Annotated in this window: 71 protein-coding genes, 7 tRNA genes and 2 other annotated features (1 of these 80 running past the window's edge); all 78 genes read right to left on the bottom strand. The window is 45.8% G+C overall.

Annotation, left to right across the window (positions count from 1 at the left end):
- Positions 1–462 carry the 5' portion of an N-acetylmuramoyl-L-alanine amidase CwlD gene (gene cwlD / locus H532_RS0117030; protein WP_027726466.1) on the bottom strand. 252 nt of this gene lie to the left of the window's left edge, so the window shows 462 of its 714 coding nt (coding positions 1–462); it begins with the start codon at positions 460–462; its stop codon lies beyond the left edge, outside the window.
- 101 nt (positions 463–563) lie between these two features.
- Positions 564–1,001 carry a DUF2521 family protein gene (locus tag H532_RS0117025; RefSeq protein ID WP_027726465.1) on the bottom strand — a complete coding sequence of 146 codons (438 nt, stop codon included), beginning with the start codon at positions 999–1,001 and terminating at the stop codon, positions 564–566.
- A gap of 214 nt (positions 1,002–1,215) precedes the next feature.
- Positions 1,216–1,932 carry a YebC/PmpR family DNA-binding transcriptional regulator gene (locus tag H532_RS0117020; protein WP_027726464.1) on the bottom strand — a complete coding sequence of 239 codons (717 nt, stop codon included), beginning with the start codon at positions 1,930–1,932 and terminating at the stop codon, positions 1,216–1,218.
- A 287-nt stretch (positions 1,933–2,219) separates the two neighbouring features.
- Positions 2,220–2,612 (bottom strand): 30S ribosomal protein S9, encoded by a 393-nt coding sequence (rpsI, locus tag H532_RS0117015; RefSeq protein WP_027726463.1) that lies wholly within the window; start codon positions 2,610–2,612, stop codon positions 2,220–2,222.
- An 11-nt stretch (positions 2,613–2,623) separates the two neighbouring features.
- The gene (rplM, locus tag H532_RS0117010; RefSeq protein WP_027726462.1) at positions 2,624–3,061 is read right to left on the bottom strand and encodes a 50S ribosomal protein L13; all 438 of its coding nucleotides are present in this window, start codon (positions 3,059–3,061) and stop codon (positions 2,624–2,626) included.
- A gap of 185 nt (positions 3,062–3,246) precedes the next feature.
- Entirely contained in the window at positions 3,247–4,014 is a 768-nt protein-coding gene (truA, locus tag H532_RS0117005; RefSeq protein ID WP_027726461.1) for a tRNA pseudouridine(38-40) synthase TruA, read from the bottom strand.
- 4 nt (positions 4,015–4,018) lie between these two features.
- Complete coding sequence (locus tag H532_RS0117000) at positions 4,019–4,810, bottom strand: energy-coupling factor transporter transmembrane component T family protein (protein WP_027726460.1); 792 nt, start codon at positions 4,808–4,810, stop codon at positions 4,019–4,021.
- Positions 4,807–5,685 (bottom strand): energy-coupling factor ABC transporter ATP-binding protein, encoded by an 879-nt coding sequence (locus H532_RS0116995; protein WP_027726472.1) that lies wholly within the window; start codon positions 5,683–5,685, stop codon positions 4,807–4,809. Before H532_RS0116995 ends, H532_RS0117000 begins: the two co-directional genes overlap by 4 nt.
- Positions 5,661–6,512 (bottom strand): energy-coupling factor ABC transporter ATP-binding protein, encoded by an 852-nt coding sequence (locus H532_RS0116990; RefSeq protein WP_038112845.1) that lies wholly within the window; start codon positions 6,510–6,512, stop codon positions 5,661–5,663. The genes H532_RS0116995 and H532_RS0116990 overlap by 25 nt, the downstream gene beginning before the upstream one ends.
- Positions 6,513–6,736: 224 nt before the next feature.
- The gene (gene rplQ / locus H532_RS0116985; protein WP_027726458.1) at positions 6,737–7,099 is read right to left on the bottom strand and encodes a 50S ribosomal protein L17; all 363 of its coding nucleotides are present in this window, start codon (positions 7,097–7,099) and stop codon (positions 6,737–6,739) included.
- A 60-nt stretch (positions 7,100–7,159) separates the two neighbouring features.
- A complete protein-coding gene (locus tag H532_RS0116980; protein WP_027726457.1) occupies positions 7,160–8,104 on the bottom strand; it encodes a DNA-directed RNA polymerase subunit alpha in 945 nt (314 codons plus the stop codon).
- A gap of 146 nt (positions 8,105–8,250) precedes the next feature.
- Positions 8,251–8,649: a 30S ribosomal protein S11 gene (gene rpsK / locus H532_RS0116975; protein WP_027726456.1), complete on the bottom strand. Its 399-nt coding sequence runs from the start codon at positions 8,647–8,649 to the stop codon at positions 8,251–8,253.
- 13 nt (positions 8,650–8,662) lie between these two features.
- Positions 8,663–9,028, bottom strand: a complete 366-nt coding sequence (gene rpsM, locus H532_RS0116970; protein WP_027726455.1) for a 30S ribosomal protein S13 — start codon at positions 9,026–9,028, stop codon at positions 8,663–8,665.
- A 22-nt stretch (positions 9,029–9,050) separates the two neighbouring features.
- The gene (rpmJ, locus tag H532_RS0116965) at positions 9,051–9,164 is read right to left on the bottom strand and encodes a 50S ribosomal protein L36 (RefSeq protein WP_003322638.1); all 114 of its coding nucleotides are present in this window, start codon (positions 9,162–9,164) and stop codon (positions 9,051–9,053) included.
- An 82-nt stretch (positions 9,165–9,246) separates the two neighbouring features.
- The gene (infA, locus tag H532_RS0116960; RefSeq protein ID WP_027726454.1) at positions 9,247–9,462 is read right to left on the bottom strand and encodes a translation initiation factor IF-1; all 216 of its coding nucleotides are present in this window, start codon (positions 9,460–9,462) and stop codon (positions 9,247–9,249) included.
- Positions 9,440–9,778, bottom strand: coding sequence for a KOW domain-containing RNA-binding protein (locus tag H532_RS0116955; protein WP_027726453.1), 339 nt, complete (start codon positions 9,776–9,778; stop codon positions 9,440–9,442). The genes infA and H532_RS0116955 overlap by 23 nt, the downstream gene beginning before the upstream one ends.
- Before the next feature lie 17 nt (positions 9,779–9,795).
- Positions 9,796–10,542: a type I methionyl aminopeptidase gene (gene map, locus H532_RS0116950; RefSeq protein ID WP_027726452.1), complete on the bottom strand. Its 747-nt coding sequence runs from the start codon at positions 10,540–10,542 to the stop codon at positions 9,796–9,798.
- Positions 10,539–11,192 carry an adenylate kinase gene (locus H532_RS0116945; RefSeq protein WP_027726451.1) on the bottom strand — a complete coding sequence of 218 codons (654 nt, stop codon included), beginning with the start codon at positions 11,190–11,192 and terminating at the stop codon, positions 10,539–10,541. Before H532_RS0116945 ends, map begins: the two co-directional genes overlap by 4 nt.
- A gap of 100 nt (positions 11,193–11,292) precedes the next feature.
- On the bottom strand, positions 11,293–12,582 hold the full coding sequence (gene secY, locus H532_RS0116940; protein ID WP_027726450.1) for a preprotein translocase subunit SecY: 1,290 nt from the start codon (positions 12,580–12,582) through the stop codon (positions 11,293–11,295).
- Complete coding sequence (gene rplO / locus H532_RS0116935) at positions 12,582–13,022, bottom strand: 50S ribosomal protein L15 (protein WP_027726449.1); 441 nt, start codon at positions 13,020–13,022, stop codon at positions 12,582–12,584. The genes secY and rplO overlap by 1 nt, the downstream gene beginning before the upstream one ends.
- Before the next feature lie 261 nt (positions 13,023–13,283).
- A complete protein-coding gene (gene rpmD / locus H532_RS0116930) occupies positions 13,284–13,472 on the bottom strand; it encodes a 50S ribosomal protein L30 (RefSeq protein WP_027726448.1) in 189 nt (62 codons plus the stop codon).
- A 13-nt stretch (positions 13,473–13,485) separates the two neighbouring features.
- A complete protein-coding gene (gene rpsE / locus H532_RS0116925) occupies positions 13,486–13,986 on the bottom strand; it encodes a 30S ribosomal protein S5 (protein ID WP_027726447.1) in 501 nt (166 codons plus the stop codon).
- A gap of 19 nt (positions 13,987–14,005) precedes the next feature.
- Positions 14,006–14,368 carry a 50S ribosomal protein L18 gene (rplR, locus tag H532_RS0116920; RefSeq protein ID WP_027726446.1) on the bottom strand — a complete coding sequence of 121 codons (363 nt, stop codon included), beginning with the start codon at positions 14,366–14,368 and terminating at the stop codon, positions 14,006–14,008.
- A gap of 23 nt (positions 14,369–14,391) precedes the next feature.
- Positions 14,392–14,931, bottom strand: a complete 540-nt coding sequence (gene rplF / locus H532_RS0116915; RefSeq protein ID WP_027726445.1) for a 50S ribosomal protein L6 — start codon at positions 14,929–14,931, stop codon at positions 14,392–14,394.
- 29 nt (positions 14,932–14,960) lie between these two features.
- Positions 14,961–15,359 carry a 30S ribosomal protein S8 gene (rpsH, locus tag H532_RS0116910; RefSeq protein ID WP_027726444.1) on the bottom strand — a complete coding sequence of 133 codons (399 nt, stop codon included), beginning with the start codon at positions 15,357–15,359 and terminating at the stop codon, positions 14,961–14,963.
- 30 nt (positions 15,360–15,389) lie between these two features.
- Positions 15,390–15,575: a type Z 30S ribosomal protein S14 gene (locus H532_RS0116905; RefSeq protein WP_027726443.1), complete on the bottom strand. Its 186-nt coding sequence runs from the start codon at positions 15,573–15,575 to the stop codon at positions 15,390–15,392.
- Positions 15,576–15,595: 20 nt separating this feature from the next.
- On the bottom strand, positions 15,596–16,135 hold the full coding sequence (rplE, locus tag H532_RS0116900; protein ID WP_027726442.1) for a 50S ribosomal protein L5: 540 nt from the start codon (positions 16,133–16,135) through the stop codon (positions 15,596–15,598).
- A 30-nt stretch (positions 16,136–16,165) separates the two neighbouring features.
- Positions 16,166–16,477 carry a 50S ribosomal protein L24 gene (gene rplX / locus H532_RS0116895; RefSeq protein WP_027726441.1) on the bottom strand — a complete coding sequence of 104 codons (312 nt, stop codon included), beginning with the start codon at positions 16,475–16,477 and terminating at the stop codon, positions 16,166–16,168.
- Between the two features lie 45 nt (positions 16,478–16,522).
- Positions 16,523–16,891, bottom strand: coding sequence for a 50S ribosomal protein L14 (rplN, locus tag H532_RS0116890; protein ID WP_027726440.1), 369 nt, complete (start codon positions 16,889–16,891; stop codon positions 16,523–16,525).
- A 38-nt stretch (positions 16,892–16,929) separates the two neighbouring features.
- On the bottom strand, positions 16,930–17,196 hold the full coding sequence (rpsQ, locus tag H532_RS0116885; protein ID WP_027726439.1) for a 30S ribosomal protein S17: 267 nt from the start codon (positions 17,194–17,196) through the stop codon (positions 16,930–16,932).
- Between the two features lie 19 nt (positions 17,197–17,215).
- Complete coding sequence (rpmC, locus tag H532_RS0116880) at positions 17,216–17,419, bottom strand: 50S ribosomal protein L29 (RefSeq protein WP_027726438.1); 204 nt, start codon at positions 17,417–17,419, stop codon at positions 17,216–17,218.
- Positions 17,406–17,843 carry a 50S ribosomal protein L16 gene (gene rplP, locus H532_RS0116875; RefSeq protein WP_027726437.1) on the bottom strand — a complete coding sequence of 146 codons (438 nt, stop codon included), beginning with the start codon at positions 17,841–17,843 and terminating at the stop codon, positions 17,406–17,408. Before rplP ends, rpmC begins: the two co-directional genes overlap by 14 nt.
- Before the next feature lie 2 nt (positions 17,844–17,845).
- Positions 17,846–18,508, bottom strand: coding sequence for a 30S ribosomal protein S3 (rpsC, locus tag H532_RS0116870; RefSeq protein ID WP_027726436.1), 663 nt, complete (start codon positions 18,506–18,508; stop codon positions 17,846–17,848).
- A gap of 3 nt (positions 18,509–18,511) precedes the next feature.
- Entirely contained in the window at positions 18,512–18,853 is a 342-nt protein-coding gene (gene rplV / locus H532_RS0116865; protein ID WP_027726435.1) for a 50S ribosomal protein L22, read from the bottom strand.
- Positions 18,854–18,880: 27 nt separating this feature from the next.
- The gene (rpsS, locus tag H532_RS0116860) at positions 18,881–19,153 is read right to left on the bottom strand and encodes a 30S ribosomal protein S19 (protein ID WP_027726434.1); all 273 of its coding nucleotides are present in this window, start codon (positions 19,151–19,153) and stop codon (positions 18,881–18,883) included.
- A gap of 42 nt (positions 19,154–19,195) precedes the next feature.
- Positions 19,196–20,026 carry a 50S ribosomal protein L2 gene (rplB, locus tag H532_RS0116855; protein ID WP_027726433.1) on the bottom strand — a complete coding sequence of 277 codons (831 nt, stop codon included), beginning with the start codon at positions 20,024–20,026 and terminating at the stop codon, positions 19,196–19,198.
- 26 nt (positions 20,027–20,052) lie between these two features.
- Positions 20,053–20,340, bottom strand: a complete 288-nt coding sequence (rplW, locus tag H532_RS0116850; RefSeq protein ID WP_038112839.1) for a 50S ribosomal protein L23 — start codon at positions 20,338–20,340, stop codon at positions 20,053–20,055.
- A complete protein-coding gene (gene rplD, locus H532_RS0116845; protein ID WP_027726431.1) occupies positions 20,340–20,963 on the bottom strand; it encodes a 50S ribosomal protein L4 in 624 nt (207 codons plus the stop codon). Before rplD ends, rplW begins: the two co-directional genes overlap by 1 nt.
- Positions 20,964–20,981: 18 nt before the next feature.
- Entirely contained in the window at positions 20,982–21,620 is a 639-nt protein-coding gene (gene rplC / locus H532_RS0116840; RefSeq protein WP_027726430.1) for a 50S ribosomal protein L3, read from the bottom strand.
- A 36-nt stretch (positions 21,621–21,656) separates the two neighbouring features.
- Positions 21,657–21,965: a 30S ribosomal protein S10 gene (gene rpsJ / locus H532_RS0116835; RefSeq protein ID WP_027726429.1), complete on the bottom strand. Its 309-nt coding sequence runs from the start codon at positions 21,963–21,965 to the stop codon at positions 21,657–21,659.
- 409 nt (positions 21,966–22,374) lie between these two features.
- Positions 22,375–23,562: an elongation factor Tu gene (gene tuf, locus H532_RS0116830; protein WP_027726428.1), complete on the bottom strand. Its 1,188-nt coding sequence runs from the start codon at positions 23,560–23,562 to the stop codon at positions 22,375–22,377.
- Positions 23,563–23,691: 129 nt separating this feature from the next.
- Entirely contained in the window at positions 23,692–25,773 is a 2,082-nt protein-coding gene (fusA, locus tag H532_RS0116825; RefSeq protein ID WP_027726427.1) for an elongation factor G, read from the bottom strand.
- A 26-nt stretch (positions 25,774–25,799) separates the two neighbouring features.
- Positions 25,800–26,270: a 30S ribosomal protein S7 gene (gene rpsG, locus H532_RS0116820; RefSeq protein WP_027726426.1), complete on the bottom strand. Its 471-nt coding sequence runs from the start codon at positions 26,268–26,270 to the stop codon at positions 25,800–25,802.
- 42 nt (positions 26,271–26,312) lie between these two features.
- Positions 26,313–26,729, bottom strand: coding sequence for a 30S ribosomal protein S12 (rpsL, locus tag H532_RS0116815; protein WP_027726425.1), 417 nt, complete (start codon positions 26,727–26,729; stop codon positions 26,313–26,315).
- A 92-nt stretch (positions 26,730–26,821) separates the two neighbouring features.
- A complete protein-coding gene (locus H532_RS0116810) occupies positions 26,822–27,073 on the bottom strand; it encodes a 50S ribosomal protein L7ae-like protein (RefSeq protein ID WP_027726424.1) in 252 nt (83 codons plus the stop codon).
- Positions 27,074–27,198: 125 nt separating this feature from the next.
- Positions 27,199–30,813, bottom strand: a complete 3,615-nt coding sequence (gene rpoC, locus H532_RS0116805; protein ID WP_027726423.1) for a DNA-directed RNA polymerase subunit beta' — start codon at positions 30,811–30,813, stop codon at positions 27,199–27,201.
- Positions 30,814–30,856: 43 nt separating this feature from the next.
- Positions 30,857–34,378 (bottom strand): DNA-directed RNA polymerase subunit beta, encoded by a 3,522-nt coding sequence (rpoB, locus tag H532_RS0116800; protein WP_027726422.1) that lies wholly within the window; start codon positions 34,376–34,378, stop codon positions 30,857–30,859.
- Positions 34,379–34,585: 207 nt separating this feature from the next.
- Positions 34,586–35,185, bottom strand: coding sequence for a class I SAM-dependent methyltransferase (locus H532_RS0116795; protein ID WP_027726421.1), 600 nt, complete (start codon positions 35,183–35,185; stop codon positions 34,586–34,588).
- A gap of 153 nt (positions 35,186–35,338) precedes the next feature.
- Positions 35,339–35,704 carry a 50S ribosomal protein L7/L12 gene (gene rplL / locus H532_RS0116790; protein ID WP_027726420.1) on the bottom strand — a complete coding sequence of 122 codons (366 nt, stop codon included), beginning with the start codon at positions 35,702–35,704 and terminating at the stop codon, positions 35,339–35,341.
- A 56-nt stretch (positions 35,705–35,760) separates the two neighbouring features.
- The gene (gene rplJ, locus H532_RS0116785) at positions 35,761–36,264 is read right to left on the bottom strand and encodes a 50S ribosomal protein L10 (RefSeq protein WP_027726419.1); all 504 of its coding nucleotides are present in this window, start codon (positions 36,262–36,264) and stop codon (positions 35,761–35,763) included.
- Positions 36,265–36,299: 35 nt separating this feature from the next.
- Positions 36,300–36,455: a sequence feature (ribosomal protein L10 leader region), on the bottom strand.
- 52 nt (positions 36,456–36,507) lie between these two features.
- Entirely contained in the window at positions 36,508–37,194 is a 687-nt protein-coding gene (gene rplA, locus H532_RS0116780) for a 50S ribosomal protein L1 (RefSeq protein WP_027726418.1), read from the bottom strand.
- Between the two features lie 261 nt (positions 37,195–37,455).
- The gene (gene rplK / locus H532_RS0116775) at positions 37,456–37,881 is read right to left on the bottom strand and encodes a 50S ribosomal protein L11 (protein ID WP_027726417.1); all 426 of its coding nucleotides are present in this window, start codon (positions 37,879–37,881) and stop codon (positions 37,456–37,458) included.
- A gap of 284 nt (positions 37,882–38,165) precedes the next feature.
- Positions 38,166–38,699 (bottom strand): transcription termination/antitermination protein NusG, encoded by a 534-nt coding sequence (gene nusG / locus H532_RS0116770; protein WP_027726416.1) that lies wholly within the window; start codon positions 38,697–38,699, stop codon positions 38,166–38,168.
- Between the two features lie 46 nt (positions 38,700–38,745).
- Positions 38,746–38,940: a preprotein translocase subunit SecE gene (secE, locus tag H532_RS0116765; protein WP_038112835.1), complete on the bottom strand. Its 195-nt coding sequence runs from the start codon at positions 38,938–38,940 to the stop codon at positions 38,746–38,748.
- A 27-nt stretch (positions 38,941–38,967) separates the two neighbouring features.
- Positions 38,968–39,117 (bottom strand): 50S ribosomal protein L33, encoded by a 150-nt coding sequence (rpmG, locus tag H532_RS0116760; RefSeq protein ID WP_027726414.1) that lies wholly within the window; start codon positions 39,115–39,117, stop codon positions 38,968–38,970.
- A gap of 123 nt (positions 39,118–39,240) precedes the next feature.
- The gene (sigH, locus tag H532_RS0116755; protein WP_027726413.1) at positions 39,241–39,888 is read right to left on the bottom strand and encodes an RNA polymerase sporulation sigma factor SigH; all 648 of its coding nucleotides are present in this window, start codon (positions 39,886–39,888) and stop codon (positions 39,241–39,243) included.
- A gap of 73 nt (positions 39,889–39,961) precedes the next feature.
- Entirely contained in the window at positions 39,962–40,468 is a 507-nt protein-coding gene (locus H532_RS0116750; protein ID WP_027726412.1) for an NYN domain-containing protein, read from the bottom strand.
- Between the two features lie 2 nt (positions 40,469–40,470).
- Complete coding sequence (rlmB, locus tag H532_RS0116745) at positions 40,471–41,214, bottom strand: 23S rRNA (guanosine(2251)-2'-O)-methyltransferase RlmB (protein WP_027726411.1); 744 nt, start codon at positions 41,212–41,214, stop codon at positions 40,471–40,473.
- Positions 41,207–41,674 (bottom strand): Mini-ribonuclease 3, encoded by a 468-nt coding sequence (locus tag H532_RS19270; protein WP_051263398.1) that lies wholly within the window; start codon positions 41,672–41,674, stop codon positions 41,207–41,209. The genes rlmB and H532_RS19270 overlap by 8 nt, the downstream gene beginning before the upstream one ends.
- 2 nt (positions 41,675–41,676) lie before the next feature.
- Positions 41,677–43,080 carry a cysteine--tRNA ligase gene (gene cysS, locus H532_RS0116735; RefSeq protein ID WP_027726410.1) on the bottom strand — a complete coding sequence of 468 codons (1,404 nt, stop codon included), beginning with the start codon at positions 43,078–43,080 and terminating at the stop codon, positions 41,677–41,679.
- Positions 43,061–43,744, bottom strand: a complete 684-nt coding sequence (gene cysE, locus H532_RS19265) for a serine O-acetyltransferase (RefSeq protein WP_038112834.1) — start codon at positions 43,742–43,744, stop codon at positions 43,061–43,063. The genes cysS and cysE overlap by 20 nt, the downstream gene beginning before the upstream one ends.
- A gap of 52 nt (positions 43,745–43,796) precedes the next feature.
- Positions 43,797–44,014 (bottom strand) — a binding site (T-box leader).
- Positions 44,015–44,063: 49 nt separating this feature from the next.
- Positions 44,064–45,530: a glutamate--tRNA ligase gene (gltX, locus tag H532_RS0116720; protein ID WP_027726409.1), complete on the bottom strand. Its 1,467-nt coding sequence runs from the start codon at positions 45,528–45,530 to the stop codon at positions 44,064–44,066.
- A 182-nt stretch (positions 45,531–45,712) separates the two neighbouring features.
- Complete coding sequence (gene ispF, locus H532_RS0116715) at positions 45,713–46,189, bottom strand: 2-C-methyl-D-erythritol 2,4-cyclodiphosphate synthase (protein ID WP_027726408.1); 477 nt, start codon at positions 46,187–46,189, stop codon at positions 45,713–45,715.
- The gene (gene ispD / locus H532_RS0116710; protein WP_027726407.1) at positions 46,167–46,877 is read right to left on the bottom strand and encodes a 2-C-methyl-D-erythritol 4-phosphate cytidylyltransferase; all 711 of its coding nucleotides are present in this window, start codon (positions 46,875–46,877) and stop codon (positions 46,167–46,169) included. The genes ispF and ispD overlap by 23 nt, the downstream gene beginning before the upstream one ends.
- A 15-nt stretch (positions 46,878–46,892) precedes the next feature.
- The gene (locus H532_RS0116705) at positions 46,893–47,996 is read right to left on the bottom strand and encodes a PIN/TRAM domain-containing protein (protein WP_027726406.1); all 1,104 of its coding nucleotides are present in this window, start codon (positions 47,994–47,996) and stop codon (positions 46,893–46,895) included.
- A gap of 288 nt (positions 47,997–48,284) precedes the next feature.
- A complete protein-coding gene (gene radA / locus H532_RS0116700) occupies positions 48,285–49,685 on the bottom strand; it encodes a DNA repair protein RadA (protein ID WP_027726405.1) in 1,401 nt (466 codons plus the stop codon).
- 124 nt (positions 49,686–49,809) lie between these two features.
- On the bottom strand, positions 49,810–52,254 hold the full coding sequence (gene clpC / locus H532_RS0116695) for an ATP-dependent protease ATP-binding subunit ClpC (RefSeq protein WP_027726404.1): 2,445 nt from the start codon (positions 52,252–52,254) through the stop codon (positions 49,810–49,812).
- Positions 52,255–52,269: 15 nt separating this feature from the next.
- Complete coding sequence (gene mcsB / locus H532_RS0116690) at positions 52,270–53,340, bottom strand: protein-arginine kinase McsB (protein WP_027726403.1); 1,071 nt, start codon at positions 53,338–53,340, stop codon at positions 52,270–52,272.
- Positions 53,337–53,858 carry a protein-arginine kinase activator protein McsA gene (gene mcsA / locus H532_RS0116685; protein ID WP_027726402.1) on the bottom strand — a complete coding sequence of 174 codons (522 nt, stop codon included), beginning with the start codon at positions 53,856–53,858 and terminating at the stop codon, positions 53,337–53,339. The genes mcsB and mcsA overlap by 4 nt, the downstream gene beginning before the upstream one ends.
- 36 nt (positions 53,859–53,894) lie before the next feature.
- Positions 53,895–54,353: a CtsR family transcriptional regulator gene (locus H532_RS0116680; RefSeq protein ID WP_027726401.1), complete on the bottom strand. Its 459-nt coding sequence runs from the start codon at positions 54,351–54,353 to the stop codon at positions 53,895–53,897.
- Between the two features lie 87 nt (positions 54,354–54,440).
- Positions 54,441–55,142, bottom strand: a complete 702-nt coding sequence (locus tag H532_RS0116675) for an MgtC/SapB family protein (RefSeq protein ID WP_027726400.1) — start codon at positions 55,140–55,142, stop codon at positions 54,441–54,443.
- A gap of 176 nt (positions 55,143–55,318) precedes the next feature.
- Positions 55,319–55,393, bottom strand: a tRNA-Gly gene (locus tag H532_RS0116670).
- A 39-nt stretch (positions 55,394–55,432) separates the two neighbouring features.
- A tRNA-Ala gene (locus H532_RS0116665) sits at positions 55,433–55,508 on the bottom strand.
- A gap of 4 nt (positions 55,509–55,512) precedes the next feature.
- Positions 55,513–55,589, bottom strand: a tRNA-Pro gene (locus H532_RS0116660).
- Between the two features lie 55 nt (positions 55,590–55,644).
- Positions 55,645–55,721 (bottom strand) — tRNA-Arg (locus H532_RS0116650).
- 12 nt (positions 55,722–55,733) lie between these two features.
- Positions 55,734–55,808, bottom strand: a tRNA-Gly gene (locus tag H532_RS0116645).
- A gap of 8 nt (positions 55,809–55,816) precedes the next feature.
- Positions 55,817–55,897: transfer RNA gene (locus tag H532_RS0116640), tRNA-Leu, on the bottom strand.
- 22 nt (positions 55,898–55,919) lie between these two features.
- Positions 55,920–55,995 (bottom strand) — tRNA-Lys (locus H532_RS0116635).
- Positions 55,996–56,064 lie beyond the last annotated feature (69 nt).

Genomic DNA, 56,064 nt, shown 5'->3' with positions numbered 1-56,064 from the left:
TTTGTTCTTTTCCGATTTTGGATAATAAAAGGTTTGTGCCCCCCTCCATCGTGCCGAGGGAATCGCATTGAGATGAATGCTGATAAAAAGATCGGCTTCGGATGTCTCCACCAACTTGGCTCTTCGTTTTAAATCTTGCGTTTTTCTCCGGCTTAATCCTTTCGTGTCTTCATCGGCGAGGTCTTTGTCTTCATCTCGCGTCATCACAACTAAGGCGCCGGCCTCCTGTAGGTAATCTCGCAGCATTTGTGTGATCTTCAAACTGACTTCTTTTTCCGTAAGCTCGCCGCCCTCGGCCCCGCCATCTGGACCGCCATGGCCGGCGTCCAACACGATAATTTTACCTGCAAGGGGTAAATGCCAATTGGACCAAGAATTTCTCGTGATGATTTCATAATTCAAAATAATAATGAGAAGTAATACACCGATGATAATGATGATTTTCTTATAGTTGTTCCGCACGTTTTTCTCCTCCGCCCTTTATTTCTCTATAAAAATGTATATGGGACAAGGGCTTTGGTTATGTGAACAAGCGGTAAACTTTTTAACGAGGTTGGATGAGTCTATTGCAGGCGTAACCGATACCGGCGAACGGCCTTTTCAAAGCCTTCTTTCCACCAGTAATACATAAACCCTTCACATGCCTTATAGAGTGATTCAAACCGCAAATCTTGGGCTTCATACCAAAACAGCCAAAAATCAAATAAGTCCGTTATGAGTTCTTTCACCCGCGATTCGCTTCGCAAAAACGCACTTTCAGCTGATTCGCCGTAATACCCAAACCGTCCGTAAGATGCCCCGAGCAAACAAGCCTCGATCGCATAATCCATGCACATATCGGAAATCGTTCTTTTATAAGGATCCATCGCCTGAAAAAAAGGCGCAAAATATTCATCAATCGTTTTTTCGATTTGCGGAATCGACAGTTCACGCAACGTCTTTCGTTCAAAGTCAAGCTGTTTATCGCGTTGCTTTTCGAGGAAACTCATGACAATGCCCAATTTAAATGGCCTCCTTTCCTTATTAGATTTTGCATTCAGAAGGAGACCATGCTAACAGCTTTTGCCATAGGTGGGACAAGGGTTCAACAAAAGTGCTTGCCATCGGAAGAAGTTCGATATGAACGAATCATGGAAGTGTGGCAGAAGATCAGGCGTAATACGTTAGACGTCTTTTTATAAAAAGACATAAAAAAAGAAGCGGTTTTCCGCCTCTTTAGGATAAATCAACATTATGGTAAACTTGTTGGACGTCTTCCAAGTCCTCCAATGTGTCAATTAATTTTTCAAATTTCGCTTTGGCATCTTCCGGGAGCGTGACTTCCGTTTGTGGCAGCATGGTGATCTCAGCAACCGTAAACTCATCAATCCCCGCCTTTTTAAAAGCTTCTTTGACAGCATGAAAAGCACTCGGTTCTGCATAGACGATCACTGCATCGTCTTCTTCCAAAATATCGCGAGCGTCGACATCGGCTTCCATCAAGATTTCCAATACTTCATCGGCTGTTTTGCCTTCAACCCCAATGACAGCCGTTTCATCAAACATATACGAAACCGACCCATTCACACCCATGTTACCGCCATTTTTATTAAAAGCCGCGCGAACATCAGCGGCGGTACGGTTCACGTTATTCGTCAGAGCATCGACAATGATGGCGGAACCGCTTGGCCCAAAACCTTCGTAACGGAGTTCGTCGTAATGCTCATCGGTATTGCCTTTTGCTTTATCAAGGGCCCGGTCAATGATCGCTTTAGGAACACTATAGGTTTTCGCGCGCTCAAGGACGCTTTTTAAATAAGGGTTGGCCTCAGGATCTGGCTCACCTTTTTTCGCTGCCACATAAATTAAACGGCCGAATTTTGCATAGATGCGGCTTGTATTGGCATCTTTGGCCGCCTTTTTTTCCTTAATGTTATTCCATTTCCGTCCCACTGTATAAACACTCACTTTCCGTCATAGATCAGAAATATCACTCATCCGCCTTCATTATACCTTATTGTATGGTTTCCGGCATCTTTATCAATTGAACACTCAAAAGAGAGTAGCATACTGTGACATCAATGTATCTCAGCTTATCTCATTTTCTCTCATCAATCACTGACACATTCGTAAGTGTAGGAGGCTTAAGAAAGCGGATGACGTGCCCTAGCCTTCATATTTTTTTACGTATAAAAAGACCCCCAACCAATTGGTTGAGAGCCCTTTGTAAAAACCGCCAATTACCGTTTCGAGAATTGAGGTGCGCGACGAGCCGCTTTAAGACCGTATTTCTTACGTTCTTTCATACGCGGATCGCGTGTTAAGTAGCCGGCGCGTTTTAATGTTGCCCGATATTCAGGATCGGCTTGCAATAACGCGCGGGCAATGCCGTGGCGGATGGCTCCTGCTTGACCGGTGAAGCCGCCACCTTCGACATTAACGAGCACATCGTATTTACCTTCCGTATCTGTTGCGACGAGAGGTTGTTTAATGATTTTCTTGAGTGTTTCAAAATTCATGTATTCATCAATGTCGCGTTTATTAATCACGATTTTGCCATCGCCAGGGACGAGGCGTACGCGTGCGACAGAGCTTTTACGTCGGCCGGTTCCGTAATATTGCACTTGTGCCAATGGTTTCCCTCCTAACCTCTGAGTTCGTACACTTCAGGTTTTTGCGCTTGATGCGGATGTGTGCTTTCCGAATAAACGTGAAGTTTTTTCGCCATTTTACGTCCGAGACTATTATGCGGAAGCATCCCTTTAATCGTGCGTTCCAACAGTTCCCGCGGATATTTCGCAACCATTTCTTCTGCGGTCCGAACTCTTAATCCGCCCGGGTGACCGCTGTGGTTGTAATATTTTTTGTTTTTTAATTTTTTGCCTGTAAAACGAACTTTGTCTGCATTGATGATGATGACGTGATCACCTGTATCAACATGCGGTGTATAGATGGGTTTATGTTTACCGCGTAAAATCGATGCCACTTCGCTTGCAAGACGACCGATAGTTTGGCCTGTCGCATCAATGACATACCACTTGCGGTCGACTTCTTCAGCCTTGGCCATGTACGTAGTACGCACCATGGTTCCCTCCTTAAACACAATTTCGAATCGTTCATCGCCAATGATTATTGGCGCCATGTTCATTTTGAAAGTGAAAACAACATATGCAATTTCCAGTGAAACCAACTATAGTTTACGGGGCTATAAGTGGTCGTTTGTTTTAGAAATGCCAAATCATAATATATAATATAGGACACCGAATGTCAAGGTTTTATACTAATTTCGTGCGCCTCTTCGTAATCGACGCGCCATAAATATAAACCTTGCGGCGGAGCGGTTTCCGGCACCTTTGTGCGGTCTTTCGCTTCCAAAAGGTCGATGACATCACTCGGCTTTCGCTTTCCTTTACCGACTTCAATTAAAGTCCCCGTTATAATTCGCACCATCTGGTATAAAAAGCCATTGCCAATCACGCGTATAACGAGTTCATCGGCTTCAGGTTCCACATCCAACTGATAGATCGTCCTCACTTTATCCAAAACCGATGTCCCTGAAGCACAAAAGGATGTAAAATCATGTTTTCCAATTAAATGTTTGGCTGCCTCACGCATCGCCTCAACATTTAATGGAACGGGTACGTGATAAGCATAATGCCGGCGGAAGAGGTCGCGCTCTGGGGTTTGCAAAATCCGGTAGCGATACTCTTTTCGTTTGCTGTTAAAACAGGCATGGAAGTCTTTCGCTACGGGTTCTGCATGAAGGACATGGATATCATCCGGTAAAAGGGCATTTAACGCTTTCACCCAATTTTCTCCGGGGATTTGAAGGGGTGAATCAAAATGGATGACCTGTCCTTTCGCGTGAACCCCGGCATCCGTTCGCCCCGATGCCGCAACACGAATGGCCTCGCCTTTATGAATCCGCTGCAAAACGCGTTCAAGCTCACCTTGAACCGTGCGAGCGTTCGGTTGCACTTGATAGCCGGAAAAATCGGTTCCGTCGTAGGCGATGATGCATTTCATTCGTTGCATACGATCATCCCCTCATGAGGATTAGAGCAGCGGTTAAAACCGCTAAGACACTCAATAAACCCGTATCACGCCCATGCCATTTTAACAACCTAAACTTGGTCCGGCCAACATCGCCGCGGTACCCCCGCGCCTCCATGGCCATGGCAAGGTCTTCTGCTCTTTTGAAAGCTCCCACAAATAGCGGCACGAGTAACGGGATAATGGCCTTTCCCCTTTTGACGAGAGAACCGGAAGAAAAGTCTACGCCTCTTGCCATTTGCGCCTTCATGATCTTTTCCGTTTCCTCCATCAATGTCGGAATAAAGCGGAGGGCGATGGACATCATAAGAGCAAATTCATGGACCGGGAAGCGCCATTTTTTCAGTGGTTTTAAAAGCGTCTCCAAGCCATCGGTAATGGCAATGGGGGAAGTCGTGAGCGTCAAAAGCGTCGTCACAACAATAATGGCTAATAAGCGAATGGAAATAAAGATCGCTTGCTTCAGCCCCGCGGTTGTCAGTTGAAACCACCCTGCAGAAATCAAAACATCCCCTTGTCGGGTAAACAGGGCATTAAGAATAAAGGTGAAGATAATAATGAACAGAACCGGTTTTAACCCCCTGTAAATAAAACTGAAAGGGACTTTTGACACCAAAATGCCGAGGACCGTAAACGCTAAGAGAAAGCCATATGTCCATGGATTATTGGCCAAAAAAACAATAAAAACAAAAATAAAGACCGTGATAAGTTTCGCTCTGGGGTCCATGCGGTGAATGATGGAGTCCCCCGGCACAAATTGCCCAATAATAAGTTTCATGAACGGTCACCGCCCTTTTTCCTTACAAAACTGCGAGCGATCGTTTCGGCAGCCTTTTCTGTTGAGAATACGGGTTCCTCCCATTGTTGCCCAAGCTTCTGACCTGCCTTTCGCAAAAAGCGCATAGCTCGAGGGAGATCAAGCCCTAAAGAGGTTAATGTCTTCTCTTCAGAAAAAACGATTTCCGGGCGATCCTGCATGAGGCATCGTCCATGATCCATGACAATCACTTGGTCCGATAAAAGCGCGGCATCGTCCATGTTATGTGTGACCATGATGGTCGTCATCCCTTTTTCCTTATGGAGCCGGGTAAATAAGTCTAAAATATCCCGCCTGCCTTTCGGATCGAGGCCTGCTGTCGGTTCATCTAGAATAATGGCTTCCGGCTCCAGTGCGAGGACACCGGCAATCGCCACGCGCCGCATTTGTCCGCCGCTTAACTCAAATGGCGAGCGATCAAGGATGGATTCCGGCAAATGAACCAATTCCAGAGCTTCTCGGGCGCGGCGTTTCGCTTCCTCAAGCGGAACATCAAAGTTTAACGGCCCAAAACAAATATCTTTTTCAACGGTTTCCTCGAACAGTTGGTGTTCAGGGTATTGAAAGACCATTCCGATTTTCTTTCGTAATGCTTTTAAATCTTTATTCTTAGTACTGCTTGAGATGATCATATCCCCGACATGGATTTCGCCTTCGGTCGGCTTCAGCAAGCCGTTAAAATGTTGGACCAAGGTGGATTTTCCTGACCCCGTATGACCGATGATTGAAACAAAAGCCCCAGAAGGAATCACGGCATTGACGTCTGAAAGCGCCAGACTTTCAAATGGGGTATTCGGTTGGTATATATGGGTTAGATGGTTGATTTTAATTTCCACAGTTCTTCCACCAACTCTTCTTCGCTAAAGGCGTCAGGGCTAACCGCAATCCCTTGCTCCGATAAGGCTTGCCGCATTTTGATGGCAAAAGGCAAATCGAGACCCAATTCGAGTAACCGTTCGGGGTGTTGGAAAACTTCTCGCGGTGTACCGGAAAGTACGATCCGCCCTTTCTCCATCGCGATAATCCGATCACTTCCGGCCGCCTCATCCAAATCATGGGTAATCGAAATCACGGTAATGCCTTTCGTTTTATTTAACTCGTGCATGACGCTAAGGACATCTTCCCGACCTTTTGGATCGAGCATCGATGTCGCTTCATCTAGAATGATGATGGACGGCTGCAAGGCGATAATGCCAGCAATCGCCACCCGTTGTTTTTGACCGCCGGACAAACGGTGAGGTTCCCGATTTTCAGTGCCTTCCATATTGACAAGTTTTAATGCGGAAGCCATCCGCTTCACCATTTCATCACGGTCAATGCCATGGTTTTCCATGCCGAAAGCCACATCATCTTGTACCGTTGTGCCAACAAATTGGTTATCGGGATTTTGAAAAACCATGCCGACGCGGCGGCGGATCTCCCATATAGCGTCCTCATCGCGTGTATTCAAGCCATCCACCAGAACAGTACCGGTTTCAGGAAGTATAAGCCCATTAAGGCATTTCGCTAGCGTTGATTTTCCCGATCCGTTATGACCGATAATCGCGAGCCACTCACCGGCATAGACTTCGAGAGATACCCGATCAAGCGAAAGCGGGGCATCCGCTTTGTATCGAAAGGATAAATCCTTCACTTCAATCAATCGTTCTCGACTCAAACTCATCTCTCCTTATGCGGAGATTCTTTGCATTACTATTACATAAAAGAAGAAAGCCCGCAGTCAGGCTCCCTTATTTAGGCAAACAAACATTCAGAGACGTAAACCCCATCTCACCCTTACCTTGTAACCTCATCTATGTGTAAACGCGAAAATCCAATCTTATAAAAAAAAGGGCATAAGGAGATAAAGGTCGAAAAAACACCTATCCACTTTGCCCTTTTTCGCGTTTATACAAATTCGATGATAGCTTGTTCTGCATTGTCCCCGCGGCGCGGTCCAACTTTTAAGATCCGGGTATAGCCGCCTTGACGGTCTGCGTAACGGGTCGCAATGTCATCAAATAATTTTTGAATGGCGTCTTTACCGGTTTCTTGATCCGCTACTTCTTTGCGAACGAAAGCCGCTGCTTGACGGCGAGCATGTAAATCACCGCGCTTGCCAAGCGTCACGAGTTTCTCAACGATAGGACGAAGTTCTCTCGCTTTAGCTTGTGTGGTGATGATTCTTTCGTTGATGATCAGGTCAGTTGCTAAATCGCGGAATAATGCTTTACGGGCGGAGGAATCACGCCCTAACTTCGCGTATGCCATACCGAGTTCCCTCCTTCATGAAGTAGTTTTCTCTTTTGCGCAAAAAAGAAAGGCAAACCGTTATTCTTCTTTTCTCAGGCTAAGACCTAATTCCGCTAATTTTTCCTGTACTTCTTCGAGCGATTTACGGCCGAGATTCCGAACCTTCATCATATCCTCTTCGGTTTTTTGCGTCAGTTCTTGAACCGTGTTAATTCCCGCCCTCTTCAAGCAGTTATAGGAGCGGACGGAAAGATCCAGTTCTTCGATTGTCATTTCGAGGACTTTCTCTTTTTGGTCTTCTTCTTTTTCAACCATAATTTCTGCATGTTGTGCTTGATCGGTTAACCCGACAAATATGTTAAGATGCTCGGTTAAAATTTTCGCACCTAAGGAAACAGCTTCTTCAGGTCTAATGCTACCGTCAGTCCAAACATCGAGGGTTAATTTATCATAGTTGGTGACTTGACCGACACGTGTATTTTCAACTTGGTAGTTGACCCGTGAGACCGGTGTATAAATCGAATCAATCGGAATGACACCGATCGGTAAATCGTCGCTTTTATTTCCTTCTGCCGGGACATAGCCGCGTCCTTTTTTCGCTCTCATTTTGACATGGAAGCGTGCATCCCCTGAAAGGGTGGCAATCACAAGGTCGGGGTTAAGAATTTCAACATCACTATCGTGGATGATATCCGCGGCAGTGACGACCCCTTCCCTTTGTACGTCAATTTCCAACGTTTTTTCTTCATCGGAATAAATTTTCATGGCAAGGTTTTTAATGTTAAGGATGATCATAGCGACATCCTCAACAACCCCTTCCAATGTCATAAATTCGTGAAGCACGTTGTCAAACTGAACAGAAGTGACCGCAGCCCCCGGAAGGGATGACAGCAGAATGCGACGAAGTGAATTACCTAAGGTCGTACCATATCCACGTTCGAGTGGTTCAACAACAAATTTGCCGTACGTTGCATCATCGCTGATTTCAACCGTTTCAATCTTCGGCTTTTCGATTTCTATCATTCAACGAAACCCTCCTTCTAACGTCGAAACCTGGGTAGCCATGGGCGACCGAGATTTCCCCTTAAACACCGGGCGAACCGGAAAACGCATGGATCGTTCAATATCGCATAAATCCTATTATTGACAAGCCATACGGGTTTTTATACTTATACGCGGCGACGTTTCGGTGGGCGGCAACCGTTATGCGGTACAGGGGTCACGTCGCGGATCGCGGTGACTTCCAAACCTACCGCTTGGAGGGCACGAATAGCGGCTTCACGGCCAGCACCGGGTCCTTTGACAGAGACTTCGATGGTTTTCATACCATGTTCCATCGCTGCTTTACCAGCCGCTTCAGCAGCTGTTTGCGCTGCGTAAGGCGTGGATTTCCGGGAACCTTTAAAGCCTAAGCCACCGGAGCTTGCCCAAGCAATAGCGTTACCATGAGGGTCCGTTATCGTGACAATCGTGTTGTTGAATGTAGAACGGATATGTGCGATGCCGCTTTCTATATTCTTTTTGACACGGCGTTTCCGGCCGCCGCGTGCATCTTTACGTTTAACCATTTAGCTACCTCCTTTATTTTTTCTTGTTGGCGATGGTACGACGTGGACCTTTTCTCGTCCGTGAGTTGTTTTTCGTATTTTGACCGCGAACGGGCAAACCACGACGGTGACGAAGACCACGGTAGGAACCAATTTCGATCAAACGTTTGATATTAAGGGATACTTCACGGCGAAGGTCCCCTTCGACTTTCAGTTTGTCAACTTGTTCACGGATGCGAGTGAGCTCTTCTTCAGTCAGGTCGCGAACGCGCGTATCCTCAGAGACACCGGCTTCTTTTAAGATCTTTTGAGCTGTCGATTTACCAATCCCGTAAATGTAAGTTAACGAAATGACGACGCGTTTATCACGCGGTATATCAACACCTGCAATACGTGCCAAGAGCGTGACACCTCCTCAAAAATTATCCTTGTTTTTGCTTATGCTTAGGGTTTTCGCAAATGACCATGACAGTGCCTTTTCGGCGTATAACTTTGCATTTTTCACAAATGGGTTTCACCGATGGTCTGACCTTCATGTGTAAAACCTCCTACTTTCGTCGTCAGTATCCTGACGCCTAATGGACTCTCAGACAATTGGCTAAGAGTCATAATCAAACGCTAATGCCGATACGTAATTCGTCCGCGCGTCAAGTCGTATGGAGATAATTCTACCGTCACTTTATCACCGGGTAAAATTCGGATATAGTGCATCCGCAACTTGCCGGAAATGTGCGCTAAAATTTTATGACCATTGTCTAATTCTACACGAAACATCGCATTTGGCAATGGTTCTATCACGGTGCCTTTAACTTCAATGACGTCCTCTTTCGCCATCGATCGACTCACCCTTCCTTTGATCACTTGATTCCTCATCCAAAAACTTTGCGATGGCAAACCTCAGCTTGCCGTTTGTGACTTTTCCGGTCTCGTCAATGCTGTTTTTGACCTCTTCGGAAACAAAGGATTGAAGCTCCAGATGATGAATGTTTTTTCTTTTGGCGCGATCGAACTTCCTCTTGTCACCATCCGCCACTTCAACAAAACGGTCGTCAACAACTCGCACAATGACACAGTATTTACCAGCGTCCCTACCCTTTAAAATCCGTGCAATCTGTCCGGGTATGGGCGTTTGGTCCGACCCGCTTGTCAATCAATCATCACCTACGCTTAAGGTCTTGTCAGAATCTCATAACCATTATCAGTCACCAGAACGGTATGTTCAAAATGAGCCGATGGTTTTCCGTCAGCCGTCACGACGGTCCATTCATCATCAAGAACGCGAATTTGCCGGCGTCCCATATTCACCATAGGTTCTATGGCTAGGACCATCCCTGGTTTTAAGCGGGGGCCAACGTTCCTAGGCCCATAATTTGGGATATCAGGAGGCTCATGGAGGTCTTTACCCACACCATGACCGACAAACTCCCTAATGACGGAAAATCCCGCGCTTTCGACATGCTTTTGAATAGCATGCGACACGTTGGATAATCTCGCATCGGGCTTAATCTCTTCAATCCCTAAATACAATGCGTCCTTGGTGACTTGGATCAGCCTTTTTGCCTCATCGGTTACTTGACCTACCGGGAAAGTCCACGCTGAATCGCTATGATAGCCTTGATAACAGGCACCGATATCAATGCTGATGAGGTCGCCGTTTTTTAATTTGCGCGGCCCCGGAATACCATGCACGATTTCTTCAGAAACAGATGTGCAAATGCTGGCGGGGAACCCTTCATAACCTTTAAATGAGGGGATGGCTCCCATGCCGCGAATCAAACGGTCAGCCATGTGATCAAGTTCCAACGTCGTGATACCGGGTTCAATCATTTTCTCGATCTCACGGAGAGTTCGTGCGACGATGCGACCTGCTTCACGTATCGCCTCGACTTCGCGTTCGGTTTTCCTGATAATCAAGCAGGAAGGCCTCCCAAAACGCGCTCGATGGAAGCGAAAACGTCATCGATGTCTTGATTGCCGTCGATTTCTTGAAGACAATTTTTCTTGTTATAGAAATCCAACAGCGGTTTCTGTTGCTTCTCGTTAACTTCCAATCGGGTCTTTACCGTTTCGATCTTGTCGTCATCTCTTTGGAATAATTCTCCGCCACACTTATCACATACGCCTTCTTCTTTTGGAGGATTGAGCGTGATGTGGTAGGTTGCTCCGCATTGACTGCATATGCGGCGACCGGTCAAGCGTTCTAATAGGCTGTCCCGATCGACATCTATATAAAGGACCGCATCGATTTGCCGGCCCATATCAGCCAATAGGTTATCGAGCGCTTCAGCTTGGGCTGTCGTACGTGGAAAGCCATCAAGTAAAAAGCCTTTTTGACAATCAGCTTTACCCAAACGTTCACGAACAATACCAATGGTGACATCATCCGGAACAAGTTCACCGGCATCCATATAGGATTTGGCTTTCTTGCCTAGTTCCGTTTCTTCTTTAATGGCTGCTCGGAACATATCTCCCGTGGAGATATGAGGCAAACCATATTTCTCCACAATACGTTCAGCCTGTGTGCCTTTTCCGGCACCCGGAAGTCCCATTAAAATGAGGTTCATAGCCAGCCTCCATGTTTTTGCGAATTAAGCCAATCAATGGTCCCGAAAAGCACCATCAAAAAATGGACGACCTTTCCGTTTTCGTTACGACGCCCTGCGATTACCGTCGGATAAAACCACGGTAATGGCGTTTTACCAATTGGCTTTCAATCCGTTTCATGACATCTAAGGCGACACCGGTTACGATCAGTAAGCTCGTACCGCCGATGCGAATATTCGCCGGCAAGTTGGCGACATCGGTGAAAATCATCGGCAATACTGCAACAACCGCAAGGAAAATGGAGCCTACGAAGGTTAACCGATACAAAATACGGGTAATATATTTTTCCGTGTTTTTGCCCGGACGAATACCGGGAATATAACCGCCTTGTTTCTTCAAGTTATCAGCCATTTTCTCCGGATTGACCTGGACAAAGGTGTAAAAATACGTAAACGCAATGATCAAGAGCCCGTAAATGATCATACCGGACACCGTTGTATAGTTAAAGGTGTTTATGATCCAGCGCGTCACCGCATTTTCTTTAAAAAACCCGGCGATGGTCGGCGGTGTGATGATCAGGGAGATCGCAAAGATAATCGGAATGACCCCTGCTGCATTGACCTTAATTGGCAAGTGGGTCGCTTCTCCCCCGATGACATTCCTTCCGATCGTTGTGCGTTGGGCATATTGAATCGGAATTTTACGGACTGCTTGTTGTATAAAGATGGTGCCAATCACCACAAGAATAACAACTAAAGCAATCACTAAAAGATAAACAATTTGTAAAAAGAGATTATCAGTATTTTTGAATTGCGTGGTATAAATCTCATCTATAGCACTCGGGATCCTTGCGACAATGCCGGCAAAGATCAATACTGAAATCCCATTGCCTACGCCGTATGCGGTGATTTGTTCACCGAGCCACATTAAGAAAGCTGTGCCCGCTGTTAACACGAGCGCAATGAGCAAGTACGTCCAAATGCTAGGGTTGATCACAAGCCCAGGGAATTTTGCGTTAAATCCGTAGGCAAGGCCGATCGCCTGAATAAATCCTAAAATAACCGTGCCATATCGGGTTACTTGGGCGAGTTTCCGGCGCCCCATCTCCCCTTGCTTAGACCATTCCGTAAACTTAGGAATGACGTCCATTTGCAACAATTGGACGATAATCGATGCCGTGATGTATGGCATAATGCCCATTGATAAAATGGAAAAGTTCTGCAATGCGCCACCGCCAAACATATTTAAAAACCCAAATACCTGATTTCCTTCTAAGGTAATAACGGAACTATTCACAGACGGAACCGGTATAAAGGTTCCGATTCGATAGACGATGAGCATAAGCAGAGTAAAAAGTACCTTGCGGCGAATATCTGCGACGCGAAATATATTGGAGATAGTCTGAAACATTAAATCACCTCGGCAGTTCCGCCGGCCGATTCAATGGCTTGTTTTGCCGAATCGGAAAACTTATGCGCTTTAACGGTCAATTTACGTTCTAATTTACCGTTGCCAAGGATCTTGACCCCGTCATTGAGTTTTCGAATAACCCGTTCAGCCAGAAGCAGCTCAGGTGTTACCTCTGTCCCCTCAGCAAAGCGATTCAACGTTTCTACATTGACGATTGCATACTCTTTGCGAGTCGGGTTTTTAAAGCCACGTTTAGGTAAACGTTGAATCAATGGCATTTGACCGCCTTCAAATCCCGGGCGTACGCCACCACCGGAACGCGCTTTTTGACCTTTTTGACCGCGCCCTGAAGTTTTTCCTAAACCTGAACCGTAACCGCGACCCACACGTTTGCGAGCGTGACGGGAACCTTCCGCGGGTTTCAATTCATGCAGTTTCATGTCGGCACCTCCCAATTAGACAATTTTACACCGTGACTTTAACGTTGGTTTCGATTCCGCTGATTTCAGTTCATAAGCATTTTGCCGATTGACCTTTAGCCATCGAACCATTTCCTGCGTTGTCCGTCTCGGATGTTGGAATCCTGTGACCTTTGATCCACAATAGCTCCTCTGGACGCCTTATCTTTAAATAATTCTACTCGTCCGAGGCAAATCCTTGTTATTTTTCATTTTTTACGGGACTTTCCACCCGTCCCCGAATTATTCGTCGATTTCGTTCACTTTTACAAGGTGGGCAACCTTGTTGATCATGCCGCGGATAGCGGGGTTATCATTATGAACGACCGTTTGATTGGTCTTTTTTAATCCTAATGTCCTAACAGTAACACGTTGATCTTTAGGACGACCAATCACACTGCGGGTGAGGGTAATTTCAAGTTTTTTAGCCATGATTATCCCTCCCTTATCCTAACAACTCTTCAACAGTTTTGCCGCGAAGCCTTGCTACATCTTCTGCGCGCTTCAGCTTTTGCAAGCCATCAATTGTCGCGCGCACCATATTGATCGGATTGTTTGACCCCAGTGATTTCGATAGAATGTCACCAATACCGGCCAATTCCAATACAGCCCGGACCGGTCCGCCAGCGATAATTCCGGTACCTTCTGAAGCTGGTTTTAATAAGACGCTACCAGCGCCAAATTTACCGATGACATCGTGCGGAATCGTTGTTTTAACGATTGGAACATTGATCATGTTTTTCTTAGCAGCTTCAACAGCCTTACGGATGGCTTCCGGTACTTCTTGGGCTTTACCTGTACCGAAACCAACGTTCCCTTTTTTGTCACCGACAACGACGAGCGCCGCAAATCGGAAACGGCGGCCGCCTTTAACAACTTTAGCGACACGGTTTACAGCAACTAGGCGTTCTTCGAGTTCAGATTTATTGCGATCACGGTTTTGCATGAGTTCCCCTCCTTCTGAATTAGAATTCCAATCCTTTTTCACGGGCAGCATCCGCTAACGCTTTTACACGTCCGTGATAGAGATATCCGCCACGGTCAAATACGACTTTTTTAATACCTTTTTCCAAAGCGCGTTCGGCAACGAGCGCACCGACTTTTTTGGCGGCCTCAATGTTACCGCCATATTCTATACCAGCAGCTTTATCAAGCGTTGAAGCCGATACGAGCGTTTTACCTTGTTCATCGTCAATGATTTGCGCATAAATGTGTTTGGCTGAACGGAAAACATTCAAGCGCGGACGTTCGGCAGTACCTGCCACGCGACGACGGACATGTTGATGACGCTTTTTGCGGACGACATTTTTGTCCAACTTGGTGATCATTGACCAGTCACTCCTTTCCGCGATTACTTCCCGGTCTTACCTTCCTTGCGGCGTACATTTTCGCCTTCATAACGAATCCCTTTGCCTTTATAGGGTTCCGGCGGGCGGACAGCGCGGATGTTAGCTGCAACAGCTCCGACGCGTTCCTTGCTAATGCCTTTAACCACAACTTTGTTATTGCCGTTCACTTCGATTTCGATGCCTTCTTCGGGCACAATTTCGACTGGATGGGAATAACCGACATTAAGGATTAGATTTTTACCTTGTTTGGATGCACGATAACCGACACCAACGAGTTCAAGGTTTTTTTCGTAACCTTTCGTTACCCCTTCAACCATGTTGCTGATGAGGCTTGCCGTCGTGCCATGTAATGAGCGATGTTCTTTGGAATCGCTCGGGCGTTCTACTCGGACGACATTGTCTTCTAAAATGATCTTCATATCTGGATGAAAGGTGCGGACCAACTCGCCTTTCGGACCTTTGACCGCAACCACATTATTGTCATTGATTGTAACCGTTACACCGTTTGGAACCTCAATAGGTTTTAAACCAACGCGAGACATCGTTACACCTCCATTCTCTGTGGGTGGTTTTACCAAACGTAAGCAAGCACTTCGCCGCCGACGTTTTGTTGTCTAGCTTCTTTATCCGTAATAATGCCTTTGGATGTTGATACAATCGCAATGCCGAGTCCTCCAAGCACTTTAGGCACTTCGTTTGCTTTTGCATACACCCGCAAGCCAGGTTTGCTGATCCGTTTCAAACCTGTAATGACGCGTTCGTTATTCGGTCCGTACTTTAGGAAAATGCGCAGAATTCCTTGTTTATTGTCCTCAATATATTCCACGTCTTTGATGAACCCTTCGCGCTTTAAAATTTCAGCGATTTCTCTTTTCACTTTTGAACCCGGAAGTTCCAGCGATTCGTGACGCACGTTGTTAGCGTTTCTGATACGCGTCAGCATATCCGCAATTGGGTCTGTCATGACCATTCTAAATGACCTCCTTCCCTAACTAAGGGTTTACCAACTGGCTTTTTTAACGCCCGGAATTTGACCTTTATAAGCCAATTCGCGGAAACAAATACGGCAAAGTTTAAATTTGCGATAGACGGAATGCGGCCGTCCGCAGCGTTGGCAACGGGTATATTCTTGCACTTTAAATTTTTTCGGCCGATTCGCCTTTGCAATCATCGACTTTTTAGCCATGCTTTCCCTCCTTGCTTTCCTTATTTTCTAAACGGCATTCCCAGCAAGGTCAGCAATTCGCGGCCCTCTTCATCCGTTTTTGCCGTTGTCACAATGACAATGTCCATACCACGAACTTTGTTGACTTTATCATAGTCAACTTCCGGGAAGATGAGTTGTTCACGTACACCCAATGTGTAGTTCCCGCGTCCGTCAAATGATTTTGGCGAAACACCGCGGAAGTCACGCACGCGCGGTAAAGAAACCGAGATCAGTTTATCTAAAAACTCATACATTCTTTCTTTACGCAAAGTGACTTTCGTGCCAATCGGCATACCTTCGCGGAGTTTAAAACCGGCAATGGACTTTTTAGCTCGGGTAATCACCGGCTTCTGACCGGAAATCGCCGTCAATTCTTCCACCGCACTATCAAGAAGTTTGGAGTTTTGCACCGCATCACCAACGCCCATGTTGATGACGATTTTTTCAATCGCGGGTACTTCCATGATGTTTTTGTAATTAAATTTTTCCATTAAGGCCGGTACGACTTCTTTGAGATATTTTTCTTTTAAACGATTCAAGGCTCATGACCTCCTTTCGATCGATTCCCTTTATTTGTCTAAAGGTTCACCGGATTTTTTGGCAATACGAACCTTTTTACCATCGATAAATTTATAGCCGACCCGAGTCGGTTCATTTGTTTTGGGATCAAGCGGCATCACGTTTGAAACGTGAATTGGCGCTTCCATTTCCAAAATTCCGCCTTGCGGGTTCGCTTGTGTTGGTTTGGAATGTTTCTTTATGATATTGACGCCTTCGACTAGGACGCGTTCCTTTTTCGGGTAAGCTTCCAAGATGACGCCTTGTTTGCCTTTGTCTTTACCGGAGATGACTTGAACTTTATCTCCTTTTTTCACGTGCATGTTGGCCATGGCGTTTCACGCACCTCCTTTTGTTTAACAATCTGATTATAAAACTTCCGGAGCGAGCGAGACGATTTTCGTGAACTGCTTATCGCGAAGTTCACGGGCGACCGGTCCGAAAATCCGCGTGCCACGAGGGCTTTTATCATCTCTGATAATAACCGCCGCATTTTCATCAAAACGGATGTATGAACCATCCGGACGACGGACGCCTCTGCGTGTGCGAACGACAACGGCTTTCACCACGTCACCTTTCTTAACAACGCCACCGGGTGTTGCGTTTTTGACACTCGCGACAATGATATCGCCGATGTTCGCTGTTTTCCTTCCGGATCCACCGAGAACTTTAATCGTTAAAATTTCACGGGCGCCGGAGTTGTCGGCAACTTTTAAACGTGTTTCTTGTTGGATCATTTATTGGCCCTCCCTTCGGGTTTACAGTCCGATCTAACTTAGATAATAACCGCTTCTTCCACGATTTCTACCAAACGGAAGCGTTTATCTTTTGATAACGGGCGTGTTTCCATGATACGAACAACATCGCCAACTTTGGCTTTGTTTTCTTCATCATGGGCTTTGTACTTTTTGGAGTACTTCACGCGTTTGCCATACAACGGATCTTTTTTATACGTTTCGACGAGCACCGTAATGGTCTTATCCATTTTGTCGGAAATGACTTTACCGACAAGGGTTTTGCGTCTGTTGCGATCTTCAGCCACTCAGGAGCCCTCCTTTCGGTTAACCGTTTTGGATTTTCAATTCCCGTTCGCGCAAAATCGTTTTGGCACGTGCAATATCCTTACGTACCTCACGAAGGCGAGCCGGATTTTCTAATTGTCCGGTCGCTAATTGAAAACGCAGGTTAAAAAGCTCTTCTTTCAAAGCTTTGATTTTTTGTTCAACTTCGGCAGTCGTCATGTTGCGGATGTCAGTTGCTTTCATTGACGTCACCACCCACTTCTTCGCGTTTTACGAACTTCGTCTTTACAGGCAGCTTGTGAGAAGCTAGACGAAGCGCTTCGCGTGCGACCTCTTCGGAGACGCCGCCAACCTCAAACATCACTTTGCCTGGTTTGACGACAGCGACCCAACCTTCAGGGGCACCTTTACCGGAACCCATCCGAACTTCAAGAGGCTTTTTGGTATAAGGTTTTTGCGGGAAAATTTTAATCCAAACTTTACCGCCACGTTTCATATAACGAGTCATGGCAATACGAGCCGCTTCGATTTGTCGGCTGGTAATCCATGCCGCTGTTGTTGCTTGTAAGCCAAATTCGCCAAATGCTACTTCAGTGCCGCCTTTGGCACGCCCACGCATTTTTCCGCGATGGTGTCTGCGATATTTCACGCGTTTTGGCATCAACATGATTATTGGCCTCCTTCCTTATTGTTCGCACCTTTGGTCGGAAGGACTTCCCCACGATAAATCCACACTTTAACTCCTAATTTGCCATAGGTTGTATCAGCTTCGGCTGTACCGTAATCGATATCGGCACGGAGCGTGTGTAGTGGTACTGTACCTTCGCTGTAGTCTTCAGAACGGGCGATATCTGCACCACCCAAACGTCCGGATACTTGTGTTTTGATCCCTTTGGCTCCTGCTCTCATTGCTCGAGAGATCGATTGTTTTTGAGCACGACGCCAGGAAACACGATTTTCCAATTGACGGGCAATATTTTCAGCCACTAATTTGGCATCCAAGTCCGCTTGTTTAATTTCAAAAATATTCACATGAACTTTTTTTCCGGTTAATGCGTTTAAGGATTTACGAAGGGCTTCTACTTCAGAACCGCCTTTACCAATAACCATACCCGGTTTCGCCGTTTTGATGGTTACATTGATGCGGTTAGCGGCCCGTTCGAGTTCGATGCTGGATACGGCTGCATCTTTCAGTCGTTTTTCGATATATTCGCGGATCTTGAGGTCTTCGTGAAGATATTCCGCATAATGTTTTTTGTCAGCATACCATTTCGATTCCCAATCGCGAATAAAACCGATCCGCATGCCTATCGGGTTAACTTTTTGTCCCACGCATTATCCCTCCTTTTTATCCGATACAATGATGGTGATGTGGCTCGTGCGTTTATTGATCCGTCCAGCACTGCCTCGTGCACGTGGGCGGAAGCGTTTCAGCGTCGGCCCTTCATCCACAAAAATGCTTTCTACAACTAAAGATTCCGGATCCATTTCATAATTGTGTTCTGCGTTAGCAACTGCGGATTTCAACACTTTTTCAACAATCGGTGAAGCCGCTTTGTTCGTGTTCCGCAGAATGGCGAACGCCTCTCCAACCGCTTTACCGCGAATAAGGTCTACGACCAGGCGGGCTTTGCGAGGAGCGACGCGCACAGTTCTTGCGACAGCTTTAGCTTGCATGTGTTATGCCTCCTCTCGGATTCGGACTTAACGACCTGTTTTTTTGTCGTCTTTAGAATGCCCGCGGTAAGTGCGCGTTGGCGCAAACTCGCCGAGCTTGTGACCGACCATATCTTCCGTAATATAGACAGGCACGTGTTTGCGGCCATCGTAAACCGCAATGGTATGCCCTACGAATTCAGGAAAAATAGTTGAGCGTCTCGACCATGTTTTGATGACTTTTCTTTCGTTACCTAATGCAAGAACCTTTTTCATCAGGTGATCATCTACAAATGGTCCTTTTTTTAGGCTGCGACCCATTGGTCAACCTCCTTTTTCGGTTTTTCACACTTTAAAAACCTATTATTTTTTCCTTCTGCGTACAATAAATTTATCAGAAGCTTTATTGCGCTTACGGGTTTTATAACCAAGCGTTGGTTTACCCCAAGGTGTCATTGGTGATTTGCGACCGATTGGCGCACGACCTTCACCACCACCATGCGGGTGATCATTCGGGTTCATAACGGAACCGCGAACGGTCGGGCGAATGCCTTTCCAACGAGAACGGCCAGCTTTACCAATTTTAACAAGTTCATGTTCGAGATTGCCCACTTGGCCAACGGTAGCACGGCATGTTTCAAGAATCATGCGGACTTCGCCAGAGCTCAAGCGAACGAGCACGTATTTTCCTTCTTTACCGAGGATTTGTGCTTCAGCACCGGCACTACGAACGAGTTGACCCCCATGGCCAGGTTTTAATTCAATGTTATGAACAACGGTACCTACAGGGATATTTTTAAGCGGTAAAGCATTCCCTACTTTGATATCGGCATCTGGACCGGAGACAATTTCCATGCCTACTTCCAGACCTTTTGGCGCTAAAATATAGCGTTTTTCACCGTCTTTGTAGTGAATCAATGCAATGTTTGCCGTACGGTTTGGATCGTATTCGATCGTAGCAACGCGGCCTGGTACGCCATCTTTGTTGCGTTTAAAATCAATGATTCTATATTTGCGCTTATGTCCGCCGCCATGGTGACGAACCGTCAACTTCCCTTGGTTATTGCGTCCAGCTTTTTTGGGCAGCGGAACCAAGAGCGATTTTTCCGGAGTATCTGTGGTAATTTCGCTGAAATCCAGAGATGTCATGTTGCGACGGCCATTGCTGGTCGGTTTGTACTTTTTAATCGCCATGTTGTTTCCCTCCTTCTGCTGTTTTATTAAACGCCTTCGTAGAATTCGAGATCTTTGCTGTCTGGCGTTAAGGTGACAATCGCTTTTTTCCGTTTGGGCGTATAGCCGGTATAACGGCCAAAGCGTCTGAATTTGCCATCATAGTTCATGGTGTTGACTTTTGCCACTTTTACGCCAAAAATCTCCTCAACGGCGCGTTTGATTTGAGATTTATTCGCACGACGATCAACGATAAACGTATATTTCTTATCGACCATCAATTCAGTCGAACGTTCAGTGATTACGGGGCGCTTGATTACATCACGTGCATCCATTATGCCAGCACCTCCCCTAATTTTTCGGCGGCATCCTTCGTCATGATCAATTTGCCGGCGTTAACAACGTCGTAGACATTGACTTGATCCGCTGTGACGAGTTTTACCGTCGGGATGTTTCGAGCTGAAAGCGCAGTCGGCTCATGCTCATTATTGATAACAACAAGGGCTTTTTCGTTAACGGAAAGATTCTTTAAGACTTCAACGAAAGCCTTCGTTTTCGGAGCTTCCATCGCGAGTTGATCGACAACGATCGTTTCATTGTCGCGCACTTTAGCGGAAAGCGCCGATTTAATGGCTAAACGACGAACTTTTTTCGGCAGCTTGTAGCTGTAGCTTCTCGGCGTCGGACCAAAAACAGTACCGCCGCCAACCCATTGCGGAGCGCGGATGGATCCTTGACGGGCACGGCCTGTACCTTTTTGCCGCCACGGTTTTCTTCCGCCGCCGCGAACAGCCGAGCGATTTTTGGTGGCGTGTGTGCCTTGACGCAACGAAGCTTGTTGCATCACAACCGCTTCATAAACAACGTGTTCATTCGGCTCAATACCGAACACAGCATCATTTAATTCGATTTCTCCAACTTGTTTTCCGGTTATATCTAATACCGCTAGTTTTGGCATGAAAACATCCCCCTTTCCTTATTTATTTTCCGTCGCTTTAACTGCGGATTTAATGGTGAGGTAGCTCTTTTTCGCACCCGGAACATTGCCTTTAATCAGAAGCAAATTGCGTTCCGGATCGACTTTTACAATTTCAAGGTTTTGGATGGTGACTTTGTCTCCACCCATGCGTCCCGGGAGTTTTTTACCTTTAAATACCCGGTTGGCTGTGATTGAGCCCATAGAACCAGAGACGCGATGATAGTGTGAACCGTGACTCATCGGTCCGCGGTGTTGATTGTGACGTTTAATGGAACCTTGGAATCCTTTACCTTTGGAGATCCCAGTAACATCAACAATGTCGCCTTCTTTGAATATATCAACTTTAACTTCTTGACCAACTTCATAGTCGGCAAGATTTACATCACGGATTTCCTTCACGAAGCGCTTAGGTGCAGTGCCTGCTTTTTCGGCATGTCCTTTCGCTGGTTTATTAGCGCGAGCTTCGTGCTCGTCGTCAAAACCAAGCTGAATGGCTTCATAACCGTCGTTTTCAATGGTTTTCTTTTGCAATACAACGTTTGGGCCTGCTTGCACGACGGTAACTGCCAACAAATCACCGTTTTCGGTAAAGATTTGCGTCATGCCGATTTTTTTACCCAAGATACCTTTGGTCATCCGTAACACCTCCTAAAAGTCATTTTCTTGTTTGAATTAGAGTTTAATTTCGATGTCGACACCAGATGGTAAATCCAGACGCATCAACGAGTCTACGGTTGCCGGCGTCGGATTGACGATGTCGATCAAACGCTTATGAGTGCGCATTTCAAATTGTTCACGCGAATCTTTGTACTTATGAACCGCCCGCAAAATCGTATAAACGGATTTCTCGGTAGGAAGCGGAATTGGACCCGATACCTTCGCGCCGGAACGCTTCGCCGTTTCTACAATTTTCTCAGCCGATTGATCCAAAATACGATGATCATAAGCTTTTAAACGAATGCGAATTTTTTGCTTTGCCATTATTTTCCCTCCTTTGTCGTCCATTTTAAAACAGACTACTCCACGAAAATTTCCGAATCACCCCGCCATGGCAAAGGGGCCGGGTGTATCCGCAACCTTCCGCTTCATCGCTAAAACCAACATTTCTTATTATATAAAAAACAGCCACCTAGTGCAAGTTTTCTTTGAAAAAATTCCTTGCAAACGTGGCAAGCACTCGCCTTTCTATTGTATCGGGGCATATACTGGAATTCAAGTCGAAAGGCGTTACAGTAAACATTACCAAATATACCTTACAATGAATCTTTACTTGAACGACCCCCGCTTAATTTTCTAACGAAAATTTACTCTTATGCTGGCCTGAAAAGGATAGACATTCTTATCATATTAAAAAGCACTCCCCTATGGGAGTGCTTTATTTTAGGAGTAATTATTCGATAATGCTGGCAACGGATCCGGCACCAACGGTACGGCCACCTTCACGAATAGAGAATTTCGTGCCTTCTTCGATGGCGATTGGTGCAATCAATTCAACCGTCATTTCGACGTTATCGCCAGGCATAACCATTTCGGTTCCTTCCGGAAGTTGGATTGTGCCGGTAACGTCTGTTGTACGGAAGTAGAATTGCGGACGGTAACCACTGAAGAATGGTTTATGACGGCCGCCTTCTTCTTTGGTCAAGACGTAAACTTGTGCGGTGAATTTGGTGTGTGCTTTAACCGTGCCCGGCTTGATCAGCACTTGGCCGCGTTCAACTTCGTTACGGTCGATACCACGGAGCAATGCACCGATGTTATCACCGGCTTCAGCATAGTCGAGAATTTTACGGAACATTTCAACACCGGTAACGGTTGTTTTCTTCGGTTCTTCGGTTAAACCGAGGATTTCAACTTCGTCTCCAACTTTAACTTGACCGCGTTCAACACGACCCGTAGCAACAGTACCACGACCGGTAATCGAGAATACGTCTTCGACAGGCATCATGAAAGGCTTGTCAACTTCACGTTCAGGTGTCGGGATGTATTCGTCGACAGCATCCATCAATTCAAGGATTTTAGCTTCATAATCAGCGTCGCCTTCAAGAGCTTTCAGAGCGGAACCTCTGATAACCGGAACGTCGTCGCCTGGGAAGTCGTATTCAGAAAGAAGGTCACGAACTTCCATTTCAACGAGTTCGAGCAGTTCTTCGTCGTCAACCATGTCAACTTTGTTCAAGAACACAACGATGTAAGGTACACCAACTTGGCGGGACAGAAGGATGTGTTCGCGTGTTTGCGGCATTGGGCCGTCAGCAGCGGAAACAACCAAGATCGCGCCGTCCATTTGAGCGGCACCCGTAATCATGTTTTTAACATAGTCAGCGTGTCCAGGGCAGTCAACGTGTGCATAGTGACGGGCATCTGTTTCGTATTCAACGTGAGCGGTTGCAATCGTGATGCCGCGTTCTTTTTCTTCTGGCGCACCGTCGATTTGGTCGTAGGCGCGTGCTTCAGCTTTACCTTGTTTAGCAAGTACGGTCGTAATCGCAGCTGTCAAAGTGGTTTTACCATGGTCAACGTGACCGATTGTTCCAATGTTAACGTGGGGTTTGGAACGGTCAAATTTAGCTTTAGCCATAAGAGAATTTTCCTCCTTTAAGTACTAAACATTATTTTAATATTATGTTGACTAAGGTTGAACAGTATGTCCGTCTCCCTTAGCTTACAATAAACTTATGTTTGAGACAATGCCTTCCGGCGGTTTATCTTATTTACCGCCGGTGGCTTTTTTAATAATTTCTTCCGCAATGTTTTTCGGTACTTCTTCATAGTGGTCAAAGACCATCGTGAAGGTGCCGCGGCCTTGTGTTGCAGAACGCAAGGAGGTGGCATAACCGAACATTTCCGAAAGCGGAACAAAAGCTTTTACAACTTGAGCGTTGCCGCGTGCTTCCATACCTTCGACACGGCCACGACGGCTTGTGATGTCACCCATAATGTCACCGAGGTATTCTTCAGGAATAACCACTTCGACTTTTTCGATGGGTTCCAGAAGCACCGGATCGCAAATTTCCCTTGCCTTCTTAAGCGCCATGGAAGCGGCAATTTTGAAGGCCATTTCACTGGAGTCGACATCGTGATAGGATCCGTCAAACAAGGTGGCGCGAATGTCCACAACCGGGTATCCTGCGATCAAGCCGTTTTGAATCGCATCGCGCAAGCCAGCTTCAACGGCCGGAATATATTCACGCGGAACGACACCGCCGACGATCTTGTCGACGAATTCAAATCCGCCGCCTTCTTCAAGCGGTTCAAACTCAATCCAAACGTGACCGTATTGACCGCGGCCCCCGGATTGACGGACGAATTTACCTTCAGCTTTACCGGCTTTGCGAATCGTTTCACGATAAGCCACTTGCGGTGAACCGACGTTACATTCCACTTTAAATTCGCGGCGCATCCGGTCCACGATAATATCTAAGTGAAGCTCACCCATACCGGAGATGATCGTTTGGCCGGTTTCTTCATCCGTTTTTGCTTTAAAGGTCGGGTCTTCTTCAGCAAGCTTTTGCAAAGCTTGTGCCATCTTGTCTTGGTCGGATTTCGTTTTCGGCTCAATCGCTACCGAAATAACCGGTTCTGGGAATTCCATAGACTCAAGAATGACTTGATGCTTTTCGTCACAAAGCGTATCCCCGGTAGTCGTATCCTTCAAGCCTACTGCAGCAGCAATGTCACCCGCATAGACGTTTTTGATTTCCGTCCGCGTATTGGCATGCATTTGCAAAATACGGCCCAAGCGTTCGCGTTTGCCTTTTGTTGAGTTTTGAATATACGAGCCGGCTTCAGCCGTTCCGGAATAAACCCGGAAGAAGGTCAACTTCCCGACAAACGGGTCAGTCATAACTTTAAAGGCGAGAGCAGCAAACGGCTCATTGTCATCAGCCTTGCGGACAATTTCCTCTTCGGAGCCAACAGCCACACCTTTAATGGCAGGGATGTCGATCGGCGAAGGCAAGTAATCAATGACCGCGTCGAGCATGAGTTGAACGCCTTTGTTTTTGAAGGCAGAACCACAAAGAACCGGGAAGAATTCAACGGAAATCGTCGCTTTGCGAATGGCCGCTTTAATTTCTTCCGTTGTCAGTTCTTCACCTTCAAGGTATTTCATCATGAGCTCCTCATCAAATTCAGAGACCGCTTCGATGAGTTTGTCACGATATTCTTGAGCTTGATCCATATATTCTGCGGGAATATCATCGGCTTCAATGCGCGTACCGAGGTCATCTTCATAGAAATAGGCTTTCATTTCTACAAGGTCAATGATGCCTCTGAATTCATCCTCGACACCGATCGGTAATTGAATCGGATGCGCATTGGCTCCGAGACGATCGTGCAACGTTTGCGTTGAATAGAGGAAGTCCGCGCCGATTTTGTCCATTTTATTTACAAAGACAATTCGCGGTACTCCATATGTCGTCGCTTGGCGCCAAACGGTTTCCGTTTGCGGTTCAACACCCGATTGGGCATCCAGAACCGTTACCGCACCATCGAGGACGCGCAACGAGCGTTCCACTTCGACTGTAAAATCGACGTGTCCCGGCGTGTCAATGATGTTGACCCGATGACCTTTCCATTGGCAGGTCGTCGCCGCCGAGGTGATGGTAATCCCACGTTCTTGTTCTTGTTCCATCCAGTCCATCTGGGAGGCGCCTTCGTGGGTTTCCCCGATCTTATGAATACGCCCGGAATAGAACAAGATACGTTCCGTCGTCGTGGTTTTACCGGCATCAATGTGAGCCATGATCCCGATATTCCGCGTTTTCTCAAGTGGGAATTCTCTTGGCACGGGTCTCTCTCCTTTCTCTATATAAATTACCAACGATAGTGAGCAAACGCTTTGTTTGCTTCCGCCATCTTATGCATATCTTCGCGTTTTTTCACGGCTTGACCCGTGTTGTTAGCCGCATCAATGATTTCACCTGCGAGCTTTTCGACCATGGTCTTTTCACCGCGCAGACGGGCATAGTTCACAATGTAACGCAACCCCAAAGAAATGCGGCGATCCGGACGAACTTCGACTGGCACTTGATAGTTTGCACCACCTACACGACGGGCGCGTACCTCAAGGACAGGCATAACATTTTTCATCGCCTGATCGAAGACTTCCATCGGATCTTGATTCGTGCGTTCACGAATGATATCAAACGCTTTATATAAAATAGCTTCAGCTTTGCCTTTTTTACCGTCTTTCATAATCCGGTTAATGAGGCGTGTAACAAGCTTAGAGTTATAGATCGGATCTGGTAAAACATCTCTTTTTTCAACAGGACCTTTGCGTGGCATCGGTTCCCCTCCTTTCCATTTCCTATCGCATGTCTAATAACATTATTTCGCTTTTGGACGTTTCGCGCCGTATTTGGAACGGCCTTGTTTGCGGTTTTCCACACCAGCAGTATCCAACGCACCGCGAATGATGTGATAGCGCACACCTGGCAAGTCTTTAACACGTCCGCCGCGGATCAAAACAACGCTGTGCTCTTGCAAATTATGGCCGATCCCCGGAATATAAGCCGTGACTTCGATACCGTTCGTCAAGCGAACACGGGCAATTTTACGAAGTGCCGAGTTCGGCTTTTTCGGCGTAATGGTGCTGACACGTGTGCACACACCGCGCTTTTGTGGTGAAGATTGGTTAGTCAAGGTTTTTCTTAAACTATTGTACCCTTTATTTAGCGCCGGAGAGTCAGATTTTTGCGTTTTCGACTTACGGCCTTTGCGAACCAATTGGTTAATTGTTGGCATTCGAACAGCCTCCCTTCCATCATTTCTAAACCCACAGTTCCAGGTGGGTCATTTTGTAGCAAAAAAGATGCGCATGGGTTTCCCCAGGCGAATTATTTGATCAAGGCCACCGCAGCCGCACCGACATCAATCCCGCAGGCTTTCCCGAGCTTCTTCATGGAATCCACCGTTGTAATCGGAATAGCCTTTTCCCGAGCGATGTCGAGGATTTTCCCAGTGACGCGTTCATCCGCATCAGAGGCAATAATAACTTCACGAACGCGGTCTTCTTTAATTGCCTTGATGGACTGTTTGGTACCTATAATAATACCATTTCCTGCCTTTGTCACTTTATCATAAGACATACAAAACATCCTCCAAAGCAACAAGGTTTCCGGAGCACTCCGTTATCATATCACTGAGTGCTCCACCTTGTCAAGACATTCCATCATTAAGGTCAAACCGCATTTTTCCAAAGCCTGTACTGGGTTTAACTTTCCGTATTCACTAATTCTTCGGATGCGGATTCGGCTTTTTCTTCATTCGGTTTTACGATGTTGATCCGGCGGTAACGCGTCATACCGGTACCAGCTGGAACGAGTTTGCCGATGATCACGTTTTCTTTCAAGCCTAAAAGTTCATCGCGTTTTCCTTTAATAGCGGCATCCGTCAACACACGTGTCGTTTCTTGGAATGATGCAGCAGACAGGAACGATTCCGTTTCAAGAGAGGCTTTCGTAATCCCAAGGAGTTTCGGACGTCCGGTCGCTGGAATGCCGCCCTTGGCGATAACTTCTCTATTGATATTCCGGAATGTTCTAATGTCAACCAATGATCCTGGCAATACGTCAGTGTCACCTGGATCAACGATTTTAATCTTGCGCATCATTTGCCGTACCATGACCTCGATATGTTTATCGCCAATTTCAACACCTTGCATGCGATAAACTTTTTGGACTTCTTTCAAGATATAATTTTGTACGCCTTCAATGCCAGAGACATGCAACAACTCTTTCGGGTCAATCGAGCCTTCCGTTAACACTTGACCCGGTTCAACGATGTCGCCTTCGGACACTTTAATTCTGGCGCCAAAATTGATGTTATATTTCCGCGTCTCGATTTCACCTTGTACAGTGATTTCTCGTTTGTCTTTTTGATCGGTAATCGCGGTTACCGTACCATGAATTTCTGAAATCACCGCTTGGCCTTTCGGATTCCTTGCTTCAAACAGCTCTTGAATCCTCGGGAGACCTTGCGTGATGTCATCACCCGCAACACCACCTGTATGGAAGGTACGCATGGTAAGCTGTGTCCCTGGTTCACCGATGGATTGCGCAGCGATAATGCCGACGGCTTCACCCACTTCGACCTCAGAACCGACCGCCAGATCTCGTCCATAACATTTTTTGCAGACACCGTGCGGAGTATCGCACATAAAGACGGACCTGATCGTTACCGATTCAATGCCGGCATCAACCACAGCCTTGGCTTGATCTTCGGTGATGAGGTCACCTTTATGAATGAGCACCTCACCGGATTCAGGGTGGACAACTGTTTCATGAGCAGTACGTCCGACCATCCGTTCATACAGACTTTCAATTTCTTCGTTTCCATCACGAATAGCGGTGATTTTTAAGCCGCGGTCCGTGCCGCAGTCTTCTTCACGAACGATGACATCTTGTGCGACATCTACGAGGCGGCGGGTCAAATAACCCGAGTCAGCCGTCTTGAGAGCTGTATCCGTCGAACCTTTGCGGGCACCGTGAGTCGAAATAAAGTATTCCAAAACGGTGAGCCCTTCACGGAAGCTCGAGCGGATGGGCAATTCAATAATCCGTCCAGATGGGTTGGCCATTAAGCCGCGCATCCCTGCCAATTGCGTAAAGTTTGATGCGTTACCACGGGCACCCGAATCGCTCATCATGAAAATCGGGTTGGTGGATTCAAGAGAATCCATCAAACGCTCTTGAATGGTATCTTTTGCGGCACTCCAAATGGAGATGACCCGTTCATAACGTTCCTCTTCAGTGATTAAACCTCTGCGGAACTGCTTCATGACTTTATTGACTTTCTCTTCAGCTTCCGCGAGAATTTCCTGCTTTTCAGGCAAGACGACGATATCGGCAACGCTGATCGTAATACCCGCTTTTGTTGAATAAGAAAACCCGAGGGCTTTCATACGGTCAAGCATCCGCGAGGTTTCAGTAATTTTAAACCGTTTAAACACCTCAGAGATGATATCACCCAAAATGCCCTTCTTAAACGGCGGAACAATTTCACGGGAGGCAATTTCTTTTGGAATATCCGTCCCAATCGGAACAAAATACTTCTCCGGCGTCGCTGTTTCTAAATTATAACGCGTCGGTTCGTTGATGTAAGGGAAGGATTCCGGCAAAATCCGGTTAAAGATCAACTTCCCAACGGTTGTGATTAAATATTGTTTGTTTTGTTCTTCCGTAAATGTCGGGTTTTTAAGCGTTTTAGCAGGCAAAGCAATTCGCGTATGCAAATGCACATAGCCATTTTGATAAGCAATCAATGCCTCATCCGGGTCTTTAAAGACCTTGCCTTCACCAAGCGCGCCTGCTCTTTCTAATGTCAGATAGTAGTTTCCTAAAACCATATCTTGAGAAGGCGTAACGACCGGTGTACCATCCCTTGGGTTCAGGATGTTTTGAGCGGCAAGCATTAAGATCCTTGCTTCGGCTTGGGCTTCGGCAGAAAGCGGGACGTGAACCGCCATTTGGTCACCGTCAAAGTCTGCGTTATAGGCAGTACATACTAATGGGTGTAGCCTAATGGCTCGCCCTTCAACCAAGACCGGTTCAAAGGCCTGAATGCCGAGTCTGTGCAACGTTGGGGCCCGGTTTAATAACACTGGATGTTCTTTAATGACTTCTTCCAGAACGCCCCATACTTCCGGATGCACTTTTTCGACTTTCCGTTTTGCACTCTTAATGTTGTGAGCAATCCCTTTGTTTACCAGCTCTTTCATAACAAAAGGCTTAAATAATTCCAAGGCCATTTCTTTCGGCAGACCGCATTGGTACATTTGTAAGTTTGGCCCAACGACGATAACCGAACGACCCGAATAGTCAACGCGTTTTCCTAATAAGTTTTGGCGGAAACGACCTTGTTTGCCTTTTAACATATGAGACAAAGATTTCAACGGACGGTTTCCCGGCCCAGTAACCGGTCGACCCCGGCGGCCGTTGTCGATTAATGCGTCAACCGCTTCTTGCAGCATCCGTTTTTCATTTTGAACAATGATGCTTGGCGCACCAAGATCGAGCAAGCGTTTTAAACGGTTATTACGGTTAATCACGCGGCGATAAAGATCGTTGAGGTCACTCGTCGCAAAACGCCCACCGTCAAGCTGAACCATCGGCCTTAATTTAGGCGGGATGACAGGAAGGACGTCTAGGATCATCCACGACGGTTCATTATCGGAATGCCTGAAGGCTTCCAAAACCTCTAAGCGTTTAATGGCACGAGTTTTCCTTTGCCCTTGAGCAGTTTTTAATTCTTCTTTCAAAATCTCGACTTCTTTATCTAGGTCAACATCTTGAAGGAGCTTCTTAATGGCTTCGGCGCCCATGCCGGCTTTAAAGCTATTTCCGTACTTTTCTCTATAAGCACGGTATTCCTTCTCGGATAACAATTGTTTTTTCTCAAGCGGGGTGTCGCCAGGGTCCGTGACAACATAGGAAGCAAAATAGATAACTTCCTCAAGCGCCCTTGGCGACATATCGAGTAATAACCCCATCCGGCTCGGTATACCTTTAAAATACCAAATATGCGATACCGGAGCCGCGAGCTCAATATGACCCATGCGCTCGCGGCGTACCTTCGCACGCGTGACTTCAACGCCGCAGCGGTCGCAGACGACCCCTTTATAACGGACGCGTTTATATTTACCACAGTGGCATTCCCAGTCTTTGGTTGGACCGAAAATGCGTTCACAGAACAAACCGTCTTTTTCGGGTTTAAGCGTTCTATAATTGATCGTTTCGGGCTTTTTCACTTCACCGTGGGACCAAGAACGGATTTTATTTGGCGAAGCCAAACCGATTTTCATGTACTCAAATTTATTGACATCTAACAAAGGAGCAACCTCCCTACAGTCCAGAATGTTCTCGTGACCCGTTTTAAGCGTTCACGTTAAGGGTGTCGCTAGACGTTTCATCTTCTTCATCGATCTCGCGAATATCAATTTCTTCTTCATCGCCTGACAGCACCTTAACGTCTAAGCCAAGACTTTGCAATTCCTTAATTAAAACTTTAAAGGACTCAGGAACGCCCGGCTCAGGGACGCTTTCACCTTTGACAATCGCTTCGTACGTTTTGACGCGTCCGACGACATCGTCGGATTTGACCGTAAGGATTTCTTGTAGTGTATAGGCCGCACCATAGGCTTCGAGCGCCCATACTTCCATCTCACCGAACCTTTGACCGCCGAATTGGGCTTTACCACCAAGCGGCTGTTGTGTAACCAGTGAGTACGGACCTGTGGAGCGAGCATGCAGCTTATCATCGACCATGTGGGCCAGCTTAATCATGTACATGACGCCGACTGAAATGCGATTATCAAAAGGTTCTCCGGTTCGGCCATCATATAAAATGGTTTTCCCGTCTTTGGGCAGCCCGGCTTCTTCGAGCGTATTCCAGACATCATCTTCGCGAGCCCCATCAAATACCGGTGTGGCGACGTAAATACCCAATTTACGCGCCGCCATCCCTAAATGGAGCTCGAGCACTTGCCCGATGTTCATCCGAGAAGGCACGCCAAGCGGATTTAACATGATATCAATCGGTGTACCATCCGGTAAGAACGGCATGTCTTCCACCGGCAGGATCCGGGAGATAACCCCTTTATTCCCGTGGCGTCCGGCCATCTTGTCTCCGACGTGGATTTTCCGTTTTTGTACGATGTATACGCGAACGAGTTGATTTACACCCGGAGGCAATTCATCACCGTCTTCGCGGTTGAAGATTTTTACATCGTGTACGATACCGCCGCCTCCGTGCGGGACGCGCAACGACGTATCACGCACTTCACGGGCTTTTTCACCAAAGATGGCATGCAGTAATCGTTCTTCAGCCGTCAGTTCTGTCACGCCTTTAGGTGTGACCTTGCCGACAAGAATGTCACCATCCCTAACTTCGGCACCAATGCGGACAATGCCCCGTTCATCAAGGTTTTTCAACGCATCTTCGCCGACATTCGGAATGTCTCGAGTGATTTCTTCCGGTCCCAATTTCGTATCGCGGGATTCTGACTCATACTCTTCAATATGAATCGATGTATACACATCATCTTTAACGAGATTTTCACTCATGATGATGGCATCTTCGTAGTTATACCCTTCCCAAGTCATAAAGGCAACGAGAACATTGCGCCCTAAAGCCAATTCGCCCTTATCCATGGAAGGGCCATCAGCAAGAATTTCCCCCTTTTCTACATAGTCGCCTTTCTTTACAATGGGGCGCTGATTATAACACATGCCTTGGTTGGAACGTTCATATTTTTGTAGCTTATAGGTGACGATGTCACCTTCAACTTCTTTGCCGTCGATTTTTTCAATCGTTCGCACTTTAATTTTTGTGGACGAAACATATTCCACTCGGCCAGCGTGTTTCGCCCGCACAGCTGCGCCGGAGTCTTGAGCGGAAACAAATTCCATGCCCGTCCCGACGAGCGGCGCTTCTGGTTTGAGAAGCGGCACCGCCTGGCGCTGCATGTTTGCACCCATCAACGCGCGGTTGGAGTCATCGTTTTCCAAAAACGGGATACAAGCCGTCGCCGCCGAGACAATTTGTTTCGGCGAAACATCCATATAATCTACCCGGTCTCTTGGAACAACGATATTTTCGCCGCGGAAACGGGCGATGATTCTCTCATCAGCAAAACGGCCTTCCTCATCAAGCTTCGCGTTAGCTTGAGCGACAACATAGTTATCTTCCTCATCAGCCGTTAAATAGTCGATGTGGTCGGTCACTTTACCTGTTTCCGGGTCAACGCGCCGATAAGGCGTTTCGATAAAACCATATTTATTTACTTTAGCATAGGTCGATAGCGAGTTGATCAAGCCAATGTTCGGGCCTTCAGGCGTTTCGATCGGACACATCCGTCCATAGTGGGAATAGTGCACGTCACGCACTTCATAGCCCGCGCGTTCCCTCGTCAAACCGCCCGGGCCAAGTGCCGACAGACGTCGCTTATGCGTTAATTCCGCGAGCGGATTGGTTTGGTCCATGAACTGAGATAGCTGAGAGCTACCGAAAAACTCCTTAATGGACGCAATCACCGGACGAATATTGATGAGTGCTTGCGGCGTAATGGCATTGGGATCCTGAATGGACATGCGTTCGCGAATGACCCGTTCCATTCTCGTCAAGCCGATGCGGAATTGATTTTGTAAAAGCTCACCGACCGAACGCAACCGTCGATTCCCTAAATGGTCAATGTCATCGGTATTTCCGACGCCATGCAGAAGATTAAAGAAGTAGCTGATGGAAGCAATAATATCTGCTGGCGTGATGTGTTTCACCTTGGCATCGACCACACCATTGCCGATAACTTTTAGAACGCGTTCCCCATCTTCATCATCAGGGGCATAAATGCTAATGGATTGTAGTAAAATCTCTTGGCCTTCTGCGATGCCGGATTGCAGGTGATACGTTTGAAAGCCTAATTTCTTTTCGATAATTGGCAACAAACGATCAAGTGTACGGCGATCTAAGAAGGTGCCTTCTTCTGCCACAACCTCTCCAGTATCCGGGTCAACGAGTTTTTCTGCCAGCCTTTGATTGAAAAGCCGATTTTTTATATGAAGCTTTTTATTGATTTTATAGCGACCGACATTCGCCAAATCATAGCGTTTAGGATCAAAAAAGCGCGATTCCAATAAACCTTTGGCGTTTTCAACGGTCGGTGGTTCACCTGGGCGGAGTCGTTCATATATTTCTATTAAAGCCTTTTCCGTTCCGTCCGTGTTGTCCTTCTCAAGTGTATTTTTTAAGTATTCATCTTCACCGAGCAAATCAATGATTTCTTGGTCGGTGCTAAAGCCAAGCGCTCTAAGTAAAACGGTAATCGGAAGCTTTCGCGTCCGATCAATACGGACATAAACAACATCTTTGGCATCCGTCTCAAATTCCAACCACGCCCCGCGATTAGGAATGACGGTTGCTGTTAAACCCTTTTTACCGTTTTTGTCTATTTTCGGGTTAAAATACACACTTGGAGAGCGGACAAGTTGCGAGACAATGACACGTTCGGCGCCGTTGATAATAAAAGTACCGGACTCGGTCATCAACGGGAAATCGCCCATAAAGACTTCCTGTTCTTTAACCTCACCCGTTTCTTTGTTAATCAAACGGACTTTGACCCGAAGCGGTGCCGCATAGGTCACATCACGCGACTTGGATTCTTCGACACTATACTTGGGTTCTCCCAAACTATAGTCAATAAATTCCAGCAGAAGATTGCCAGTAAAGTCTTCGACGGGTGAAATGTCTTCAAACATTTCACGTAGACCTTCTTCAAGAAACTCTTGATACGAAGAAGTTTGAATTTCGATGAGATTGGGGAGTTCCAACACTTCTTTGATGCGGGCATAACTCCGGCGCTGACGATGACGCCCGTACTGCACGATATGACCTGTCAACTCATTCACCCCTCAAATCTTCCATATTGAAAAAGCGGCAAACATGAAGTTTCCCGTTGTAAACGTATTTGAAAATTTTTTCCAAAAAGTGTTTGATTTATACATGCCTTCGAAACAGTGAATGATGGCATTTAACTATGTTATCACAAGACATATATAGCGTCAACGAAAATACATAGCAGCTGTCGTCGTAATAACAAAATAGATTCAACCGGCCTTCTTCGCGCAGATGACATAATAGCCTTTACTTTTTTGGACAACAGATACTTCGTCGTAAGTTTCTTGTAGCTTCTTTAAAGCCGAAGGAGCGCCTTGCTTTTTTTGGATGACGACCCAAAGTTCGCCTCCCGGAAGAAGAAACTCCTTTGCTCCTTCTAGTATATTATGGACGACTTTTTTTCCAGCGCGAATCGGAGGGTTTGAGATAATCGCCGCATAATGCCCAGTGACACGGTCATACAAATTGCTTTGGAAGACGTTAGCATCGAGTCCATTGAGGCGCGCATTTTCGGATGCGAGCGCAACCGCCCGTTCATTGATATCGACCATGGTGACTTTTTTGTCAGGGTATAGAGCCTTCATCGAAAGGCCGATCACCCCATAACCGCAGCCCATATCAAGCAACGGCCCTTCAATATTGGGAAATTCAAAGGTTTCGATGAGTAATCGCGTGCCGAAATCGACATTTTCTTTAGAAAAAACCCCGCGGTCGGTCTTGAGGGTTAAAACATGCCCTTTTATCCGGAATTCAATTTCTTTCGGTCGACTGGCTGATTGGGGTTGAGGGCTGTAATAATGGTCGTCCATTCGCAGCCTCCTTTATGAAGTGACACAATTAGAGGAATCCAATTACTAACATAAACAAAACACCGATATTCCATACCGCACGGCGCTTAACAGGCGTGTGAATGAGAAAAAGCCCGCGGTATTGCATGCGGGCTCAATCTTAAGCAGTAAAGACTATTTCAATTCAACAGATGCGCCAATTTCTTCGAGTTTCGCTTTAATTTCTTCAGCTTCTTCTTTGCTTACGCCTTCTTTAATCGGTTTCGGCGCGTTGTCTACGAGGTCTTTTGCTTCTTTCAGGCCAAGACCTGTCAACTCGCGAACAACTTTAATAACTTTAATTTTGGTTGCGCCGGCATCGGCAAGCACAACATCAAATTCCGTTTTTTCTTCAGCTGCAGGAGCAGCGCCGGCACCACCGACAACAGCAACCGGAGCAGCGGCAGTAACGCCAAATTCTTCTTCGATAGCTTTAACCAAGTCATTCAATTCAAGCACAGACATTTCTTTTATCGCACTGATAATTTCTTCTTTTGTCATGGATGAGATCCTCCTTTAATTTATTGATATCCTCTAAAACTTTTAAAGTGAAATGATTAAGCGCCCTGCTCTTCTTTTTGTTCAGCCACTGCTTTGGCCGCCAAAGCAAAGTTGCGAATTGGTGCTTGAAGGACGCTAAGCAGCATAGAAAGCAAACCTTCGCGCGATGGTAGATTGGCAAGGGCCTTAATTTCATCAACGCTCGCGACTTTACCTTCAATAATGCCGGACTTAATTTCAAGCGCCTCATGATCCTTGGCAAAGTCGTGCAACAATTTGGCAGGAGCAACGACATCTTCATTGCTAAAAGCAATCGCCGTTGGTCCGACCAAGACTTCATCAAGATCGGTGTAGCCTGTTTCGGCCGTAGCACGGCGCAACAAGGTGTTTTTGTACACCTTAAATTCAACACCAGCTTCACGCAATTGTTTGCGAAGTTCCGTCACTTCAGCAACATTCAAGCCGCGATAGTCAACAACGATGGTTGAAACACTGGCTTTGAGTTTTTCAACGAGTTCGTTTACAACTTGTTGCTTCTTTTCAATCGCACTGACACTCATGTTTCCACCTCCCGGTTAGGAATGATATGCCCGAGGCGACTAACAAAAATGCCCTCATGTCCGAGACATGAGGGCGATTGTGATCAGATAACCAAATAAATCTCAAGATTTATTCAAAGTTCCGATCGCCTCGGCAGGATATTAAGTGCATCAAGCACACCTGCTGTCTCAGGCATGTTCCTTATATAATAACCATGTTGAATTATATTTTAACTCTTAGACGGTGTCAAGTTCCAGATTTAACTATTTACTTACAGCAACTTTTACTCCGGGACCCATCGTCGAAGAGATAGAAATGTTTTTGATATAGGTACCTTTTGCACCTGGAGGTTTTGCTTTAATGATAGCTTCGATGAACGTCTTAAAGTTTTCAACTAATTTTTCATCATCGAAAGATACTTTGCCGATTGGGGCATGGACGTTTCCATCATTATAGGCACGGTATTCGACTTTACCGGCTTTGATTTCTTTGACGGCTTTAGCAACATCCATGGTTACAGTACCGGTTTTCGGGTTCGGCATTAAGCCTTTCGGACCAAGCACACGACCGAGTTTACCAACTTGTGGCATCATGTCCGGCGTTGCGACGATCACGTCAAAATCAAACCAACCTTGGCTGATTTTATCAATGTATTCTTGGTCGCCGACATAATCAGCACCTGCTGCTTCGGCTTCTTTGGCTTTTTCACCTTTTGCGAGCACAAGCACACGTTGGGTTTTACCTGTTCCGTGCGGCAGAACGACCGCACCACGAACCTGTTGGTCGTTTTTACGCGGGTCAACCCCAAGGCGAACAGCCACATCAACTGATTCATCAAATTTGGCAGATGCCGCTTCTTTTACTAATTTTACGGCTTCTTCAATGTCATAAGCTCGGCTACGGTCGATTTTTTTCGCCGCTTCCAATAAACGTTTTCCTTTCTTAGCCATACGACTAATCCTCCTTCGTGGTTTAACGGTTTACCCTCCCACCTAATGAAACAAAGCAGAAAATTGATTCTGCAAAGAAAAAGCGGCCGTTTAGCCGCTGGAGTAGCCAGCAAAATGTTGGCAATGATTTAGGTGAGGCAAAAACAATGCCCACACCCCAATCCTTTACAACGGTGATTGGGGTGTTTTGTGGATTAATCTTCAATGACGATGCCCGCACCCCAATCACTTGTAAATAGTGTGATTGGTGCGTTTAGCAGATTAATCTTCGATGACAATGCCCATACTACGGGCGGTGCCTTCAACCATGCGCATTGCCGCTTCAACGCTAGCTGCATTTAAATCCGGCATTTTCAGTTCGGCAATTTCACGAACTTTAGCGCGTTTTAACGTTGCGACTTTCTTTTTATTCGGTTCACCAGATCCGGATTCGATGCCGGCTTCTTTTTTCAGAAGAACGGCTGCCGGCGGCGTTTTGGTGATGAAAGTAAACGAACGGTCTTCAAAAACCGTAATTTCTACCGGAATAATCAGCCCGGCTTGGTCGGCTGTTTTTGCATTAAATTCCTTACAAAATCCCATAATGTTAATTCCTGCTTGACCTAATGCAGGACCAACAGGCGGTGCCGGATTAGCTTTACCTGCAGGGATTTGCAATTTTACAACTTTGATGACTTTCTTGGCCATGAGACCCACCTCCTTAGTCTGTGATGCGGTACGGGCTTAATGCCCTCCCACTTTCCCAGGCGTTCGGTAAACCATTATATTAACCGAAATAATCGTTTTTGCATGACAATTACCGTTCGGAACGGTTTCGATCGGCGCTTGCCTTTCGCTACCAGAGGCTTTTGCTTATAACCAAGCGCTACCTCACCGGCTTTTCCGCGTGGCTTGCCACCGATATATAAATTTCAACAGTCAATGCAAACAATTTAAATTATACATTCTGTTTTCAATGAATGCAAGCTGATTTAAACTCTTTCAACTTGGTCAAAATCGAGTTCTACAGGTGTTTCTCGGCCAAACATATTGACATGGACTTTAACTTTACCTTTTTCCTTGTCAATTTCTTCGATGGTTCCGACAAAATCGGCAAACGGCCCTTCTTTCACCCGTACTTGTTCTTTTAATGCGAAATCGACTTCCACTTTTTTATCCTGAATGCCCATTTTCTTCAAAATAGCATCCACTTCTTCGGGTAATAGGGGGGTCGGTTTCGATCCGCCACCGGATGAACCTACGAATCCGGTCACCCCAGGCGTGTTGCGGACAACATACCACGAGTCATCCGTCATAATCATTTCTGCCAAGACATAACCGGGAAATACCTTTTTCATCGCGGTTTTCTTTTGGCCATTTTTAATTTCGGTTTCCTCTTCCATCGGCACTAGGATTCTGAAGATTTTATCCGACATGCCCATGGACTCCACACGTTTCTCCAAATTAGCTTTGACTTTATTTTCATAGCCGGAGTAGGTGTGAACCACATACCAATTTTTCTCCATAAAGCAAATAATCCTTTCCCGAAACTTTTTCCCTAACCCTACAACCTTATTTTGTAATCAAACGCAATAATGCGGAGATCCCTAAATCTATCGCGGCAAAAAAGGCGACCAAAAAAGCCACCGTCACTAATACTGTGATGGTGTAGCTGATCAACTCTTTACGCGTCGGCCATTTGACCCTTTTTAACTCAACGACGACATTTCTAAAAAATTGATTAGATTTCTTCAAGATGCCTGACATGGCCTTTACCCCCAACAAAAACTTTTCCTACTTCGTTTCACGATGAATGGTATGCTCATTACAACGGCTGCAAAACTTTTTGAATTCAAGCCGTTCGGATGAATGGGCTGTGTTTTTCGTTGTTGTATAATTGCGTTGTTGGCAAACTTCACATGCTAAAATGACTTTTTTGCGCATATGAACACCTTTTCTATCATTTATAACCAAAATAACGATATAACGATAACTGGTTTCACTTTATCACAGGCCAATTGGGCTGTCAACGCACGTCAAGTCGCCTTGAACCTATTAAAGATATCCTTACAAACTAAGTTCTTTTATTTCCAAATAACGTTCTAATTTTCGTTTCACTCTTTGTAAAGCGTTGTCGATGGATTTCACGTGGCGTTTTAAATCAGCGGATATTTCCTGATATGTACGCCCATCAAGGTAAAGCATAAGAACCTTTTGTTCTAAATCGCTTAATATTTCTGATATTTTAACTTCAATATCATCATATTTCTCCCTGTTGATTAGCATCTGCTCGGGGTCAGAAACCCGAGAAGTGCTAATGACATCGAGAAGCGTCCGTTCCGATTCTTCATCATAAATAGGCTTGTCCAAAGAAACATAAGAGTTGAGTGGAATATGCTTTTGGCGGGTTGCTGTTTTGACAGCGGTAATCATTTGGCGGGTAATGCACAACTCGGCAAAGGCCTTAAAAGTGGATAGCTTGTCTCCTTTAAAATCACGAATCGCTTTATAAAGGCCGATCATACCTTCTTGTATAATATCTTCGCGATCCGCCCCTATGAGAAAATATGATTTCGCTTTGGCACGTACAAAATTTTTATACTTATGAATCATATATTCGAGGGCTTGAAGGTCACCTTCATGAACACATTTTACAATGTCTTCATCTTCCATGGCGTCAAATTTATTGCTATTCACTTCTAGCTTTATGCTCATACCGATCCCCCCCGACCATAAGCCTTTATAATAATATTATTATACTGGCCAAATTTTTGAATCGTCAACAAATTTATTTCCCGCGCCGCCATTTCTCAAACAACATGATAATTTCCTCATTAAACCGTACAGAAGCTTTCTTTCTGGGGGTATATTTCTCTTCGATTTTTTGCGCGATTTGATTCTCTATCTCTTTCATTTCCCGATAGAGCTCCCTAGCTGACTTGCGCAGGGCACCTTGTGAAAAAACCGTCCATTGTTCGACATAATCCGATGTGGCGACATAGACGGTCGTCTGCACATCTTTAATCTGGGAGACCAATTTTTCAATGCATTCATCAGCGGTTTCTTTCTCTCGAGTGTAGACCACTTCCACATTGCGTTTTCTTTCGCGAGTTTCTGCTCCTGGCACCATATGGGCGTCAAAAATGACAATGACCCGAAAGCCGGTATAGGCTTGATATTCTGCCATATATTCAATTAACCTGTCCCGTGCTGCTTCGAAATCCTGTTCTTTCAACTTTTTTAGATCCGGCCAAGCACCGATGATGTTGTAAGCATCAACGAGGAGTACATTCATGCTTATACCTCATTTGGGTATCGATGACGGTAAACTTCATACATTAATAGCGCGCATGCCACAGAGGCATTTAACGATGTGACTTTGCCTACCATCGGGATGCGAATTAAAAAGTCACATTTCTCTCTCACTAAACGTGACAGACCTTTTCCTTCATTGCCGATCACAAGGCACAGAGGCAAATCCGCTTTCATTTCCCTATAATCAATGGGGGCATCGGCTGCGGTACCCGCAAACCAAATCCCTCTTTTTTTCAACATATCCATCGTTCTTGCAAGATTCGTTTCTCGCACGACAGGCACATATTCAATGGCTCCTGTGGAAGCTTTTGCTACAACCGATGTTAAACCGACAGCGCGGTGCTTCGGAATGATAATCCCATGAACCCCGACCGCATCCGCCGTTCTTAGTATCGAGCCTAAATTATGTGGGTCTTCCAAACCATCCAGCATGATGAAAAACGGCTGCTCGGAGCGGGCTTCGGCACGTTGAAAAAGGTCATCGATGGTGGCATATTTATGGGAAGCAACGCTGGCACAGACTCCCTGGTGACGGGTCGTCCCCGCGATGCGATCCAATTTTTGCTTTGGCACAAACTGTACGGTAATGCGGCGTTCTTTAATGAGTTTCATCACGTTTTCATCTAATAATTGGCTTTCTTTATTAAACCAAATTTTATTCATCTCACGACCGGCCCGTATGGCTTCCGAAACCGGATGACGCCCAACGATAATTTCTTCATTCATCGGCATGATCCTCCTTCCATCTCGATGTCATCGTCGTCATCCTTTCTCCACTGCGGTGATCCGCACTTTCCGTAAACATGCAAATTTTTTCCAGCAATTGATTCAATCGTTCGTATTCTTTTCCCAAATATAAATAACCTATTAAAGCTTCAAGAGCGGTGCTGTACCGATATGTTTGAACATCTGTATTTTTAGGAACGGTCGGTGACTTTGCATTTCGCCCACGACGGACGACGGAGACTTCCTTTTCTGTCAGCTCGTTTTGCTCCATCAGATAAAACAATGAGGCCGCCTGGGCTTTGGCTGAAACATACCGTGTAGCTTGGCGATGCAAAGTATGGGGTTTGACTGCGCCATTTTCTATTAAACGTCGGCGAACAAAAAGATCCATCACCGCATCACCGACAAATGCCAAAGCCAGGCTGTTAACCATATCTGTTACCAAATTTTTTACGTTCATTTTTACAGCCTCTTCCATCTTACGCCTTGGGGTGTGTCTTCCAAAACGATGCCGCGACCTTTCAATTCATCGCGAATCCGGTCAGCCGTCGCAAAATCCTTAACCTTTCGCGCTTCTTCCCGTTGTTCGATCAGCGCTTCGATTTCCCGATCCAAAAGTTCTGCTTGTTTTAATTCCAAACCAAGAACTTGGCCAAATTCATCAAACAATTCGAGGTAGGCTTTAAGTAAGGCTTTTGAAGAATTTTTATCGCGTAAAAGCAGGTTAGCTTCTTTGGCGGCATCAAACATGACCGAAATGGCATTCGCTGTGTTAAAATCATCGTCCATTTCCGCCTTAAAGCGCGCCCTTAACTCCTCAGTTTTTTTCAGCTCTATATCGACTTTCTCACCTTCAAGCAGATCGGCGCTTTTCGACAAGCGGTGTTCCAAATTATTGTAAGTCGTCCGCAGACGGTCAAATGACTGAGCCGCACTTTGAATCAAATCATCGCTAAAGTTAATCGGATGCCGATAGTGCACGGTTTGGATAAAAAAGCGGATGACATTCGGATCGTATTTCTGTATTAAGTCATGCACAAGAATGACATTGCCGATCGACTTCGACATCTTTTCATTGTTAATTTTAATGTACCCGTTATGAAGCCAATAATTAGCCATATGTCGGCCGTGTAAAGCTTCGGATTGGGCAATTTCATTTTCATGATGCGGGAACGTGAGATCTTGCCCGCCCGCATGAATGTCAATTGTTTCCCCCAAATATTTTTCCACCATCGCCGAGCATTCAATATGCCAGCCCGGCCGTCCTTCGCCCCAAGGGCTATCCCACTTGATCTCACCGGGTTTAGCCGCCTTCCAAAGGGTGAAATCCAGTGGGTCTTCCTTATGTTCACCGACTTGAATGCGGGCACCGACCTTTAACTCATCAATCGATTGATGCGAGAGTTTCCCGTACTCTTTAAACTTTCTTGTTCGGAAATAAACATCCCCGCCGGATTCATAGGCATACCCGCGTTCGATGAGTTTTTCTATAAACTTGATGATTTCCGGCATGGTTTCTGTGGCACGCGGATGAACATCGGCTTCGCGAACGCCAAGAGCGCTGACGTCTTCTTTATAAGCCTTTATAAACCTTTCTGCAATTGTTAATACGTCCTCGCCCCGTTCTTTGGAGGCATTGATCAGCCGGTCATCGACATCGGTAAAATTGGAAACATATGTCACATCGTACCCTATATACTCAAGGTATCGGCGCACCGTATCAAAGACGACGGCGGGTCGGGCATTGCCGATATGAATATAGTTATAAACCGTAGGACCGCAGACATACATTTTCACTTTTCCTTCTTCAACTGGCACAAAAACTTCCTTTTCTCTCGACAATGTATTAAAAACCTTCAGCGTCACGCTGTTCACCATCCTTCAACAGATTTATCGTCCTTTTAAGTTCGTTAATTTCCGCCTTCAGTTCTTGAATTTCCGCTTCCATCGCTTGATATTTCTCTTCAACCGGATCAGGTAAATCACGATGATTAAGATCGCGGGGGACCTTCATGCCGTTTTGCCGAACGACTTTCCCCGGTATGCCAACGACCGTCGAATTCGGTGGCACATCATTCAGCACAACCGAACCGGCACCGATTTTTGAATTTTCTCCAATGGTGATGGATCCTAATACTTTGGCACCGGAAGCAATGAGCACATTATTTTTGACGGTCGGATGCCTCTTCCCTTTCTCTTTTCCGGTTCCACCTAAAGTCACGCCTTGATAAATCGTCACATCATCGCCGATTTCACATGTTTCACCGATGACGACACCCATGCCGTGATCAATGAAGAAACGGCGGCCAATTTTGGCTCCTGGATGAATCTCAATCCCAGTAAAAAAGCGGCTGATCTGCGAGATGGCCCGGGCTATAAAGAAAAATCTTTTTTTATAAAACCAATGGGCGATGCGATGGGCCCAAATGGCATGGATGCCGGAATACGTTAAAACAATTTCCAACCAGTGGCGTGCGGCAGGGTCCTGATCAAAAACAACCGCAATATCTTCCCGTAATCGTTTAAACATCAGGGTCACCTCCAAAGTCAAGCTCGTAAAAAAGCGCCTCTATGCATAACGGCACAGAGACGCTTGTCGCGCGGTTCCACTCTATTTGGATTATGACAATCCCACTCTTGATCCTTTTAACGGAGGATGGCCGCCTCTGTCTACTTTGCCGGTTCAACAGAAGGCTCCGGGGTGCATTTCAAAACCGTTTTTCCTAAATCGCTCTCAGCCAAGGCGATTTTCTCTGTAAAGAAAGGGACGGTTTTTACTTCTCCCCATCAACGCTTTGAAAGATTTTTATTGATTATATAATGCACGATTGCTCAGACGGTGACAACCTTTATGCTTGTAATATGCGAATAGCCGCTTCAAGCCGCTTTAAAACTACGGATTTCCCAAGGAGCGCAAGCGATTTCGGTAATTCCGGTCCGTGGGTAACCCCCGTTGCGGCAACGCGGATAGGCATGAACAACTGTTTACCTTTCCGGCCGGTTGCTTTTTGCGTCGCTTTAATTTGCGGCTGAATGTTCTCCGGTTTCCAATCTTCCACTGGTTCAAGATGGTCTTTTAACACGGCTAACACTTCAGGGACGTGTTCTTCTTTTAAAATGGCCATGCCTTCTTCATCGTAATGGATTTCCTCTTTAAAAAAGAGGTCAGTGAGTTCGACAATTTCGGCCCCATATTGCAATTGTTCCTGGTAAAGAGCGATGAGTTCGCGCACCCATTCGCTTTCTTCCGGTGTGAGGTTTTCAGGAAGTTTACCCGCCTTTTTCAAATGCGGGAGGGTAATGTCCACAACGGTCTCAAGGCTGGCTTTCTTAATGTATTGATTGTTCATCCAAGCCAGTTTGACAGGATCAAAAACGGCGGGCGATTTACTTAATCGGTCCGGGTCAAAGATTTCAACCAATTCATCCTTAGTAAACAATTCTTCCTCGCCTTTTGGTGACCAACCTAATAGCGCGATAAAATTTAATAACGCCTCTGGTAAATAACCGAGAGCTTGGTATTGCTCAATAAATTGAATAATGGATTCATCGCGCTTGCTCAATTTTTTGCGGTTTTCCCCAATAATCAGTGTCATATGGCCAAAGGCCGGAGGTTCCCATCCAAATGCTTCATAAAGCATCATTTGCTTCGGCGTATTGGAAATATGTTCTTCTCCGCGGAAGACATGCGAAATACGCATGAGATGGTCATCGATGACGACGGCAAAATTATAGGTCGGAATGCCATTGTTTTTGACAATGACAAAATCACCAATGCCATCGGACTCGAAAGAAATTTGTCCCCTGACAAGGTCATTAAAAGTATAGACTTTGCCTTGAGGTACCTTAAAACGAATGCTAGGTTTTCTACCTTCACTTTCCAATCGTTTTCTATCTTCTTCCGTCAGATGGCGGCAAGTGCCGCTATATTTCGGAGCTTCCCCCCTCGCCAACTGCTCTTCCCGCTCTTTTTGCAATTCTTCCTCTGTACAGTAACACTTAAAGGCAAGGTCTTTTTCCAATAACTGATTGACGTATTCATTATAGATGGCCAAACGGTCGGTTTGCCGGTACGGGCCATATTCGCCGCCGACATCGACGCTTTCATCCCAATCCAACCCCAACCATTTTAGATAGTCTAGTTGGTTCTTCTCTCCGCCCTCGACGTTTCTTTTTACATCGGTATCTTCAATGCGAATGATAAATTGCCCACCAAAATGCCGTGCATACAAGTAATTAAATAAAGCGGTTCGGGCTCCTCCAATATGTAAATGCCCCGTTGGACTCGGTGCATATCGCGTTCTAACTGTTTCCATCTCATTTCACCCTGATTCCATTAATGTCGAACCTATTTTAACACGCTAAATCAGTGTTCTCAATTCATAAGAAAACTTGGCTCTATCAAGTTTTTAGGCACAGCAAGAGGCTTAATATCCCTTATGTTAGCCTAAGAAATGAATAACTTTCTTACCAGTGCAAAAAAGGGGCAAATATCCCCTTATCCTTTTTTGGTTAACAGGCAAACCGCTTGGGCAGCGATCCCCTCCATGCGGCCCGTAAAACCAAGCTTTTCAGTTGTTGTCGCTTTTATATTAATGTTTTCTGATGACGTTTCTAACAGACCGGAGATAATGTCTACCATTTTCGGAATGTATGGTGCCAATTTTGGAGCTTGGGCGATGATGACACAATCAAGATTTCCTAATGCATACCCTTTCTCCTCCACCATCGTCCACACCGCTTTTAAAAGTTTCTTGGAGTCCGCGTCTTTATATTGCGGATCTGTGTCAGGAAAATGGCGCCCGATATCACCAGCAGCAATCGCCCCCAATAAGGCATCACTAATGGCATGCAATAAAACATCGGCATCGGAATGGCCGATTAACCCCCGGTCATAAGGAATGTGCACGCCGCCGATGATAAGCGGGCGATTTTCTGCTAATTGATGAACGTCATAGCCTTGTCCGATTCGCATTCCGATTCCCCTTGTTTTTCAAAATATAGTACTCCGCTAAAGTTAAGTCTTCCGGTGTTGTGATTTTAATATTCCGCTCGTCTCCGTTAACCACGGCGACCTGTTTCCCTATCCATTCCACTAACGCGGCATCATCCGTGGCCACATAGCCCTCTCGATACGCCTTTTCGTGGGCTTCCAAAATAACTGAGAGCCGAAACGCTTGAGGCGTTTGGGCTAGCCAAAGACGGCTTCGGTCAACCGTTTTTTCAATAAAACTCTCGGCTACGCTCTTAACGGTATCTTTTACCGGAACCGCCAAAATAGCGGCACCGACCGCATCAGCGGTTTTGACCAACTCTGAAATCCTCTCCAGCGGCACGAAGGGACGTGCGCCGTCATGAATTAAAACGACACCGTCCCTTTTAATATGCATGAGCCCATGTCGCACGCTGTGTTGACGTTCCTCACCGCCTGCGACAAACTGAATCCTTTTTTTAAATCCTTGGCTACGCACAATTGTTTTGATCCGCTCTTCTTCTTCTTTTTTGACGACGACAATGATTTCATCACACTGGTCGTCTTCCTCAAAAACTTGCAGTGTATGGGCTATCAGAGGCTTTCCAAGAAGCTCGATGAACAACTTGTTATGCCCAGCGCCCATTCGCTTCCCGCTTCCCGCTGCCGGAATGACGACTTCGTATCCCATAGTCTCCTCCGATAATTACAAGGCTTGTTCCAATACTTTCGGCTTCGCAAAGATCATCCGACCCGCGGAAGTTTGCAAAACACTTGTGACCACCACATCGATCGTTTTGCCGATATGCGTGCGGCCATCCTCGACGACGATCATCGTGCCATCATCCAAATAACCGACGCCTTGATTTTGTTCTTTTCCATCTTTAATCACTTGCACTTTCATTTCTTCGCCGGGTAGCACGACCGGTTTGACGGCATTGGCCAAATCATTAATATTTAACACCGAAACGCCTTGTAATTCACATACTTTATTTAAATTAAAGTCATTGGTAACCACGACGCCTCCTACCAGGAGGGCGAGTTTAACTAATTTGCTGTCAACTTCAGAAACCTCATCAAAATCACCTTCATAGATTTCCACTTTGACAGCCAGTTCCTTTTGGATTTTATTTAATATGTCCAAACCCCGCCGCCCGCGGTTGCGTTTTAACACATCGGATGAATCCGCGATATGTTGCAATTCTTCCAGAACAAACCGCGGGATCACTAACGTCCCTTCAAGAAAACCTGTTTGACAAATATCAGCAATTCTTCCGTCAATAATGACGCTCGTATCTAAAATTTTTAATGACGAGCCCCGTTTGATTGACCCGTCTTCATTGTCTTTCCGCTTATCTCTTGTTTTAGAGATCGGGAAAAAGTTTATGAGTTCATCACGCTTTTTGAATCCGATTTGAAAACCGAGATACCCCAAAAACAGATAAAGGAAAATCGTAAAGACCGGAACGACGCTGCTAATGGCGGTTAAAGGAATATTGTTTAGCGGGATTTGTATCAAAAAAGCAACGACAAGTCCGATCACAAGCCCTAATGTTCCGAACAGAACATCGGCAACCGGTGCCTTCACAATTTTTTCTTCAAACACTTTAATGACTTGGACAATGGAGTCTACAAACCAGAGCGTTAAAAAGTAAAAAATAACTGCCCCAATAACCATACCTGTATAAGGCGATTCCAACCATTCTAAACCTTTGCCAAAATTTAATAACATGATGAGTTTCGGAATATAAACGAATCCTAATGTTCCACCTATAATGATGAAGAACAACTGGATGGTCCGTTTCATCATTCTTATCACCTCCCTTAAACAGTATAGACAGAATCTCTATTTTGAAACTCGTGATCATAGAAAATCACATATTTTTTCTATAAAATGAACAAAATATCATTTCCAAAAAAAGACATGTAAAACTATGGATTGTTGCCTCCAACGTAACATAGGTTTCAAATATCTGTCAATGGTATCTTACTCTTAGGTCTTTTCTCTTAAAAGAATGGCCATTCTTGCTAAAAAATAGGTGCGAACCGGTCTTTGTTAAGCGGAACTCACAAAGAACCGGTTACTTACCTTTTTCCTTTATTCATAGACTTTTGGCAAAACGCTCCGCTTTGCTGCGCCGAGGGTGTATTCCATGGCCTCGGCGACGGTTCTCACACCAATGATGGTAATTCCTTCAGGCGCCTTCCATCCGCCAATATTTTGCTCTGGTATAATCGCTCGTTCAAAGCCAAGTTTTTGTGCCTCTAAAACCCTTTGTTCAATGCGGGAGACGCGACGAATTTCCCCTGTGAGGCCGACTTCACCGATGAGTACATCGGTTGGCACAACGGGTTGGTCCCTGAAGCTTGAAGCGACACTGACGGCCACCGCAAGGTCAACAGCCGGTTCATCTAGTCTGACACCGCCGGCAACATTGACATAGGCATCATGATTTTGCATCAAAAGCCCAACGCGTTTTTCCAAAACTGCCATCAACATTGACAGCCGATTTGGATCAATGCCAGTGGCCATTCGCCGTGCATTTGTATAACTCGTTGGTGTGACTAAAGCTTGAATTTCTACGAGCATGGGGCGGGTGCCTTCCATAGACGCGGCCACCGTCGAGCCGCAAGCCCCTTTTGTTCTTTCTTGAAGAAAAATTTCCGATGGATTCGCGACTTCAGTGAGTCCCGATTCCTTCATTTCAAATACACCCATTTCATTCGTGGAACCAAAGCGATTTTTAACCGCCCGTAGAATACGAAACGTATGGTGACGCTCCCCTTCAAAATAAAGAACCGTATCGACCATATGTTCCAAAAGCCGCGGCCCGGCGATGGCACCGTCTTTGGTAACATGGCCGACGATAAAGGTGGCCACTCCTTTTGTTTTTGCAATCCGCATGAGTCTCCCTGTGCATTCGCGGACTTGGGAGACGCTCCCGGGAGCTGACGTCACATCGCTGCTATAGACCGTTTGAATGGAATCCACAACGAGAAAATCAGGTTGGATCTCATCAAGGCGGGTCTCAATTTCAAACATATCGGTCTCCGCCATCACAAAAAGCCGATCGGAATGAATATCCAGTCTTTCCGCACGCATTTTCGTCTGCTTCACAGACTCTTCTCCAGAGACATATAAAACCGTATACCCTGCTTCGGCAAGCTGGTTGGACATTTGTAACAATAAGGTCGACTTCCCGATTCCCGGGTCACCCCCAACCAAGACGAGGGAGCCGGGCACCACCCCGCCGCCGAGCACCCGATTCAATTCGTTGGTTTTTGTCAAAAATCTTTTTTCGCTCGTTTTTTCAATTTGGCTGATGGGAATGGGCTTATTCGGTGTCTTTCCGCTTTTTCTCCTGTCCTGGTCGGCTTTGGTATTAATAATTTCTTCCACCATGGTATTCCATTGACCGCAACCCGGGCATCTTCCCATCCACTTCGCACTTTCGTACCCGCATTCCTGGCAAAAAAAGACGGTTTTTATTTTTGGCATTCCTCGCAACTCCCATTGACAAAGGAAAAAGGCACATGGGTGTCGTTTTTGTCGTCACATTCCTTTATCACTCATGATGGTATTTTCATTTTAACATAGGGAACAATTCACCTAAATGTATCTTTCATGACGTTTTACTTACACTTTTCTTTTCATCAGTAACGACAAATTGGCCGTCTTTGTAATCGACAACAACGGAACTACCTTTCGAAATGTTGCCTTTTAATAGTTCCTCTGATAAGCGATCTTCAACTTTCTTTTGTAGCGCCCTCTTCAGCGGCCGCGCACCATATTCAGGGTCATAACCTTCTTTGGCAATTTGTTTTTTCGCTGCATCCGTCAATGTTAACGTAATGCCTTGGTTTTCCAATCGCTGTTCTAAGTCACTCGCCAAAAGGCCGACGATTTTTTCAATTTGTTCCGTTTTCAATTCATGAAAGACGATAATCTCGTCAATCCGGTTTAAAAACTCCGGACGGAATGTTCGTTTTAATTCATCTAAAACTTTTGTTTTCATTTCGCTATAAGCGCCGCTTTCGCCGCCGACAGTAAAACCAACATGTCTGTTTCTTTTAAGTGTTTCAGCCCCGACATTTGACGTCATGATAATGACCGTATTTCGAAAGTCGACGGTTCTTCCCTTCGAATCTGTCAGACGGCCGTCGTCCAAGACTTGAAGCAAAATATTAAAGACATCGGGATGGGCTTTCTCAATTTCATCCAAAAGGATGACGGAGTAAGGTTTGCGGCGGACTTTCTCTGTCAATTGACCGCCTTCTTCATGCCCGACATAACCGGGAGGCGAACCGACAAGACGGCTAGTTGTATGTTTCTCCATGTATTCCGACATGTCGATGCGGATGATCGCCTCTTCGTCCCCAAACAACGCCTCCGCAACGGCTCTCGCCAATTCGGTTTTACCGACACCTGTTGGGCCAAGGAAAATAAAGGAACCGATCGGTCGCTTTGGATCTTTCAAACCGGCGCGCGCCCGGCGAATGGCTTGAGAAATCGCCTTTACAGCCTCTTCTTGGCCAATGACGCGTTTATGCAATATTTCCTCCATATGAAGGAGCCGTTCGCTTTCTTCTTGCGCCAGTTTGGAAACCGGCACACCCGTCCAGTTAGAAACGACAATCGCAATGTCTTCGGGTGTGACTTCTGTATTTTCTTGGCCTTGTTTTTGTTTCCACTCTTGTTGTGTTTTTTCCAATTCCTCTTTAAGCCTTTGTTCCGTATCCCTTAAAGAAGCAGCTTTTTCAAATTCTTGGCTTTGAACGGCAGCGTCTTTTTCTTTCTTAATTTCTTCTAGCTTTTGTTCCAATTCCTTTAGGTTTGGCGGAGCCGTATAGGAACGTAGACGCACCTTCGAAGCCGCCTCATCGATGAGGTCAATCGCTTTATCTGGCAAAAACCGATCCGATATATAACGGTCGGATAAATTGACAGCAGCTTCAATGGCTTCATCGGTAATTTTGACGCGGTGATGCGCTTCATAGTGATCGCGCAATCCTTTTAAAATTAATACGGATTCTTCCGGACTTGGTTCCTCTACTCTAATTGGTTGAAAGCGCCGTTCCAGAGCGGCATCCTTTTCGATGTATTTCCGATATTCATCAAGCGTCGTAGCCCCGATGCATTGCAATTCCCCACGAGCGAGGGACGGCTTCAGGATGTTGGAAGCATCAATCGCTCCTTCTGCGCCACCTGCCCCAATTAAAGTATGCAGCTCATCAATAAATAAGATGATATTACCGGCTTGGCGGATTTCATCCATCACTTTTTTCAATCGATCCTCGAACTCGCCGCGGTATTTGGTACCAGCGACGACTGTTCCCATATCTAACGTCATGACGCGTTTATCCCTCAAGATTTCGGGCACTTCATTATTAACGATTTGCTGGGCAAGCCCTTCGGCGATGGCCGTTTTCCCAACGCCCGGCTCCCCGATGAGGACCGGATTGTTTTTCGTCCTTCGGCTGAGCACTTCGATGACGCGCTCAATTTCTTTGCTTCGGCCGATCACCGGATCTAACCCGCCTTCCCGCGCTTGTGCCGTTAAATCCCGTGCCAAACTGTCAAGGGTCGGTGTATTGGCACTGCCAGCCCGGCCTTGTTGTCCGGCTGCTGCTTCGTGGCTGCCAAGAAGTTGTAAAACTTGCTGACGCGCCTTGTTCAGGCTGACACCAAGATTATTTAAAACGCGCGCCGCGACCCCTTCACCTTCACGAATCAAACCTAGTAATATATGTTCAGTTCCGACATAGGAATGACCGATTTTCCTGGCTTCATCCATGGACAGTTCAATAACTTTTTTGGCGCGCGGTGTATAGTGAGGCGGTTGGTCAATGTCGCTTCCGCGTCCGATAAGGGCCTCCACTTCTCTTTGAATTTTTTCTGGATTTAAATTCAACGCCTTGAGAGCTTTAGCGGCAATGCCTTCCCCTTCACGTACTAAGCCAAGTAAAATATGTTCCGTACCAACATTGTTATGACCAAGACGTACCGCTTCCTCCTGCGCAAGTGCCAAAACCTTTTGGGCTCTCTCTGTAAAACGGCCAAACATCATAGACGGTCACCCTCCTTATTGGTTTTCTTCCATTTGAATTCTTTCTCTTATCAATATTGCCCGCCGGACATCCCTTTCATCCGGTTCCAAAGCCTCTTTAAAATAGTGTTGGAGAAACCCGGGCTGTGTAATAATCATCAATTCATTAAGTATGTTCCGGGAAACGCCTTTAATTAATCCAAGATCGATGCCAAGGCGGACATCTGATAAGCATTTGGCGGCTTCTTTGGAGTGAATCACCCGGCTGTATTTCAAAACACCATAAGACCGATATACCCGATCTTCCAATTGAATTTTAGAGTAACTCAGCAAATCCCGACGCGCCGCTTTTTCTTGTTGAATCAGTTGCATCACGACGCCTCTTAAATCTTCAACGATATCTTCTTCGGATTTGCCAAGAGTGATTTGATTAGAGATTTGAAAAACATTTCCTAATGCTTCGCTTCCTTCCCCGTAGATGCCCCTTACCACCAGTCCAAATTGGTTAATAGCCGGAGCAATCCGATTCATCCTCTGGGTAATCATTAATGCCGGCAAATGGACCATAACGGAGGCACGGAGACCCGTGCCGACATTTGTCGGACAACTGGTTAAATACCCTCTTTGTTCATCAAACGCGAAATTAAACATTTCCTCTAGCCAATCATCTACCCCACTGGCTAAAGTCAATGCTTCATTCAACTGGAAACCGGGGAATAAACATTGAATGCGCAGGTGGTCTTCCTCATTAATCATAATGCTAATGGATTCCGTTTCGTTGATTAAAGCGGCGCTATAATTAGAGTCCTCAGCAAGGTTCGGGCTAATTAAATGCTTCTCAACGAGTACCCTTTTTTCAATAGGTTTAAGGCGACTCATTTCCACCCATTCGAATTTTCCGAGTCCGTGATAGCTCGCTCCATTGAGGTGGTCTTTAATATACTCCATCGCTTTTTTCGCTTGATCTACCGTCGCCATGATGGGGAAAGCATAATCATCAAGGTTACGGGCCAACCGAATACGGCTGCTGAGAACAATATCGCCATCTGGTCCGTCCCCTTGCATCCATGGGCTTACGGCTTGGTCGATAAATTGCCTTAGACTCATAATTCGTTCCCACCTTTTTCTAAAGCGCGAATTTGATCCCTAATCACCGCTGCCTTCTCAAACTCTTCACGCTCAATCAAATATTGCAGTTCTTCTTTGAGCGATTGGATTTTTCGTTTAGTGCTGATGTTTTTCCCGGTCCGTTTCGGGATTTTACCGGTATGAACGGTGTTGCCGGCATGGACCTTTCGTAAAATCGGATCCAATAGGTGGTTAAAAGCGCGGTAGCATTGGGCACAACCAAACTTCCCTATTTTGGCAAATTCACTGTACGTCAACCCACATTTAGGGCATTGCACATCCCCGCTAAAAGGATCGTTTTCCCTTTGACCGGTTAATTGTTCAAAGTTCAAAAATCCCGATAACAGATTGTGTATGGAAAACGCATTAGATCCTGCCATCACTTCGCCTTTTTCTTTGGCACATCTTTCGCAAAGATGAACCTCCATTTTTTTGCCGTTGACGATTTTCGTAAAGTGGAGCGTCGCCGGCCTCATATGACATTCTTGACATTCCATTTGGATGATCTCCCTTCGGATCCATCTTCTCATCACTTACATTTTATATTTCAAAGCTTCAAGCATTGACTTTAAGATATTGGCTCTGACAACATCTCTTAACGGTATGCTTAAATCCAATACAGAGCGATCAATGGCACTTAACATTAATTTTGCTTCACGCTCGTTGATCAGATCTTCCTCAAACAGTCTAGTTATCATAGCATATGATTTGGACTGCGTGATGCGATCCCCGATCAACTGAATCATATAATCGATTAATTCCGCATTATTATTCGGGCTCACTTTAATAATCCGTATATAACCACCGCCACCGCGTTTGCTTTCGACGATATACCCTTGTTCCATAGAAAAGCGAGTGTTCAACACGTAATTGATTTGTGAGGGGACACATTGAAAAAGTTCGGCGAGTTCACTGCGTTTAATTTCGACCTCGCTTTGATGATTAAAGAACTTTTTAATGTAGGCTTCAATAATATCTGAAATGTTCGCCACCGATGTCACCCCCTTTTGACTTTGACTATCTTTGACAATAATTATATATGATTTTCTCCTAAAATGGAAACGAACAAAACCGTCTATTTATTCCCGTGTATAAACCTTATAGATCCCCGACATTTTCGATAAATCGTCATAGATGGCGGGTAAATCGATATTTTTAGGAAAATGTACGACAAAACTGTATTTGACCAGTTTGTCATCCGAATCGGGCATATTTTCGACGTCCATTTTCAAAATCGATATCCCGCGCTTTTCCAAAATACCGACGAGTGACGTCGCAGATATATTGTTGTTGCTCACAATAAGGTATAATGTCTCAGATTGAGTGGTCTTTAATATATAGTGTTCCCACTTATTAAGAAAAATTAAACTGGAAATCACGATGATCGTTGTAAAAACCGCAACAAAATACATGCCACTACCTACGACAAGACCAATTCCAGAAACAACCCAAATCGATGCAGCTGTCGTCAATCCTCTGACCGTGATGCCGTGAACCATAATCGTCCCTGCACCAAGAAAACCAATCCCACTGATGACGTAAGAAGGTAGCCGCGATGGGTCGTACCGAATATTAGGGTCAGAAGACAGAAAATCATTAAATCCAAATAACGACAAGACCATAAGCATACAAGCTCCCACGCCAACTAAAAGGTGGGTGCGGAAGCCCGCGGGATGGCGTTTTACTTCTCTTTCCAAGCCAATTAACCCGCTTAAAACCGCGGCCGTAATTAACCTGATGGTAATCGTAGTCATATCATGATTAATCCAACTAAAATGCATTACGGCCACCTCCGAATAAATATTCATATTTGTTATTCTAATTTTTTATTATATGATATTAACATAAAAATCATCACAAAACGAAGGAATATAAAAATCCCACTTTCGTCATTGCGAAAATGGGATTTTAAATTTAACTAGTTTAGTTATATGGTATTAATTGATTTTCAATTCAATGGAGCGGAAGACGGGACTCGAACCCGCGACCCCCACCTTGGCAAGGTGGTGTTCTACCACTGAACTACTTCCGCAAACAAAAAAACAGGTTCATGATCCCTGTTTAAAAAATATGGTGGAGCCTAGCGGGATCGAACCGCTGACCCCCTGCTTGCAAAGCAGGTGCTCTCCCAGCTGAGCTAAGGCCCCATAATGGTCGGGAAGACAGGATTTGAACCTGCGACCCCCTGGTCCCAAACCAGGTGCTCTACCAAGCTGAGCCACTTCCCGTTTGCGTTAATTTTTTGTATGTGACGCAATGCATGGCCCGCATTTTTTTTTAAAATGGCGCGCCCTAGAGGATTCGAACCCCTAACCTTCTGATCCGTAGTCAGACGATCTATCCAGTTGATCTAAGGGCGCAAAGCTTTGCAATGGAGCGGAAGACGGGACTCGAACCCGCGACCCCCACCTTGGCAAGGTGGTGTTCTACCACTGAACTACTTCCGCACACCCAATGCGGGTAGAGGGACTTGAACCCCCACGTCAAAGACACTAGATCCTAAGTCTAGCGCGTCTGCCAATTCCGCCATACCCGCGCAACACTTAAGATGATAAAAATGGTGAGCCATGAAGGACTCGAACCTTCGACCCTCTGATTAAAAGTCAGATGCTCTACCGACTGAGCTAATGGCTCGTGCTTAATTATTATGTGCACTCGCTTGTTAATTGAACGAAGCTTACTCAGAGATTCGGAACACTGATT

The organism is Tuberibacillus calidus DSM 17572, assembly GCF_000430685.1.
GTDB classification, from domain to species: domain Bacteria; phylum Bacillota; class Bacilli; order Bacillales; family Sporolactobacillaceae; genus Tuberibacillus; species Tuberibacillus calidus.
This window is presented reverse-complemented; position numbering and strand designations above follow the sequence as displayed.

Bases quoted from the DNA above. Each gene is read 5' to 3' on its own strand.
- truA (WP_027726461.1), bottom strand. From the start codon at position 4,014: ATGCAACGAATGAAATGCATCATCGCCTACGACGGAACCGATTTTTCC.
- H532_RS0117000 (WP_027726460.1), bottom strand. From the start codon at position 4,810: ATGAAACTTATTATTGGGCAATTTGTGCCGGGGGACTCCATCATTCAC.
- H532_RS0116990 (WP_038112845.1), bottom strand. From the start codon at position 6,512: ATGAGTTTGAGTCGAGAACGATTGATTGAAGTGAAGGATTTATCCTTT.
- rplQ (WP_027726458.1), bottom strand. From the start codon at position 7,099: ATGGCATACGCGAAGTTAGGGCGTGATTCCTCCGCCCGTAAAGCATTA.
- H532_RS0116980 (WP_027726457.1), bottom strand. From the start codon at position 8,104: ATGATAGAAATCGAAAAGCCGAAGATTGAAACGGTTGAAATCAGCGAT.
- rpsK (WP_027726456.1), bottom strand. From the start codon at position 8,649: ATGGTTAAACGTAAAGATGCACGCGGCGGCCGGAAACGCCGTGTCAAA.
- rpmJ (WP_003322638.1), bottom strand. From the start codon at position 9,164: ATGAAGGTCAGACCATCGGTGAAACCCATTTGTGAAAAATGCAAAGTT.
- infA (WP_027726454.1), bottom strand. From the start codon at position 9,462: ATGGCGAAAGAGGACGTCATTGAAGTTAAAGGCACCGTGATAGAACCA.
- H532_RS0116945 (WP_027726451.1), bottom strand. From the start codon at position 11,192: ATGAACCTCATTTTAATGGGACTTCCGGGTGCCGGAAAAGGCACACAG.
- secY (WP_027726450.1), bottom strand. From the start codon at position 12,582: ATGTTTCAGACTATCTCCAATATATTTCGCGTCGCAGATATTCGCCGC.
- rplO (WP_027726449.1), bottom strand. From the start codon at position 13,022: ATGAAACTGCATGAATTGAAACCCGCGGAAGGTTCCCGTCACGCTCGC.
- rpmD (WP_027726448.1), bottom strand. From the start codon at position 13,472: ATGGCTAAAAAACTTGAAATTACCCTCACCCGCAGTGTGATTGGTCGT.
- rpsE (WP_027726447.1), bottom strand. From the start codon at position 13,986: ATGCAAAACCGTGATCGCAATAAATCTGAACTCGAAGAACGCCTAGTT.
- rplR (WP_027726446.1), bottom strand. From the start codon at position 14,368: ATGATCACCAAGTTGGACAAAAATGTCGTCCGCAAAAAGCGTCATCAA.
- rplF (WP_027726445.1), bottom strand. From the start codon at position 14,931: ATGTCTCGCGTTGGTTTAAAACCTATTGAGGTTCCAAACGGTGTAACG.
- rpsH (WP_027726444.1), bottom strand. From the start codon at position 15,359: ATGGTCATGACAGACCCAATTGCGGATATGCTGACGCGTATCAGAAAC.
- H532_RS0116905 (WP_027726443.1), bottom strand. From the start codon at position 15,575: ATGGCTAAAAAGTCGATGATTGCAAAGGCGAATCGGCCGAAAAAATTT.
- rplX (WP_027726441.1), bottom strand. From the start codon at position 16,477: ATGCACGTGAAAAAAGGAGATAAAGTTCAAGTCATCTCCGGTAAAGAC.
- rplN (WP_027726440.1), bottom strand. From the start codon at position 16,891: ATGATCCAACAAGAAACACGTTTAAAAGTTGCCGACAACTCCGGCGCC.
- rpmC (WP_027726438.1), bottom strand. From the start codon at position 17,419: ATGAAAGCAACTGACATCCGCAACATGACGACTGCCGAAGTTGAACAA.
- rplP (WP_027726437.1), bottom strand. From the start codon at position 17,843: ATGTTGATGCCAAAACGCGTGAAATATCGCAGACACCATCGCGGAAAA.
- rplV (WP_027726435.1), bottom strand. From the start codon at position 18,853: ATGCAAGCTAAAGCTGTCGCAAGAACTGTGCGCGTCGCTCCTCGCAAA.
- rpsS (WP_027726434.1), bottom strand. From the start codon at position 19,153: ATGGGTCGCAGCCTAAAAAAAGGACCATTTGTAGATGATCACCTGATG.
- rplB (WP_027726433.1), bottom strand. From the start codon at position 20,026: ATGGCGATTAAAAAGTACAAACCGACCAGCAATGGCCGTCGCAACATG.
- rplW (WP_038112839.1), bottom strand. From the start codon at position 20,340: ATGGATGCACGTGATGTAATCAAGCGCCCCGTAATCACTGAACGTTCG.
- rplD (WP_027726431.1), bottom strand. From the start codon at position 20,963: ATGCCAAAACTAGCGGTATTAGATATAACCGGAAAACAAGTTGGAGAA.
- rplC (WP_027726430.1), bottom strand. From the start codon at position 21,620: ATGACCAAAGGTATCTTGGGTAAAAAAATCGGCATGACGCAAATCTTT.
- rpsJ (WP_027726429.1), bottom strand. From the start codon at position 21,965: ATGGCAAAGCAAAAAATTCGCATTCGTTTAAAAGCTTATGATCATCGT.
- tuf (WP_027726428.1), bottom strand. From the start codon at position 23,562: ATGGCTAAAGCTAAATTTGACCGTTCCAAACCCCACGTTAACATTGGA.
- rpsG (WP_027726426.1), bottom strand. From the start codon at position 26,270: ATGCCACGCAAAGGTCCTGTTGAAAAAAGAGATGTTTTACCAGATCCG.
- rpsL (WP_027726425.1), bottom strand. From the start codon at position 26,729: ATGCCAACAATTAACCAATTGGTTCGCAAAGGCCGTAAGTCGAAAACG.
- H532_RS0116810 (WP_027726424.1), bottom strand. From the start codon at position 27,073: ATGTCTTATGATAAAGTGACAAAGGCAGGAAATGGTATTATTATAGGT.
- H532_RS0116795 (WP_027726421.1), bottom strand. From the start codon at position 35,185: ATGGACGACCATTATTACAGCCCTCAACCCCAATCAGCCAGTCGACCG.
- rplL (WP_027726420.1), bottom strand. From the start codon at position 35,704: ATGACAAAAGAAGAAATTATCAGTGCGATAAAAGAAATGTCTGTGCTT.
- rplJ (WP_027726419.1), bottom strand. From the start codon at position 36,264: ATGAGTGTCAGTGCGATTGAAAAGAAGCAACAAGTTGTAAACGAACTC.
- rplA (WP_027726418.1), bottom strand. From the start codon at position 37,194: ATGGCTAAGAAAGGAAAACGTTTATTGGAAGCGGCGAAAAAAATCGAC.
- rplK (WP_027726417.1), bottom strand. From the start codon at position 37,881: ATGGCCAAGAAAGTCATCAAAGTTGTAAAATTGCAAATCCCTGCAGGT.
- nusG (WP_027726416.1), bottom strand. From the start codon at position 38,699: ATGGAGAAAAATTGGTATGTGGTTCACACCTACTCCGGCTATGAAAAT.
- secE (WP_038112835.1), bottom strand. From the start codon at position 38,940: ATGTCAGGCATCTTGAAGAAATCTAATCAATTTTTTAGAAATGTCGTC.
- rpmG (WP_027726414.1), bottom strand. From the start codon at position 39,117: ATGCGCAAAAAAGTCATTTTAGCATGTGAAGTTTGCCAACAACGCAAT.
- sigH (WP_027726413.1), bottom strand. From the start codon at position 39,888: ATGAGCATAAAGCTAGAAGTGAATAGCAATAAATTTGACGCCATGGAA.
- H532_RS0116750 (WP_027726412.1), bottom strand. From the start codon at position 40,468: ATGAATGTACTCCTCGTTGATGCTTACAACATCATCGGTGCTTGGCCG.
- rlmB (WP_027726411.1), bottom strand. From the start codon at position 41,214: ATGAATGAAGAAATTATCGTTGGGCGTCATCCGGTTTCGGAAGCCATA.
- H532_RS19270 (WP_051263398.1), bottom strand. From the start codon at position 41,674: ATGAACGTAAAAAATTTGGTAACAGATATGGTTAACAGCCTGGCTTTG.
- cysE (WP_038112834.1), bottom strand. From the start codon at position 43,744: ATGTTTAAACGATTACGGGAAGATATTGCGGTTGTTTTTGATCAGGAC.
- gltX (WP_027726409.1), bottom strand. From the start codon at position 45,530: ATGGAAACAGTTAGAACGCGATATGCACCGAGTCCAACGGGGCATTTA.
- ispF (WP_027726408.1), bottom strand. From the start codon at position 46,189: ATGCGAATCGGACAAGGCTATGACGTTCATCAATTAGCAGAAAATCGC.
- ispD (WP_027726407.1), bottom strand. From the start codon at position 46,877: ATGGGATACGAAGTCGTCATTCCGGCAGCGGGAAGCGGGAAGCGAATG.
- H532_RS0116705 (WP_027726406.1), bottom strand. From the start codon at position 47,996: ATGATGAAACGGACCATCCAGTTGTTCTTCATCATTATAGGTGGAACA.
- radA (WP_027726405.1), bottom strand. From the start codon at position 49,685: ATGCCAAAAATAAAAACCGTCTTTTTTTGCCAGGAATGCGGGTACGAA.
- clpC (WP_027726404.1), bottom strand. From the start codon at position 52,254: ATGATGTTTGGCCGTTTTACAGAGAGAGCCCAAAAGGTTTTGGCACTT.
- mcsB (WP_027726403.1), bottom strand. From the start codon at position 53,340: ATGAGTCTAAGGCAATTTATCGACCAAGCCGTAAGCCCATGGATGCAA.
- mcsA (WP_027726402.1), bottom strand. From the start codon at position 53,858: ATGGAATGTCAAGAATGTCATATGAGGCCGGCGACGCTCCACTTTACG.
- H532_RS0116675 (WP_027726400.1), bottom strand. From the start codon at position 55,142: ATGCATTTTAGTTGGATTAATCATGATATGACTACGATTACCATCAGG.